Origin of the sequence: Larkinella punicea (assembly GCF_003334855.1) — a bacterium.
GTDB classification, from domain to species: Bacteria; Bacteroidota; Bacteroidia; order Cytophagales; family Spirosomataceae; genus Larkinella; species Larkinella punicea.
In genome coordinates this window covers 57,672-115,342 of the sequence record NZ_QOWE01000004.1, presented here as the reverse complement: position 1 = coordinate 115,342, position 57,671 = coordinate 57,672, and the positions used below count along the sequence as shown (strand labels likewise).

At 52.5% G+C, this 57,671-nt stretch carries 49 protein-coding genes (2 of these 49 cut by a window edge); 22 read left to right on the top strand and 27 right to left on the bottom strand.

Annotation, left to right across the window (positions count from 1 at the left end):
* The 6 genes from DUE52_RS05745 to DUE52_RS05720 form a co-directional block, all read right to left on the bottom strand.
* Positions 1-202, bottom strand: partial view of a proton-conducting transporter transmembrane domain-containing protein gene (locus DUE52_RS05745; protein WP_114405027.1) — the 5' portion only. It extends 1,484 nt beyond the left edge of the window; 202 of the gene's 1,686 nt are visible here — the first part of the coding sequence; the start codon lies at positions 200-202; the stop codon falls past the left edge of the window.
* A 97-nt stretch (positions 203-299) separates the two neighbouring features.
* Positions 300-1,715: a HAMP domain-containing sensor histidine kinase gene (locus DUE52_RS05740; protein WP_114405026.1), complete on the bottom strand. Its 1,416-nt coding sequence runs from the start codon at positions 1,713-1,715 to the stop codon at positions 300-302.
* A gap of 28 nt (positions 1,716-1,743) precedes the next feature.
* Complete coding sequence (locus DUE52_RS05735; protein WP_114405025.1) at positions 1,744-2,421, bottom strand: response regulator; 678 nt, start codon at positions 2,419-2,421, stop codon at positions 1,744-1,746.
* 748 nt (positions 2,422-3,169) lie between these two features.
* Entirely contained in the window at positions 3,170-3,499 is a 330-nt protein-coding gene (locus tag DUE52_RS05730) for a YtxH domain-containing protein (RefSeq protein WP_114405024.1), read from the bottom strand.
* A gap of 49 nt (positions 3,500-3,548) precedes the next feature.
* Positions 3,549-3,836, bottom strand: coding sequence for a YtxH domain-containing protein (locus tag DUE52_RS05725; protein ID WP_114405023.1), 288 nt, complete (start codon positions 3,834-3,836; stop codon positions 3,549-3,551).
* Positions 3,837-4,327: 491 nt separating this feature from the next.
* On the bottom strand, positions 4,328-4,495 hold the full coding sequence (locus DUE52_RS05720) for a lmo0937 family membrane protein (RefSeq protein ID WP_114405022.1): 168 nt from the start codon (positions 4,493-4,495) through the stop codon (positions 4,328-4,330).
* A gap of 441 nt (positions 4,496-4,936) precedes the next feature.
* Between DUE52_RS05720 and DUE52_RS05715 the strand changes: the two genes are divergently transcribed.
* Together DUE52_RS05715 and DUE52_RS05710 are read left to right on the top strand one after the other, a co-directional pair.
* Positions 4,937-5,350 (top strand): response regulator, encoded by a 414-nt coding sequence (locus tag DUE52_RS05715; RefSeq protein ID WP_229312077.1) that lies wholly within the window; start codon positions 4,937-4,939, stop codon positions 5,348-5,350.
* A gap of 48 nt (positions 5,351-5,398) precedes the next feature.
* Entirely contained in the window at positions 5,399-6,847 is a 1,449-nt protein-coding gene (locus DUE52_RS05710) for a sigma-54-dependent transcriptional regulator (RefSeq protein WP_114405020.1), read from the top strand.
* Positions 6,848-6,904: 57 nt separating this feature from the next.
* On the opposite strand, the gene DUE52_RS05705 is transcribed toward DUE52_RS05710, so the two are convergent.
* Entirely contained in the window at positions 6,905-7,531 is a 627-nt protein-coding gene (locus DUE52_RS05705) for a porin family protein (protein WP_114405019.1), read from the bottom strand.
* 333 nt (positions 7,532-7,864) lie between these two features.
* On the opposite strand from DUE52_RS05705, the gene DUE52_RS05700 reads away from it, so the two are divergent.
* The 6 genes from DUE52_RS05700 to DUE52_RS05675 all read left to right on the top strand — a co-directional run bounded on the left by DUE52_RS05700 (position 7,865) and on the right by DUE52_RS05675 (position 12,392).
* Positions 7,865-8,299, top strand: a complete 435-nt coding sequence (locus DUE52_RS05700; RefSeq protein WP_310587780.1) for a response regulator — start codon at positions 7,865-7,867, stop codon at positions 8,297-8,299.
* On the top strand, positions 8,283-9,746 hold the full coding sequence (locus DUE52_RS05695) for a hybrid sensor histidine kinase/response regulator (RefSeq protein ID WP_114405017.1): 1,464 nt from the start codon (positions 8,283-8,285) through the stop codon (positions 9,744-9,746). The genes DUE52_RS05700 and DUE52_RS05695 overlap by 17 nt, the downstream gene beginning before the upstream one ends.
* Positions 9,747-10,056: 310 nt before the next feature.
* A complete protein-coding gene (locus tag DUE52_RS05690) occupies positions 10,057-10,218 on the top strand; it encodes a DUF2188 domain-containing protein (protein ID WP_229312076.1) in 162 nt (53 codons plus the stop codon).
* Between the two features lie 86 nt (positions 10,219-10,304).
* Positions 10,305-10,709, top strand: coding sequence for a four-helix bundle copper-binding protein (locus DUE52_RS05685; RefSeq protein ID WP_114405015.1), 405 nt, complete (start codon positions 10,305-10,307; stop codon positions 10,707-10,709).
* A gap of 370 nt (positions 10,710-11,079) precedes the next feature.
* Positions 11,080-11,583: a pyridoxamine 5'-phosphate oxidase family protein gene (locus DUE52_RS05680; RefSeq protein WP_114405234.1), complete on the top strand. Its 504-nt coding sequence runs from the start codon at positions 11,080-11,082 to the stop codon at positions 11,581-11,583.
* 80 nt (positions 11,584-11,663) lie between these two features.
* Entirely contained in the window at positions 11,664-12,392 is a 729-nt protein-coding gene (locus DUE52_RS05675; RefSeq protein ID WP_114405014.1) for a DUF3891 family protein, read from the top strand.
* A gap of 78 nt (positions 12,393-12,470) precedes the next feature.
* On the opposite strand, the gene glgX is transcribed toward DUE52_RS05675, so the two are convergent.
* The 3 genes from glgX to DUE52_RS05660 form a co-directional block, all read right to left on the bottom strand.
* Complete coding sequence (glgX, locus tag DUE52_RS05670; protein ID WP_114405013.1) at positions 12,471-14,573, bottom strand: glycogen debranching protein GlgX; 2,103 nt, start codon at positions 14,571-14,573, stop codon at positions 12,471-12,473.
* A gap of 197 nt (positions 14,574-14,770) precedes the next feature.
* Positions 14,771-15,226, bottom strand: a complete 456-nt coding sequence (locus tag DUE52_RS05665; RefSeq protein WP_114405012.1) for a ferritin-like domain-containing protein — start codon at positions 15,224-15,226, stop codon at positions 14,771-14,773.
* 61 nt (positions 15,227-15,287) lie between these two features.
* On the bottom strand, positions 15,288-16,019 hold the full coding sequence (locus DUE52_RS05660; protein ID WP_222930258.1) for a YiaD family glycine zipper/OmpA-like lipoprotein: 732 nt from the start codon (positions 16,017-16,019) through the stop codon (positions 15,288-15,290).
* An 860-nt stretch (positions 16,020-16,879) separates the two neighbouring features.
* Here DUE52_RS05660 and DUE52_RS05655 point away from each other — a divergent pair.
* Positions 16,880-17,077, top strand: a complete 198-nt coding sequence (locus DUE52_RS05655) for a hypothetical protein (protein ID WP_114405010.1) — start codon at positions 16,880-16,882, stop codon at positions 17,075-17,077.
* Positions 17,078-17,163: 86 nt separating this feature from the next.
* On the opposite strand, the gene DUE52_RS05650 is transcribed toward DUE52_RS05655, so the two are convergent.
* From DUE52_RS05650 to DUE52_RS05640, 3 genes are all read right to left on the bottom strand, one after another.
* Positions 17,164-18,435, bottom strand: coding sequence for a lactonase family protein (locus DUE52_RS05650; protein ID WP_114405009.1), 1,272 nt, complete (start codon positions 18,433-18,435; stop codon positions 17,164-17,166).
* Between the two features lie 95 nt (positions 18,436-18,530).
* Positions 18,531-19,220 (bottom strand): response regulator transcription factor, encoded by a 690-nt coding sequence (locus DUE52_RS05645; RefSeq protein ID WP_114405008.1) that lies wholly within the window; start codon positions 19,218-19,220, stop codon positions 18,531-18,533.
* A complete protein-coding gene (locus DUE52_RS05640; protein WP_114405007.1) occupies positions 19,217-20,500 on the bottom strand; it encodes a sensor histidine kinase in 1,284 nt (427 codons plus the stop codon). The genes DUE52_RS05645 and DUE52_RS05640 overlap by 4 nt, the downstream gene beginning before the upstream one ends.
* A gap of 184 nt (positions 20,501-20,684) precedes the next feature.
* Here DUE52_RS05640 and DUE52_RS05635 point away from each other — a divergent pair, with 184 nt between their 5' ends.
* On the top strand, positions 20,685-21,065 hold the full coding sequence (locus tag DUE52_RS05635; protein ID WP_114405006.1) for a DUF1573 domain-containing protein: 381 nt from the start codon (positions 20,685-20,687) through the stop codon (positions 21,063-21,065).
* A gap of 91 nt (positions 21,066-21,156) precedes the next feature.
* On the opposite strand, the gene DUE52_RS05630 is transcribed toward DUE52_RS05635, so the two are convergent.
* Positions 21,157-24,153: a S9 family peptidase gene (locus DUE52_RS05630; RefSeq protein WP_114405005.1), complete on the bottom strand. Its 2,997-nt coding sequence runs from the start codon at positions 24,151-24,153 to the stop codon at positions 21,157-21,159.
* Positions 24,154-24,629: 476 nt separating this feature from the next.
* Between DUE52_RS05630 and DUE52_RS05625 the strand changes: the two genes are divergently transcribed.
* Entirely contained in the window at positions 24,630-25,223 is a 594-nt protein-coding gene (locus tag DUE52_RS05625; RefSeq protein WP_114405004.1) for a TetR/AcrR family transcriptional regulator, read from the top strand.
* Positions 25,224-25,260: 37 nt separating this feature from the next.
* Positions 25,261-26,544 (top strand): MFS transporter, encoded by a 1,284-nt coding sequence (locus DUE52_RS05620; protein WP_114405003.1) that lies wholly within the window; start codon positions 25,261-25,263, stop codon positions 26,542-26,544.
* Here DUE52_RS05620 and DUE52_RS05615 read toward each other — a convergent pair.
* Together DUE52_RS05615 and DUE52_RS05610 are read right to left on the bottom strand one after the other, a co-directional pair.
* A complete protein-coding gene (locus DUE52_RS05615; RefSeq protein ID WP_114405002.1) occupies positions 26,541-27,569 on the bottom strand; it encodes a glycoside hydrolase family 130 protein in 1,029 nt (342 codons plus the stop codon). The two genes, DUE52_RS05620 and DUE52_RS05615, sit on opposite strands and share 4 nt — an antisense overlap.
* A 1-nt stretch (position 27,570) precedes the next feature.
* Complete coding sequence (locus tag DUE52_RS05610) at positions 27,571-28,506, bottom strand: alpha/beta fold hydrolase (protein WP_114405001.1); 936 nt, start codon at positions 28,504-28,506, stop codon at positions 27,571-27,573.
* 170 nt (positions 28,507-28,676) lie between these two features.
* Between DUE52_RS05610 and DUE52_RS05605 the strand changes: the two genes are divergently transcribed.
* Positions 28,677-28,883 carry a hypothetical protein gene (locus DUE52_RS05605; RefSeq protein WP_114405000.1) on the top strand — a complete coding sequence of 69 codons (207 nt, stop codon included), beginning with the start codon at positions 28,677-28,679 and terminating at the stop codon, positions 28,881-28,883.
* Here DUE52_RS05605 and DUE52_RS05600 read toward each other — a convergent pair.
* Positions 28,872-34,322 carry a family 78 glycoside hydrolase catalytic domain gene (locus DUE52_RS05600; protein WP_114404999.1) on the bottom strand — a complete coding sequence of 1,817 codons (5,451 nt, stop codon included), beginning with the start codon at positions 34,320-34,322 and terminating at the stop codon, positions 28,872-28,874. The two genes, DUE52_RS05605 and DUE52_RS05600, sit on opposite strands and share 12 nt — an antisense overlap.
* Positions 34,323-34,831: 509 nt before the next feature.
* On the opposite strand from DUE52_RS05600, the gene DUE52_RS05595 reads away from it, so the two are divergent.
* From DUE52_RS05595 to DUE52_RS05580, 4 genes are all read left to right on the top strand, one after another.
* On the top strand, positions 34,832-36,694 hold the full coding sequence (locus DUE52_RS05595) for a CHAT domain-containing protein (RefSeq protein WP_114404998.1): 1,863 nt from the start codon (positions 34,832-34,834) through the stop codon (positions 36,692-36,694).
* Between the two features lie 3 nt (positions 36,695-36,697).
* The gene (locus DUE52_RS05590; RefSeq protein WP_114404997.1) at positions 36,698-40,387 is read left to right on the top strand and encodes an nSTAND1 domain-containing NTPase; all 3,690 of its coding nucleotides are present in this window, start codon (positions 36,698-36,700) and stop codon (positions 40,385-40,387) included.
* Between the two features lie 145 nt (positions 40,388-40,532).
* A complete protein-coding gene (locus DUE52_RS05585; protein ID WP_114404996.1) occupies positions 40,533-41,834 on the top strand; it encodes a caspase family protein in 1,302 nt (433 codons plus the stop codon).
* Positions 41,831-42,259, top strand: coding sequence for a type 2 periplasmic-binding domain-containing protein (locus DUE52_RS05580; RefSeq protein ID WP_114404995.1), 429 nt, complete (start codon positions 41,831-41,833; stop codon positions 42,257-42,259). Before DUE52_RS05585 ends, DUE52_RS05580 begins: the two co-directional genes overlap by 4 nt.
* Here the strand turns inward: DUE52_RS05580 and DUE52_RS05575 are convergent.
* From DUE52_RS05575 to selD, 6 genes are all read right to left on the bottom strand, one after another.
* On the bottom strand, positions 42,243-42,623 hold the full coding sequence (locus DUE52_RS05575) for a hypothetical protein (protein ID WP_114404994.1): 381 nt from the start codon (positions 42,621-42,623) through the stop codon (positions 42,243-42,245). The genes DUE52_RS05580 and DUE52_RS05575 overlap by 17 nt on opposite strands.
* Positions 42,624-42,676: 53 nt before the next feature.
* On the bottom strand, positions 42,677-43,282 hold the full coding sequence (locus tag DUE52_RS05570) for an RNA polymerase sigma factor (protein ID WP_114404993.1): 606 nt from the start codon (positions 43,280-43,282) through the stop codon (positions 42,677-42,679).
* Between the two features lie 184 nt (positions 43,283-43,466).
* Positions 43,467-44,108 carry an MBL fold metallo-hydrolase gene (locus DUE52_RS05565; RefSeq protein WP_114404992.1) on the bottom strand — a complete coding sequence of 214 codons (642 nt, stop codon included), beginning with the start codon at positions 44,106-44,108 and terminating at the stop codon, positions 43,467-43,469.
* 20 nt (positions 44,109-44,128) lie between these two features.
* On the bottom strand, positions 44,129-44,830 hold the full coding sequence (locus DUE52_RS05560; protein ID WP_114405233.1) for an SAM-dependent methyltransferase: 702 nt from the start codon (positions 44,828-44,830) through the stop codon (positions 44,129-44,131).
* A gap of 66 nt (positions 44,831-44,896) precedes the next feature.
* Entirely contained in the window at positions 44,897-45,667 is a 771-nt protein-coding gene (locus tag DUE52_RS05555; protein ID WP_114404991.1) for an alpha/beta fold hydrolase, read from the bottom strand.
* A gap of 103 nt (positions 45,668-45,770) precedes the next feature.
* Positions 45,771-46,817, bottom strand: a complete 1,047-nt coding sequence (gene selD / locus DUE52_RS05550; protein ID WP_114404990.1) for a selenide, water dikinase SelD — start codon at positions 46,815-46,817, stop codon at positions 45,771-45,773.
* A gap of 385 nt (positions 46,818-47,202) precedes the next feature.
* Between selD and DUE52_RS05545 the strand changes: the two genes are divergently transcribed.
* Both DUE52_RS05545 and DUE52_RS05540 read left to right on the top strand, forming a co-directional pair.
* The gene (locus tag DUE52_RS05545; protein ID WP_114404989.1) at positions 47,203-50,589 is read left to right on the top strand and encodes a TonB-dependent receptor; all 3,387 of its coding nucleotides are present in this window, start codon (positions 47,203-47,205) and stop codon (positions 50,587-50,589) included.
* Positions 50,590-50,652: 63 nt separating this feature from the next.
* Complete coding sequence (locus DUE52_RS05540; RefSeq protein WP_114404988.1) at positions 50,653-51,522, top strand: glycerophosphodiester phosphodiesterase family protein; 870 nt, start codon at positions 50,653-50,655, stop codon at positions 51,520-51,522.
* A 2-nt stretch (positions 51,523-51,524) separates the two neighbouring features.
* On the opposite strand, the gene DUE52_RS05535 is transcribed toward DUE52_RS05540, so the two are convergent.
* On the bottom strand, positions 51,525-52,442 hold the full coding sequence (locus tag DUE52_RS05535; RefSeq protein ID WP_114404987.1) for a patatin-like phospholipase family protein: 918 nt from the start codon (positions 52,440-52,442) through the stop codon (positions 51,525-51,527).
* Between the two features lie 252 nt (positions 52,443-52,694).
* Here DUE52_RS05535 and DUE52_RS05530 point away from each other — a divergent pair, with 252 nt between their 5' ends.
* Positions 52,695-53,669: a polyprenyl synthetase family protein gene (locus tag DUE52_RS05530; RefSeq protein WP_114405232.1), complete on the top strand. Its 975-nt coding sequence runs from the start codon at positions 52,695-52,697 to the stop codon at positions 53,667-53,669.
* A 65-nt stretch (positions 53,670-53,734) separates the two neighbouring features.
* Here DUE52_RS05530 and DUE52_RS05525 read toward each other — a convergent pair whose 3' ends face one another.
* On the bottom strand, positions 53,735-54,466 hold the full coding sequence (locus DUE52_RS05525) for a fatty acid desaturase (protein WP_114404986.1): 732 nt from the start codon (positions 54,464-54,466) through the stop codon (positions 53,735-53,737).
* A gap of 99 nt (positions 54,467-54,565) precedes the next feature.
* Here DUE52_RS05525 and pafA point away from each other — a divergent pair, with 99 nt between their 5' ends.
* Positions 54,566-56,218 (top strand): alkaline phosphatase PafA, encoded by a 1,653-nt coding sequence (pafA, locus tag DUE52_RS05520; protein WP_114404985.1) that lies wholly within the window; start codon positions 54,566-54,568, stop codon positions 56,216-56,218.
* A 104-nt stretch (positions 56,219-56,322) separates the two neighbouring features.
* The gene (locus DUE52_RS05515) at positions 56,323-56,967 is read left to right on the top strand and encodes a hypothetical protein (RefSeq protein WP_133299771.1); all 645 of its coding nucleotides are present in this window, start codon (positions 56,323-56,325) and stop codon (positions 56,965-56,967) included.
* A 49-nt stretch (positions 56,968-57,016) separates the two neighbouring features.
* Here the strand turns inward: DUE52_RS05515 and DUE52_RS05510 are convergent, their stop codons facing one another.
* Entirely contained in the window at positions 57,017-57,484 is a 468-nt protein-coding gene (locus tag DUE52_RS05510; RefSeq protein WP_114404983.1) for an NfeD family protein, read from the bottom strand.
* 4 nt (positions 57,485-57,488) lie between these two features.
* On the bottom strand, positions 57,489-57,671 hold the end of the coding sequence (locus tag DUE52_RS05505) for an SPFH domain-containing protein (protein WP_114404982.1). The gene runs 735 nt beyond the window's last position; 183 of the gene's 918 nt are visible here — the last part of the coding sequence; its start codon lies beyond the right edge, outside the window; the stop codon is at positions 57,489-57,491.

The following is a 57,671-nucleotide window of genomic DNA, read 5'->3' as shown; positions in this document are numbered from 1 at the left end:
TGACGGGCAAAATAAAACCGGCCCGTTCCAGCAGATTGAATTGCATCACTCCACCGGCCGACAATGCGCGGAAAGCCCAGGAAGAAGCGGTAACAATGAGAAGAATGTGGAGAAACAGGCTGAAGTAATACTTTGTCTGCCCCCGGAACAGAAAAACGCCCAGGCTACTACCAGCAGTAAAGATGAAAACAGCAGACTCCATGTACAAGTGGCTTGTAGCTCTGAAGTCAAAGTTGACGAAACGCTGTTAAAAGTGAATTAAGGTCAAGTTAAAAACAGGTTAAATTGGCCGACAGGGCTTATTCGTCCAGTTCAAAGGCCACCGGTTTTTCGATTATGACGGTTTTTCGAACCGGTACGGTTACTTCCACGGAAGTGCCTTTTCCGATCTCGGATTCCACCCGGATCTGACCCTTGTGAATGGTGATGATGCGGTGGGTGAGGGCCAGCCCGATGCCGTGGCCGATGATGCCGGAGGTGGTTTCGGATCGGAAAAAGGGCTCAAACAAATGGGGAATGTCTTCCGGCGGAATACCGTAGCCGTGGTCGGTAAAGGTCAGTCGGATGTCGTCTTCGCCCGCGTTGAGCGTCACCACCATGTGCCGGTCTTTCGAATATTTACAGCCGTTTTCGATCAGGTTCTGAAAAGCCATTTGGAGGAGCGATTCTTCGCCCATCACAATCAGTTCTTCTTCGTTGCCGGGGAGTTTTTCGTATTCGATATCGATCCGGTATTCTTCATTCTTTTGCAGCAACCGGCTGCGCCCCTGCCAGAGCACCTCGTCGATTCGCACCGGTTTGAACGACAGCGTGGCCGCGTCGGCGTTCACCCGGGCCAGTTCGAGCAGGCCGTTGACCAGGCTGTTCATCTTTTTGCTTTCTTCCAGAACACTTTCCAGGGCCTGTTTGTATTCGTGTTGCTTGCGGGGCTGCATCAGGGTCACATCGACCTGACCCATCATCACCGTCAGCGGGGTGAGCAGTTCATGGGAGGCATGGGAAACGAAGTTTTTCTGAAGAATAAATGCCTGCTCCAGCCGTTCGAGCATTTCGTTGAACGTAGCCGCCAGTTTGGCCAGCTCGTCTTTGGGACTTCCGATGCGCAGCCGGGCGTAGATGTTGGTGGCCGAAATATCGTTGACCTGATCGATGATGTCGGAAACCGGTTTTAGCGCATCGCCGGCAAAAAACCACCCCGCCAGCAGAACAATCCCCATGCTGACGAGCCAGCTAATGACCAGAATATCCCGCAACCACTCAATTTTAGTAAAACCGTAGCGGTCGATGGCCGTTGCCACCACCACCAGGATGCGGTTATGGCGGTCGGTAAACCGGACGCCGAGGGTTTCCACCATGCCGTTGCGTCTGAAAATTTCCTTGCCATTCCGAACCTGTTCCAGAAACTGGAGAGAAACCACCTCCCGTTTGGAATCAGTCGAATGCAGAATCCGGTTGTTGGGCAAAAAAATGGTTACGTGTCCTTTGTAGAGCGACATGTAATTCAGTTCGATCTGCTGCAGCATTTTGTCCGTAATCCCCCTCACCTCCACATTTTCCAGCAATTGGGCGGTTGCAAACGCATTCTGGCGGAGACGGTCGTAGAACTCCCGTTCGCGGTACTGATCGAATAAATAATAAATCGTGAGGGAAAACAGCAGGATGATGGAACCAACCAGCAGCGCAAAAAGGACAGTGAGCCGGGTTCTGATGTTCATGGCAGTTAGGAGACAGGGGGGCGGGTCGCTATTCCTCTTTTAACATGTATCCCATCCCGATGACGGTATGAATCAGTTTGACCGGGAAGTCTTTATCTACTTTTTTGCGCAGGAAATTGACATACACATCGATGACGTTCGTGCCGGTGTCGAAGTGAATGTCCCACACTTTTTCGGCGATGTCGATTCGGGAAACAACCCGGCTCCGGTTTCGCATGAGGTATTCCAGCAATGCAAATTCTTTGGCGGTGAGTTCGATTCGCTTGCCGCCCCGCCGGGCAATTTTTTCGTTCAGGTCCAGTTCCAGATCGGCCACTTTCAGAAGGTTCGACTGCTGGCTCGTGTCGATCGTTCGTTTGCTCAAGGCGCGCAGCCGGGCCAGCAGTTCGCGGAATTCGAAGGGTTTAACCAGGTAGTCGTCGGCTCCTGCTTCAAAACCGGCCACTTTATTATCGAGCGAACCCATTGCTGTCAGCATCAGAATGGGCGTTTTAATATTTTCGGAGCGTAACGATTTTGCCAGGTCGTAGCCGTTTATTTTCGGAACATTCACATCCAGAACAATCACATCGTAATTGTTGCTCAAGGCCATCGTTCGTCCAATTTGCCCATCAAATGCCACATCAACCTCAAACGACTGTTCTTCCAGGCCCTTTTTCACGAATGAAGCCAGTTTAGGTTCGTCTTCTACTACCAGAATTTTCATACTTGCTGAGACTAGCTTACCCCGAAGTGAATAAATCAAGGTCGAAATACCATATATAACGCAATAAAACAAAAAAGCTACCCGAAATATATGTTCAGGCAGCTTTTTTCATCCTATCCACACCATTCAAAACTAATTCGCATCAGCTTTGAAGTTCAACCTCCCTGTTGTAAGAAACTAGCTGACTTACAGCGGAAATTTGATGGTCAAAAGTAGCGGGGGTAGATTAAACCGAAGTTAAAGGCAGGTTAAAATCAGGTGAAAAGCCGGACGCATACAAAACAAAAAAGCTATCCGAGACTGCCCGAATAGCTTTCCGACTATATCCACACCATTTAAAAACAGCCGCCCGTTCAGGCTTAGGCTGTCTTTAGTTGCGACCCGACTGTCAAGCGGATCTATATCTTTAATATGTTGTTTCTACAATTAGTATGCAAATATAATAGTTGTTTACAGCATAGACATTAAAATTTCTCCAAAAAATCAAAGAAAACTACTTAGTTATTTTCTAGCTTCCCCGGAAACCAGTTTGATTTTGTTGAAAAACCGCGATTCTGCTGGTAGAAATGCCGTTTTTTTGTCGTTTGCCAAAATCTACCGGTGAATTGACAACCACAAGTTGCAGATAAATTGAGTAACAAAAAAGCGAAACGTCAGGATTCCCGACGTTTCGCTCTATTTCATAGTGTTGAGTAAATCAAATGAGTGGGATGGAAGCCCCGGTTTGAACCCGTGGGCGACAGTCCGCTTAGTCGACTTTGAACGACTGCTTGGCAGAATCTACGCCACTGTGTGCCTTGTTGGCCAGGTTGTCGACGCTGTCGTTGAACTTCTCTTTTTTGGTTTCGCTTTCATCCTGCAGTTTTCCAGTCCACTGGTTCACCTGCGATTTAACCTGCTCGACCTGGGTTTTAACCTGCTCGACGCCCTTGTTCCATTGATCCTGAAGATCTTTTGTGCGTTTATCAGCTTCATCCTGAATCCACTGCCGACTTTCCTGGCCGCTCTTGGGGGCCGTCAAAATGCCTGCTACTACGCCTGTGATGAACCCTAACAGAAAATCTCTTGAACTTTTCATGGTGTTTCCTAATTTATGTTTGCGACGTATGAAGGTAGCAAATTAGTAATTAATGTTTAGAATTGCGTTCAACCCGTTCAACCGCGCCTTTTGTCCGGGAAGCGACTGTATCGACAGCATCATTGTATTTCGATGACAGGTTGTCCCGGGCATCATCATACTGGTTGCGAATGCTGTTGAATCCATTCGCAATGGTGTCCTGCAAATCTTTCAGAAACTTGTCCGAGTCATTTGTAATTTTCTTGCGGGTATCTTTCCCACTGCGCGGTGCCAATAAAAGACCCAGGGCTGCACCTGTCAATATCGCAACAACTAGTCCACTGAAGTTCGGTTTCATAACCTTTCAAACGGTTTAAGTGAAAAACTACCGCTCACGGCGGATACTACTCCTCTGTATAGAAAAATTCGTACCATACTCCATTCCTGTCCCTAAAATAAGAAGTTAAACGATTGATTACCAGTCTTATTTAATTTTATTTTTGAGGGTCGCCCAATTGCCTGATTCCCGGAGGGTTGAGGAATATTTTCTACAGATTGTAGAATTGCCTTGCTGATCGACCCCGACTTACTACCTGCTGTCCGGCTATTCTGGCTCGACGCTCGTACCGGAGGCCATCATGAAGGGAAAGCGGACAATCGGGAGCGAAAGCAACAAAAAATCCCTGCACTCAAATCTGATGCAGGGATTCCGTACCCACCGTAACTTGTACTTAACCTAAAATGAAACCACCTAAACCTAAACGTGTCGCTTCCTGAACTTTTTGAAGCGATTGTATCGATGTTTAATTGACCCAAAGGCCAACGGCGTTTTTAAATGATGTGAGAATATCAGACTCCTCTGCCGCGGATAACGCGAAGAAGGATTGCAACGATTGCTATTACCAGTAAGATGTGGATCAGATTATTGCCTGCAATGCCGGTACCGAGTATGCCAAAAAAACCCAAAGCCCAGATAATGATCAATATTACTGCGACTGTGTAAAGTAAGTTTCCCATAGCGTTCGGTTCAAAGTCAAAATGTTAGTTAATCGATGCTTCTGCTTGCCTTATATGAAAATCTTATGCCAAATGCTTCGTTTGAAATATACTATCATTAAAAAGTACAAAAATTGATTGATTTGTAGGAACTTTCCCTGAAAAATGATTGCCTGTTGATTCGTATAGATCAAAGCCGAAAAAGGTCGGTTGTAGAGAAAAATCTACAGGTGTAGAAATTAGTGTAGAAAAAAAACATCTGATTGTAAAACCGGAAAATATTTATTCAGGCCCAGCGGAGGAATGGTTGGCTATTTTTTAAATACTTAAGCATTAATTTTGTGTTAAATTGGACTACTGAGCGGTATTTGATAGAATGCGTGAATTTTAGGCACATTATTATCTATAGATTATCCGACGTAATAGTAGAAATATGGAAAACGGGACAAAACTGTGGAGAGCATGAGGGGCTGGCAAACCGGGAGTCAATATAAGCCGGTATTATCAAATATGACGAATACAAAACGAGTACTTATCGTCGACGACGAAGCGGATATTTGTCTATTGCTTTCCGGTTTATTAAAGCGAATGGGTTATCAGCCGACCTGCGCGAACTTTCTGGAAGAGGGCCGTCAACGATTGGCCCAACAGGCTTACGATGCTGTATTTTTGGATTTGAGTTTGCCCGATGGCGTTGGTTTCGAATTGTTGTCTCACATCCGAACGAGCACAACCAACACGAAAGTAATCATGATCAGCGCTTTTGATGGAATTGCGGAACGCAAACGTGCTTCGCAGGAGGGAGCCGATTATTTTATCGGGAAACCTTTTAATCGCAAGACCATCGAACAAGCTTTACAATATATCCAAGTTTAGTTAACTTTATCCCCTCATTAAGTAACTGGGCGCTGTAACTGTCCCTCTATGGAAAGAATCTTAATCGTTGACGATAATACGGATATATGCCTGCTTTTAGAACGATTTTTGTCAAAACAAGGATATAAGACGGCTTCTGTTCAACGAGGAGATGACGCCTTGACTCTGCTGCGAAAAGACCCGTTCGAACTGGTTATCTGCGATTTCAAGCTCCCCGATGTCGATGGTCTTGAAATGTTACGCCGGATAAAAATCCTCGACCCTACCACGGCGGTTATCATCATTACCGGGTATTCCGACGTTCGAATGGCGGTGCAAACGGTAAAGCACGGTGCATATGACTATGTTACCAAACCGCTTTATCCGGACGAAATCCTGTATACCATTAAAAGTGCCCTCGACCGGCGCAATCAAAAGGCCGATGTCCGGTCGATCGGTGGCACTTCTTCCGACGATGGGGACGACGCACCCGAAACCAGTCCGGTAAAACCGCCCGCCCGGGCCGCCAAAACCGCCACCCTCGTCAGTGGTGGCAAACGGTTTATCTTCGGGAAAAGCCGGTCGGCCGAAATGCTTCAGAAACACATCGACCTCATTGCGCCCACCAACATGTCGGTGATCATCACCGGCGAAACCGGTACGGGCAAGGAGTTTGTCGCGAATGCCATCCATCAGAAAAGCAAACGGGCCGGCAAACCGTTCGTCGCCATTGACTGCGGAGCCCTGTCCAAAGAACTGGCGGGGAGTGAACTGTTTGGCCATACCAAAGGCGCTTTTACGGGTGCCATGTCTGATAAAATGGGCAGTTTCGAGTATGCCAACGGGGGGACGTTGTTTCTGGATGAAATTGGCAACCTCTCGTATGAAAATCAGATCAAACTTCTGCGGGTTTTGCAGGAGCGAAAAATACGCCGGATTGGCAGTAACACCGACATTGTCGTCGATGTCCGCATTCTGGTTGCCACCAACGAAGACCTTCGTGAAGCCGTTCGGCAGGGCCGTTTCCGGGAAGATATTTTTCACCGCCTGGATGAGTTCCGCATCGAACTGGCTCCCCTGCGTGAACGCAAGGCCGACATTCTGCTCTTTGCCGACCACTTCCTGGAAATTGCCAACGACCAGTTGGAGAAAAACGTTCTGGGCTTCGACGATGAGGTGAAAGATAAACTAAAAGAGTATTACTGGCACGGTAATTTGCGTGAAATTCAGAACGTTGTGAAGCGGGCCGTTTTGCTGTCACAGGGTGATTTCATAACGCTGGATTGCCTGCCCTATGAGATTATTTCTCCTACGTATGTGATGGAAGAGAATGGTTCGGCAGTTTCGACCGTTGCTCCGGCCAACAACCTCAAATCCGTGTCGGAAAACGCCGAACGGGCCGCCATTATTAAAGTCCTTGAGAAAACCGGCTACAACAAAACCAAAGCCGCCGAAGTCCTGAATATTGACCGCAAGACCCTTTATAACAAGCTCAAAGCGTACGATATTCACCTGTAATAAGCTCGTTTTCCCCTACATGCTCTGATGAATGTAGGGGAAAACGGGACATTAACATTAAAACGCAAACCCCAGCGAAACCTGGCCAACGGCGTTTTTAGCCTTTCCCATGAGCAAACGGGCCGCCCCGTCTTTCGCCACCGGTTGCAGACCCTGGCCGTAGCGCAATCCCAGCAGAGCTTTTCCAAAGTAAATGTTCAAACCACCGGCGATGCCATAGTCGAAGGTATTGAAATTGTCGCGGTTAATGTTGCGGTAATCAGAACCGAAGTCACCGTCTGTGGTTATTTTTGAACTTACCAGATAGGACGCATACGGTCCGGCTTGCAGATCGACGGAGTTGCCCAGTTTAAACGTGGCCAGAACCGGCAGTTCCACGTAATTCAGGTTAAAATTGTTCTTGCCGGTATTTCCCAGCAGGTTATAATTCGCCGAAACACCTTTGGTGGTGTATTGAAGTTCAGGCTGAATGGCGAAGAATGAGGTCACCGGGATCTGTGTAAAAAGACCGACGTGGAAACCAATGCGTTCATTGCGATCATCGACGTTGTCCAGATAGAGCGTGCTGGCATTCAAGCCGCCTTTAATTCCGGTCCGGGGCGTTGTTTGGGCCGAGATTTTTAAAACCGATAGGCTGCTAACCAGAACAGAGGCAACTAACACTCTAACAATCGAGTTTTTCATGGCATAAAATAGGTTTGTTATACACATCAATAGCTGACAATTCTGTGCCAAAGCGTCGAGTGCAGGAAGATTAGGTGGTAATGTGCTGACAATCAGTTATATTTAGTGGGGTGTTGAATTTGGTTGCAACCAGGTTGTACGTTGGCGGGAAACAGTTTCTGTGGAAGATCCTACTCAAAGTGTAGAAGACAGGAAGTAAGATTTGCCCGTTTCGAAAAACACCAGAAATAGAAACTTGTTTCTTAATACGAGGAAAGTAGGTGTAATTTTGTCTTTACTGAGACAAAGACCCTGTGGTCTCATTCGATATCCACTCAAATGACAAATAAACCATTGAATACCAGCATACTGATTGCTGACGACGATGCCGATGACCGCCTACTGATCGAACAGGCGTTTCGGGAATGTAACCTGACATCGGAATTATACTTTGTGGAAGATGGGGAACAACTGATGGATTTTTTATACCAGCGGGAGCCGTATGCATCGGCCCTGCGCCCCAGCCTGATTTTGCTCGATTTGAATATGCCCCGAAAAAACGGGATTCAGGCACTTCGTGAAATTAAGGCCAACGAGCAATTCCGGCAAATCCCGGTCGTTGTATTAACAACCTCGACGGCCGAAGAAGATATTCTGCGAACCTACGATCTGGGGGTCAGTTCCTACATCTCCAAACCGTTTGATTTTAGTACGTTACTCGACATCACGACCACCATAAAAAAATACTGGATTGACACCGTTTCCCTACCTGATGACTCAACCCGATGAACTCTCGGAAAAACCCATCCGGGTGCTGCTGGTTGAGGATGATGAAGACGATTTTGTGCTGACAAAATCCCTGGTTTCTACCCGCGACAATGCCAACATCCACCTCGATTGGGTCAGCGACTTTAACTCGGCACTCGAGCATATTTACCAGAATGCCTACGATGTTTATCTGGTCGATTACCGCCTGGGCGAACGAACCGGTATCGAACTGATTCACGAAGCGTTTAAGGCCGGATGCCAGACGCCAATGATATTGCTAACGGGGCAGGATGATCTGGAAGTGGATTATTCGGCCCTCAAGCTGGGTGCGGCCGATTACCTCGTGAAAGGCCGGATCGATGCCCAACTGCTCGGCCGGAGTATTCGCTATGCCTTGCGGCAGGCCAATGTGGTGGGCGAACTGGCCGAAAAGGAAAACAAATACCGTTCGCTGTTCGAACGTTCGATCGATGCCATTTTTGTTACCGATCGCAACTTTGAATTTCAGGAAATCAATCCCTCCCTCGAAAATCTGACGGGGTATTCGGACGAGGAACTGAGACAAATGCATGTTCGTGAACTGTTTGATAAAGCGGAGGTATACGAGCAGTTGCGAAGGCAAATTGATGAGTCGGAGCAGGTGAAAGATACCGAAATCGTGCTGGTCAGCAAAGACCGCAAACGGATCGACTGTCTGCTTTCGGTGGTTGCCATACCCGACAAGGGGGGCGTTACCAACTGGTATCAGGCCATCGTGCGGGATGTTACCCAGCAAAAGAAAGCCCAGCGCGATCTGTTGATTGCCGAAAAACTGAGCATGACCGGCCAGATTGCCCGCAGCATTGCCCACGAGGTGCGGAATCCGCTGACCAACCTGCACCTGGCCCTCGAGCAATTAAAAGAAGATTTACCCCCCGATGACCCGGGCTTATCGCTCTACATCAACATCATCCGCCGAAACGCCGAGCGCATTGGCCAGTTGATCACCGAGATGCTCAACTCGTCGAAACCGCGTGATCTGGAGCTGACGTCGCACAACCTGAACGATGCTGTACGGGATACATTGTATCTGGTTCATGACCGGCTGCAACTCAAAGGCATGAAACTGGTGACTGATTTCACCACCGAAGACTGTGCCGTTCCGCTCGATAAAGAACAGTTTAAAACCGCCTTGCTCAACATTCTGATCAACGCTGTGGAAGCGATGAAGGAAATGACCGGGGTGCTGACGGTGAAAACCATTCCCATCAACGAACGGGCCATCATGGTTTGTGTGGAAGACAACGGTTCGGGGATTTCGGAAGCCAATCGCCAACGACTCTTCGATCCGTTTTTTACGGGGAAACAGGGCGGTATGGGACTGGGTTTAACAACCACGCAAAATATCATCAACAGCCACCGGGGTTCGATTGAGGTCGAAAGTCAGGAAGGGCAGGGGACAACATTTAGACTCATTTTCCCCAAGTGATCAAAGTGTAAACCGACAACGTAAAGTACCCGTGGCCTCTGAGAAATTCGGAGGCCATTTTTTATGGATTTAGCTGTGGAGTTTCATACACAGTGAGGAAACCATTTTCTACAAATCGCTGGAAGTGGCACGGCGGAGTTTTGTGTTTTATTGAGAGTTATCTCTTGAATATGATTGATAACCAGTGGAGTATAATTAGGGAAATTGATCGTCTGATGGGAAAGTGAATCTGGCATAATTATCTCAATACACCTGGCATCAACAAGCGATAAAGAACATGGTCTGGAATCAAACCCATTTCCCCGCAGCAATGCGTTCGCTACCGCCCAGCGTTCGCGCCAAGGCGATTGAGATTGCCAACTCGCTTCTGGAACAGGAAGTGCCTGACAAGAAAGAAGCGATTTCGACCAGTATCTACGAAGCCCGCGCCTGGGCACGCCAACGGTTTATGGAATCCCGTCAGGTGGCCTAGGGAAAAAGCGATTCGTACTCCACACCATTATTTTTAATCACAGTTCATTTTGTAGAAGGCGTTTAACCCAGGAAAATTGAAGCGTTATGATCTGGAAGAAAAACATTTACGACACGTTGGTAGGCTGCGCGACGGCTTGCGATGAATACGCCACGGAATTGTCGCGTCAGCAGGACATTGAGGAGCTGTATCGCTGTATTTTCCTGAGCCTGGATTGCTCGGATCTCTGTCGTCAGGTGGCGGTTTTGTACGTCCGGGGTTCCGAAAACACGCGGCTTCTGGCCCGAACCTGCATCGAGGTATGCGAAAAGTGCGCTGAAGAATGCGAGCGGATGAGTGCCGAACGCGCCTGCCAGATTGCCACCACCTGCCGTCAATGCATCCGCGTGTGCATGACCATTCTGGAGATGACCCTCCGGCCCGAGGATGAATCTGAGATGTCCCGCACGTTGTTTGTTGCGCTCGGCCGTCAGGAAATGCTCTATAACTAGTTGGTCAGGGAACTGATACGACTGGTAACAAAAACGGTGCTGGTCATTCAACCAGCCGGGCCATTGGTCATCGGGAAATTCTGTCGGTAAACGGGTCGTTGTGAGCAGTATGGCAGTGGCGAAAGAGACAACATACGTTCAGGTGGTTAACGATAACGGACACGTTACAACGGATTGTGAATCCCCGGTGCCGAAACGGACAGAAACTGGCTATACGAAAGCTGCGCCAGCCTCTCTGAAACGTACATTCCGATGAAGACCCTGGACTGGTCATCAACACCGTCATAGATATTCAATAGTGATGGGCCGGTTGTTTTTAGCGCAAGCTAAACGACAACCGGCTTTTATTCTTCGTAAAATCAACAAAAGTATGGAAACGATAGAAGAACGCAGTGCGGGAATGGAGAAGGTCAGCAAACTGATCAACGACATCCGAATTGGCATGTTGACCACCCAGGACGAAAACGGGAAGCTGGTGAGTCGTCCGATGGCCGTGATGCAGGTGGATGAAAATGGTGATCTGTGGTTTCTAACGAAAGAACATTCTCCGAAAACCGATCAAATCGACCAGAATTACCAGGTCAATGTCGCTTTTGCCAATGTGTCAGATGCCTCATATGTATCCGTGAGCGGAACGGCGCAGGAATTGCAGGATCGGGCAAAAATCGAGGATCTGTGGTCGCCAATGGCTAAACCGTGGTTCCCCGAAGGCAAAGACGACCCATCGCTGTCTATTCTGAAAGTGCATACCGAAACCGCTGAATACTGGGATTCCAGTTCAAGCCGGATGGTGCGGCTTTTTGAAATGGCGCGGGCGGCTTTGACCGGTGACACCTATCAGGAAGGTGAAAACAAACTGGTTGAAAACCGGTAGTGTCGTAGTCTATAAAAAGCGGGATGCCGGTCTGAAAAGATCGGCATTTTTTTGCTTATCCGTCTGAAAATAAAGTGAGTATGATTGTTAAAAACACCGATTTTGGTTGGGAATTAATTCACCAGCAGGCACATGGTTTGCTGGCGGTCAAAATTGCGATGCACTGGAATTCGGCAAAAAGACCGGAACGCTGGGTGGAAACGCTCGTGGCCCTGACCGAACACGACGACGGGCAGGAACCCTGGGAAGGTCGAAACCACCTCACGTCAGCGGGCGCACCGATGGATTTTCGGATTGAAGAATATGCCGTTGGTCAGGCCCGGCGAATGGTCGAAATTGCGCTGGAAAAAAGCCGCTGGAATGCCCTGATGGTGTCGAAACATGCCACCTTCCTCTATGAGTCATTAGCCGACCAAAGTGCAGACCTGAACGAGTTTTTGGAACAGCAGAAACAGAACCAGAAGACGTGGCTCCGGCAGATGAAACTTTCTAAAAAAGAGGTGGATTATGCGTATGCCTTCATTCAGTGGTGCGATGCCCTGTCGCTTATCCTTTGCCAGGGCTTGATTCCGGAGTATGGCCGTCGGCTGGAAATCAGTCCCGGTCCGGACGGAAGAATCTACTACATTTTTCAACGTCCCGACCAAACCGTATGCGTCGATCCCTGGCCCTTCGAGAGCGCCGAATTTTCACTACAAATTGAAGCGCACCCATTGCAGCAGCTTCGTTTCAAAGACGACGCGGAGCTGTACGATTGCATTCAGAAAGCACCGATTGAAGAGAAGGAATGGCGTTTTAAAAACGAATGATGGGTTATTGAGTTATGAATGATGAATTGGCTTCGCCGGCTACCATTCATCGTTCATAACTCATCATTCAATAACCCATCATTCCTTCAGCTTCAGAAACACCACCGACCGGCCCTGGATTTCGAAGGGTTCACGGGCCGAAACTTCCTGTGGAACAGGCGCATCTGTAGCGGTATTGACCAACACCTGCCATTTGGATTTCCGGCCGGGTTTGGGTAATTGAAAAGACAGCGGTTCCCAAAACGCGTTGAACAGAATCAACAACCGGCCTTCGCCAATCGCATCGCCGTTTTCGTCCTGCTCATCCACCTTGGTGCCATCCATCAGCAAGCCGAGACAGCGGGTAATACCGTCGTTCCAGTTTTGGTCGGTCATCGGTTTTCCGTCGTTGCGGAGCCAGGTTATCTCCTCCGTGCGGTAGAACTTCCGGCGACGCAGCAACGGCAGTTCCCGGCGTAAGGCCGTGAGCTGGCGGGTAAAATCGAACAATGCCTGTTGATCGGCCGTCCATTCCCAGTTGAACCAGCTAATTTCATTGTCCTGACAATAGGCGTTGTTGTTGCCCTGCTGCGTCCGGCCACATTCGTCACCCATCAGCAGCATCGGTGTTCCCTGGCTCAGGAGGAGGGTGGCTAAAAACGCTCGTTTTTGCTGTTCACGCGCCCGCACAATGGCTTCGTCGTCGGTCGGGCCTTCTGCGCCCATGTTCCAGCTCAGGTTATCGTTGGCACCGTCCTTGTTATCCTCGCCATTGGCCTCGTTGTGCTTGTCGTTATAGCTCACCAGGTCATTGAGCGTATAACCGTCGTGAGCCGTTATCAGGTTGATGCTGTTGGCGGGCTGGCGACCGTCGTTGTAGAGGTCGGGGCTTCCCAAAACCCGCGCGGCCAGTTCACCGGCCAGTCCGGTGTCACCCTTCCAGAATCCGCGAACGCAATCCCGGTATTTGCCATTCCACTCCGACCAGTTGACCGGAAAATTGCCGACGTGATACGACTGCACATCCCAGGGTTCGGCAATCAGTTTGACGCGCGACAAAACCGGGTCCTGCTGAATGGTTTCCAGGAATGACGACAACTGACCGGCCGCTGTCAGGCTGTGGGCCAGGGCCGTGGCCAGGTCGAACCGGAAACCGTCGACGTGCATTTCGTTTACCCAGTAGCGAAGGCTGTCCATCACGAGTTGCAGCGTACGCGGGTGGTTCATATTCAGCGTATTACCCGTGCCGGTATAATCCATGTAGTAGGTTTCATTGCCTTCCACGAGCCAGTAGTAAGCCGGATTGTCGATGCCCCGGAACGACAGGGTCGGCCCGTGCTGGTTGCCCTCGGCGGTGTGGTTATAGACCACGTCCAGAACGACTTCGATACCGGCCTTGTGCAAGGCCTTCACCATTTCCTTGAACTCGTTGACGGCATGGCCGATTTTATCTTTCGAGGCATATTCGCTGTGGGGGGCAAAATAACCGATCGAGTTATAGCCCCAGTAGCTTTCGCCCGTAAACTGGTGAACCGGCATCAGTTCCACCGTCGTGATTCCCAGCGATTTCAGATACTCCGTAACCTCGGGACGACCCAGACCGGCGTAGGTTCCCCGGATTTTCTCCGGCAGTTCGGGGTGTAGTTTCGTAAACCCTTTCACGTGTAATTCGTAGATCACGGAGCGGTTGAGCGGAATGTCCGGATGTTGGTCATCTTCCCAGTCGAACGTGGAGTCGATTACCACCGACTTCGGTACGAAAGGGGCGCTGTCGTCTTCCTGCGGTTTCGAAAACCGGTCTTCGTCCTGGTTGTTCGGATCGAAGCCCAATTGAGCCAGGTTGCTTTCAATGGGCCCGCTGATGGCTTTGGCATACGGATCCAGCAGCAGTTTGTTCGGATTGAAGACGAAGCCCTGGGTGGGTTCAAACGGCCCTTCCACGCGGTAACCGTACAGTTGTCCGGGTTGGATGGCATCCAGGTAAATGTGCCAGATTTGCTCGGTGCGTTCCGTCAGCGGAATCCGCTGGGTTTCTTTGGCAGGGTCTTCCGCGTCGAACAGACACAGCATAACGCCGGTAGCGTGTTCACTAAACAGGGCGAAATTAACGCCTTCGCCGTCCCATGTTGCGCCCAGAGGGTAGGGCTTTCCCGGTCTGGAATGGATCTCATCCGGGTTTTCTACAGTATTGGTGGTTTCCATAGTAATAATTCAGTTTCCGGGGCCGTTGAATCAGGTTCCGCTGCGGTTTTTGAAGTGCTTGTGCGGTTTTTAAGTCAATCCTGGCAAGGGCTGGCCGGCCTATTGATCAACAATTCGTGGATTTAGATTGTTTTTGGATACAAAAAAAAGTCCCGAATCCACCGGATCCGGGACTTTTTACCCTTCATCTGAAAGGGTTATACAACATTTGCCAGACGGGCCATCGACGCATGGGCCGATTCGATCCGTTCCTTCTGACGCAGCAACAGTTCGCGGGTGCTGGCGGCCAGGCTGGTGCTTTGCAGAATTTCCTGATAATCTTCCAGCGCCTGACCATCTCCGCGTTTGCATTCTTCCACCACGGCTTTGTCGTCGTTGCCGGTAAAGGTGGTTTTAATATTGATCCAGGCGCGGTGCAGATCGGCGGTGAGGCTCGTGCTGTTTTCGGGATCTCCGCCCAGGGTGCGGATTTCGCGGTCGATCTCCGTGGCATATTCATTCCGTTGCCGCGACTGTGTCAGAAACAAACTTTTCAGTTCAGCATCTTTTACATTCTCAGCGGCTTCCTGATAGCCTCGTTCTCCGTCACGTGTACGCGTCAGTAGCGTGTTCAACCGGTCTAGAATTTCGCTGTGTGTGTTTCCTACTTCCATAACGTTTAAAAAGAAAAGTGAATAGAGTATCCCCGACCGGTGAAGGGCCGGGGATATAGGTTTAACTGTTTATATTTCCAATTGTTCCGCGTTCAGCGGCTTTTCTTAGCTTATCATTCGCAAAGATGGCCACCTCGACCCGGCGGTTTTGCTGACGGCCCGAAACGCTGCCGTTGTCGGCCAGCGGTTGGCTTTCGCCATAGCCTTTCTCCGTCAGACGGTTGGCTTTGATGCCTTCCGACTGCAGCAGTTTGGCCACGGTTTTGGCCCGGCGTTCCGACAGTTTCAGGTTGTGCTGATCGGAACCGGTGTTGTCGGCATGGCCTTCAATCAGTACTTCCGTATCGTTGTATTTCTTCAGCGTTTCGGCCAGTTTGGTCATGTTTTCCCGATTCGCAGACTTCAGTTTATATTGATCCACGTCGAACAGGAAATCGGAATCGAAGGTGATTTTGATGCCCTCGCCCACGCGTTCGATGCGGGCGTTTTCGAGTCGACGGCGAAGTTCTTCCGCCTGCTTATCCATCTGACGACCGATCAATGCACCCCCGGCCCCCCCCACGGTAGCGCCCAGAATGGCACCCACGGCGGTATTGCCTGATTTCCGGCCAATCAGTCCACCCGCTACTGCCCCCGCCCCGGCTCCGATGATGGCACCGCGCTGGGTATTATTCGTGTTTTTTCGAATTGATTTACATCCTGTCATTGTACCAGCCGCAAGCATGCTCCCGGCTACTACCAGTGCCACCGCTCTCATTGTACGCAATTGTAAAGAATGGCTGTGTTTGATCATGGTAAATTGAAACATTGGTTCGTCGCACCAAAGCCAAAAGCCGTACCACTTGTAAAAATAGGGTCGGTGTGGGATTTTTATCTTCTGCAATGTATTGATAAATAGGTATTTATGTGTAAGTTTGGTTCGCTGGTCAACCGCATAGCGGGTCGGCCGTTTGTGGGGAATCAGGGCTACACAAGCCGGTTGCTGGGGAAGTCTTTCTACAATAAGCTATATACAAATATTAGTATAATCATATTTTTATAGAAAGAATAATTACTCAGTACATCATAAAAAAATGTTAGTTTTTGGTAGATTGCCGACTCGATTATTTCATTAATATTGTCTTATTTTACTAAACGGTTACAAAAGGGGAATAATTGGCCTGATTTGTGCAAGTAGACAACCCATAGTGTACTGTTTACTCTACGTGTATGTATTCTCGAGATTCAACAATTACGTTACGGTTACGGCGGAGCGTGGCTTTTCCGCGCCTTGCTGAGATGTTGAAAGAAGCACGGCAATCAGAATTTAAAACATTGATGCAGGCAATTGATTGCGCGAATAATCGCTATGTAAAGGGAAGTGACCACTGGATTTTGCGCGGAGATAACGGGGTGTATTGGGTTGTTCGGCCACGGGTGGCCGAATATCTGGTAAACGCCGGGTATGAGTTGGCTTTCGGAAGATAAGACCTTACAATAGGCAGAAGGGGTGAAGGTGGAAAAAGAGCGAAACTTTTTCTACTTTCACCCCTTCTGCTTTAGACCAATACCGAGATGAAACTACCTCAGGAATTGTGGGTGAGCTTAGTGAGTAGTTGGCTCCTGACGGGATGTATGGCCTCCCATTGCCCAATCAAAAGTTGCCATGTCAGAATGGAACACCAGCACGGTGCACGGGTGTATCGGGGGACGGTTTTGGGTACCATGCACAGCCCGACCTGGTGGTTCTCCAACCGCAAAGGAGCCGGAGCCTCTTCCTCTATGGCCAGCGACCGCAAAGGACTGAAAAAGGATAAAGGAAACGGAAAACAGAAGAAAGTTAAAAAGCAATTCCGCTGGGAGAGGGTATAATGAGTTAAAAATTAAGAGTTAAAAATTAAAAATAGCATCAAATTCTTGTGCCACTTTATTTTTAACTCTTAACTTTTAATTTTTAACTAATAAACCCGTACCGTGTGGCTACCGCGGGCGACGCTGATTTTGCCCGGCATTTTCTCCAGTGACGGTTTGTCGCCTTTGGTCACTTTCCAGAATTCAATACCGCCGGAACGGTCGCCGTAGTCGAGGTATTCGGAAACCGCCACGGCAATGGCATTGCCACTCTTGTCGAATTCGATGCTCTGGGGCATGATGCCTTCAAAAGGATACTCATTCGCCAGGGTTAGCTTTCCTTCCTTGTCGAGTGCATACACCGACAGGGAGCTTTTGCCGGCCCCTGCATGGCCAAACGGCTGGTAGGACTGCCCGGAGTTGGCCACAATCACCATGGAGCCATCGGGGCTGATGGTCAGGGCTTCGGCACTCTCGCCCGATGCGGTTTGCGAAATTACCTTGTGCTCGCCCGGCGTGTCTTCAGTGCTGAACTGAACCACAAACAACTCACCTTTACCGGCACCCTGCGCGCTGGCTCCCTTCTTGATGTCGGAAACAAGGAAGAATTTACCGTCCGGTGAGAATTTGCCGGTGGCTGGCAAACCGCCTACCTTGATGGGTTTACCGTGTGGAATGATATTCGGTTTTTTGGCGGCATCGAGTGAATACTTCATCAAACCGACTTCCTGCGTATCTTCAATCACGTAGGCAATGAAGTCACCGGCCGGGCTCCAGACCAGATCCGTAATGCGTGCCCCCGGAACCGGAGAGGGGGCCGTGATCACCCGCTTGGGCGTGCCGGTATTGTCGATTTCAATCAACCGCATTTCTTTGCCGGCATCACCCGAAGCCACGGCGAGGGTGTTGCCCTGCGGGTTGATGGTGATGGCCGTCGGCAGGTTGCCGACGCTAACCACTTTCGCGGTTGGTTTGGCCGGTGCCAGGTCAACGATAAACATCCGGGCTGCGGCCGGCAGCTCTTTCACACCGCTTTTCAGCGTGGATACGCTGTCGCCCAGTTGGCCGCGTCCTTCCAGCACATACGCGAAGCGTCCGTTGGGCGTTACGACAGCGGCCTTGTCATACAGCGCCGAAGAGTTGGAAATGGGGGCGGTAGTAATGTTCTGCCCACTCCGGTCGAGGGGAAATTTAACGATCGTCAGTGCGTCACGGCTGGTTTTGCTTTTGTACAAATTGCCGTCGGCCAGGGCGGAAGCCGCCATATCGGCATCGGACAGAACAACAATTCCTTTGGCGGTAAACTGAATGGGTTCCTGCTGGGCGAAGACCCCCGTTGTCAATAAAGAGGCAAGGGCAACCAAACTCTGTTTTTTCATGCTGCAAATAGAAGGGTTATAGCTTTGGATATTACACAAATATAGCCGAAAGCCTTTATTTTAATAATAGCATTGGCGTCAAGCTACACTTTATTTCAGCCCGGCAGCAACAGCCGAAAACCGATGCCGTGGAGATTTTCGATGCGAATGGAAGAATCGGCACCCAACCGTTTCCGCAGTCGGGAGATGAACACGTCGAGACTGCGGCCCATAAAATAATCATTGTCTCCCCAGATGGCTTTCAAAATCTCGTCGCGCCGGATCAGCGTATTCGGTCGCGCCATCAGGTAGTGCAACACTTCGGCTTCGCGGTGGGTCAGCGTTTGGTAGTGGCCGTCTATTTCCAGCGTCAGATTCTGAAAATTAAACTGATACGATCCGATTGCCTGAATTAAACCGGTGTGCATGGAAACCGGCGGCTTACTCCGTCGCAGGAACACGTTGATTTTCAGAATCAGTTCCTCAATGCTGAACGGTTTGGTGATGTAGTCGTCGGCCCCCAGCCGAAGCCCTTGCAGACGGTCGTCCTTGTCGGCCAGCGCACTCAGAAACAGCAGCGGAATCTGGTCGTCGATCTGCCGGATTTGCCGGGCCAGGGTAAAACCGTCGGTCTGGGGCAGCATCACGTCCAGAATGCAGAGATCGAACGGGTGCTGTTCGAAACACCGCCAGGCTTCGGGGCCGGTGGTGCAGTGAACCACCTGAAACTGCGCCAGTTCCAGGTTATCTTTGGTGACAAAACCCAGGTTTACGTCATCTTCGACGTACAGCAAAAGCGGTTTCATCGCACAGTCGACAGTTTAGAAACAAAGGCGGTTGGCTTGGTGGTTCGGACTTTTACCGTAAAGATACTCCCGGAACCGGGTATACTTTGCAGGGAAATTTGCCAGCGGTGGGCTTTGACGACCTTGCAGACGTAGTACAACCCCAATCCGAATCCTTTCACGTTGTGAACATTCCCGGTCGGGACGCGGTAAAACTGGTTGAAAATGTACGGCTGGTGTTCCGGGGCAATGCCAATGCCGTTGTCCTGCACCGACCACACCAGCCGATCGCCGTCATTACGGGTCTCCAACACAATGTGTGGTGTAGCGGTATTGTATTTCAAGGCATTGTCGATCAGGTTGTTGATAACGTTCTCAAGGTGATACCGGTCGCCCAAAATCATCGCGTTTTCGGCCCAGAGTTCCAGGCTAACGTGCGGACGAAACACCTCGGCGGCCTCCGCCAGGAGTTGATGCAGGTTGATCTCTGTAGGATTGATGGTAAACTGCATCTGTTCCGAGCGGGCGAGTTGCAGAACACTGCTCACCTGTTTCTGGAGCCGCAGACTCTCTTCCTGCACCACCCTGACGTACTGGCGATGGCGTTCGGGCTGGTCGAGGATGGCGTCGGATTGCAGCACGTCGGCGGCAATGCGGAGGGTGGCCACCGGCGTTTGCAGTTCGTGGGTGATGTTGTTGATAAAATCCCGCTGCACCTCCGTCAGTTTTCGCTGCCGCAAAACCACCACCAGCGTATACCCAAAAAACAAAACCACCAGCAGAACCGCAGCCGACGAGGCAATCCAGCCGTCCAGATGACCGGCGATGAAACTGGACTGGCTCGGAAAGTGAATGCCGAAATAGTAGGGACTCCGCGAGAACTTGGGCAAATTCCGGCTGGCCTGAACCGTTTGGGGATTGGCGTTCAGGCTGACAAACGCGCCGTAAATCATCCGATCACTTTCGCAGTTGTAAATACCGTATTCAAAATCCGTGATCAGGTTGTGGTTGCGCAGCGAGTTCTGGATATAATGTTCGAGGATGCCCGGATCGACCGGCGAATCGGTGTTGACGATGAAATAATCGGGCGAGAGCTGCGTGACCGCCGTGCAGCTTTGCGTAATTCCGTTGAGCAGGCCCACCTGGTCGGCCACGTCCTGCAAGGCAATGAAAGCCGTTTGCCGAAACTGGCGTTCCCGCAGCGCGTAGGCTTTGCGCACCCATACAATCTGCACGGTAATGATGCCGATGATCGAAATGACCGACAGAATAATCAGGATGCGGAAAACGCGTCTGGACATGATCGCTCGTGGTTTCCTGGGAAAGGGTGAATTGAATGCCAAAAGTCGGCTTCCGGCGGCTAAAAATCAACTCATTAACATCTCGTTAACAACTGTTCGCTACCCGTTAACAGCCTGCTGTCTTCCAGGAAGATACTTTTGTGCCGTTGGGTTCTCCAACGCTTCACCATTAAACACAAACCTCATGAAACGCATCCTGATGATCGCGTCGTGCCTGTGGCTGGTTGCCGCTAGTGTTCTGATTGCCCATTCGCTGTCAGCGGTTTTTAAGTGGGACGAAACGACCCATGATTTTGGTAAAATACAGCGGAGCAAACCGGTGGTTGCCGAATTTGCCTTTACCAACAATGGCGGTGTTCCGCTGGTGATCAGCAACGCCCGCGGTTCCTGCGGATGTACGGGTGTCGAGTACCCGAAAGAAGCCATTTTGCCCGGAAAAGCCGGCAAGATCAAAGCGACGTTCAATGCCGCTGCGGTCGGAACGTTCAACAAAACCGTCACCGTGGAATCCAACGCCGAGGGCGGCACAAAAGTGTTGACGATTCGGGGCGAGGTTATTCAGTAATGGGAACGCGGATTGGGCGGATTGAACGGATTTTTTATCCAATTTATCCGTGAAAATCTGTTCAATCCGTCCAATCTGTGTTCCTTTCCAGTTAATATTTCATCACCCCCAATTCCTTCTCCACCGCCGAGCGGCCGTCTTTCATCCAGGCGGGTTCGGGGGCGTCTTTCAGGTAGTGATCGAAAAACTGGTACATCCGGATGCTGAGGTCTTTGGCGTTGTGGCGCTGGGTGAGGTTGTGGTCTTCGCCGTTGTAGACCAGCAGCCAGGCCGGTTTGCTCAGTCGACGGAGGGCCGAATAGAACTCGATGCTCTGGTACCAGGGCACCGCGCCGTCCTGATCATTCGCCATCAACAGCAGGGGCGTCTGGATGCGGTTGGCGTAGAAAAGCGGGGAGCTTTCGAGGTAGTTCATCGGTTTGTCCCAGAGCGTTCCGCCGATGCGGCTTTGTGTTTTTTCATATTGAAACATCCGGCTCATGCCTGTTCCCCAGCGGATTCCGCCGTAGGCACTGGTCATGTTGACGACCGGCGCACCGGCCATCGCAGCTTTGAACAGATTTGTCCGCGTCACCAGAAAAGCCGTCTGATAACCGCCCCAGCTCTGGCCCTGTAAACCGATGCGGTCGCGGTCTACGAAACCTTTTTCGATCAAGTTCAACACGCCCGGTACAATGCAGTCGTAGGCATTCTGGCCCGGCATGCCGGTGGTGTAGAGGATGTCAGGAACAAAAACCAGGTACCCGTTTGAAACACAATAGGCCATGTTAATGGTCGAACGACTGGGCGCGGGGGCTTTGTAATCGTTCAGGGTTTCGGCGTTGCGTTCGTAATAATATACCAGCATCGGGTATTTTTTCTTCGGGTCGAAATCGTCGGGTTTGTAGAGCAGCCCTTCCAGCCGGACGCCGTTGTTACCCACCCAGTTCACCAACTCGACCTTTCCCCAGCGGACGCTATCCTGTTGCGGATTGATCCGGGTCAGTGGCTGCGGTTCGGCAAAGGTGGTGTCGGTCAGATACAGGTTGTTCGACTCCCGGAAATTGCCTTTCAAAAACGTCAGTGCGGGGCCGTTTTTGGCTTTTGATAAACCGGAAAACCGGTAATCACCTCGGGCCAGCACCACCGGTTCAGCCGCCGGATTTTCCATCGGTTTTCGCAAAATTCCGGTGGCTTTGTTGCTTTCCCAGAACCCTGTCAGCCATAGGTCGCCCGTCAGCGGAACGACTTTTTCGTCAGGGTTGAGGTTGGCGCGACGCAGCCGGATGCGGTTTTTGCGTCCGAAGCCCGCCGTCAGGTTCACCGGTTTTTCCTGCCCCGTCGGATCGATGCGCCAGAGGTCGAACCGGTCATAAATCAGCACATAGCGGTCGTCGCGGCTCCAGCCGGCGGCTCCATAACTGCCGGGCAAATCGGGTGTGTCGTGTTCTTCGTCGAAAAACCGGGCCGGAATCCCGCGCGTCAGGTCGATCCGTTTTCCCTCCGCAATCGACCACGCCCGCCAGAGCGAATCGCGCTCGTCATACCACCAGGCGTATTTGCCACCCGGCGACAACTGGGCGTACGAAACCCGGGCTTCGCTGGCGATTTGTTTTTTCTGCCCGGTTTTGGCATCGATCAAGTACAGGTCCGTCTGGCCGGGGTCCCACATGCTGCTGATCTGGTAGGGTAAATTGCTCATTCCCAGCCAATATGGCTGATCGGCTTTGGGGTCGATCTGGACGTTCGGCATATCCCGGTTTCCCAGTTGCGTAATGCTGCCGGTGGTCAAATCGCAAACGGCCAGAAAACCGCGTTCTTTTTCCTGCTTCAACTGCTTGAGTTGCATGGGCTGAATGGTCGGGTCGTTCCAGCTCCAGATGTCCACTTTCACGCGTTCCTCGTCCAGCACCGTCGAATCCTTGATGGGTTTGGGGGGAAGAATGGAGGTGGCGAAGTAGAGCCGTTTTCCATCTTCCGAGAACGAGGGCGTCCGGAATTCATTCACATTCCAGCCTTTGGGATACGCTTTGGTGAGCGTATCGGCCAGCACTACGGTGTTCATCGCCGTTCGATCCAAGAATGAAGGAACGGCGGTTTTCTTTTTCCGGGATGAAGGGGCCGGGGGAGAGGCCAGGCGTTTGTAATACAGCGCATAGGCCCGGACATCGGCTTCTGCGCTGTCGGCGGTGGCCATCCAGGCCAGTTGCGAGCCGGTTTTATCGACCGCCAACCCTTTGTAAAGCCGGTGCTTCGAGCTGGTGTCGATCAGCATCTCGTTCTGTTTTTTGGTATCGAACGCAAACACCCCGGCTTTTTTCAGCGTATCATTGACGGCGTCTTTGGTATAAAAAATGGTGTTTCCATTGTCCGAAACCGTTACATAGGTCACGTAGCGAAACGACTGCGTAGCGCCGGTTTCCAGATTCAGCAGAATCAAATCGTCGCCTTTGGGCTTTTTCGCCGAAGCGGATGCCCGGCTCCGGCTGGCCGGTTTGCTGGTGGTCGAATCCTTTTTGACCCCTTTCACTTCCTGGTGTTCCTGCAAAACCGCCACCCACGAACCGCTTTCTTTCGGTAAGGTGAATGACTTGACATTGGCAAAGCCGATGCGGTTGCCGGTTTCGAGGTTGAACACCAGCAAACTGTCTTTTGGAAGCTGGTCGGCCTTCATTTTTTTCTTCTTGGCTTCCCGCGTGAGTTTGAAAGGTGCTTTTAACCGCATCACCAGAAACCGGCTGTCGGGCGTAAACTGCGCCAGATAGCCCCGGGCGAAGGTGTATTTTTTGGGTGTCAGCGGGTTGAATGCCGTCGTCGGGCGGTCTGTGGGGGCGTTTGGCCCGGATTTAGCCTCCACCGGCTCGGCACTTTTTTCGGAAGCCTGCGCGGGGGCTTTACCGCCAATTTTGATCAATTCCAGCACACCGTCGCCCTCCTGGGGATCAATCTGATAACTCAGCCATTGGCCATTGCTGGCGTGCTTTTCGGAGCGAACGGTTTGCCAGCGGTCGTAGTCGGCGTGGGTAAGCGGTCGTTTGGGCGATTGCGCGAGCAGGAACGTTTGAAAATGAAGTATAAAAAAAACGAAAAGAAAAGTGCAGCGACGCATGGTTCGAGTGGGTTAACAACGTACTAAATTAAGCAAAAACCGGTCAAAACAAGCGGGAAACTCACCCCATCCCTTAATTCCACGCAGGACGCCAGTCCTCCAGAAAAGCCCAAAGGGCGACACATGGATAACCCCGGATGCAATCTTGGGCGAGCAGTACCCAAGTCTTCCAGAAAAGCCCACCGGGCTTCCATCATTAGCCCCGGATGTAATCCGGGGTAGGGAGAACATATACACGACGCCCGAACCCTGAAAGGGTTCAATACGAATACCCGACCTGGATTCAACCCTTTCAGGGTTGGTACGATTCGGTTCGTTCTGGTTCCCCCGGATTGCATCCGGGGCTAATGATTGCAGCCCGTTGGGCTTTTTTTTGGATGGGGTTATAAGTCGGGCATTCGGATTCCACTCAAGGGAAGATAAAAAAAGCCAATCTATTTTAAATAAAAGAACGTTCGTTTATTTTTGGGTCCATTATGCGATTACGAGACGAAACGAAAGAGCGGACCATCCGTGAGAAAGCCATCGAGATGATTGTGCGGGAGGGATTCGACGGCCTGAGCATGCAGAAACTGGCAAAAGCTGCGGGGGTTTCGCCGGCTACGATCTACATCTACTTCCAGGACCGGGAAGATTTGATCCGGCAGATTTACTTCGAAGAATCAACGCGGATGAGCGACATCACGCTGAACGGTTTTGATCCCGACATGCCTTTTGAAGAAGGGTTACGGGTGCAGTGGAAAAACCGCATTACCTATTGTTTGCAACATCCGATGCGGATGCATTTTATGGAGCAGATGCGGCATTCGCCGTTTCACGAGAAGTTTATTCGGGATGCCAACAACCCCTTCATTGCGGCCATGGGTACGTTTGTAAAGAATGCGATTCGGCGGAATGAATTGGTCAAGTTACCGGTTGAGGTGTATTGGTCTATTGCATTTGCGCCTTTGTATCAATTACTCAAATTTCATATGTCGAGTCAGGGTATGCCGGAAACAACGCACTTTGTGCTCGACGAAGCCCTGATTGATCAAACCCTTGAGCTGGTGTTGAAAGCCCTGAAACCCTGAGTCAAAACCACCCATTGATAACGAATACCAACTTTTTATGCAAAACACGGAAGCAAAAACCGCCTTTACAACCTACGAAAAAGCCATCATTGCGATGCTGGCTTTCATTCAGTTTACGGTGATTCTGGACTTTATGGTGCTCTCGCCCCTGGGAGCCCAACTAATGATGGAATTGAACATTACGACTGCCCAGTTCGGTTGGGTGGTGTCGGCCTATGCCTTCAGTGCCGGGATTGCCGGTTTGCTGACCGCCGGGTTTGCCGACCGCTACGACCGAAAAAAACTGCTGCTCTTCTTTTACACCGGGTTTGTTTTGGGTACGCTCCTGTGCGGGATTGCCCCGGACTACCATTTTCTGCTCATGGCCCGCATCGTCACCGGAATTTTCGGGGGTGTCATCGGCTCCATTGGGTTTGCGATCATCACCGATCTGTTTTCCTTTCAGATGCGGGGCCGGGTGATGGGCGTCGTGCAATCGGCGTTTGCGGCCAGTCAGGTGCTGGGCATTCCGGTGGGCTTGTATCTGGCCAATACGCTGGGCTGGCATTCGCCTTTCCTGCTGATCGTGGGCGTTAGTGTGGTGGCCGGGCTGGCAATTGTCGTTTATATGAAACCGATCACCGCCCACCTGAAACTCAAATCGGAGCGGAATCCGTTCCAGCATTTGCAGCATACGGTTTCCCGTTCGAGTTACCTGCGCGGTTTTGCCAGCACGGCGCTTCTGGCCACGGGTGGTTTTATGCTCATGCCGTTCGGGAGTGCCTTCGCCATTCATAACCTGGGCATTCCGCAAACCGACCTACCGCTGATCTACATGGTCACCGGGATTTCAGCCATGATCATCGGCCCGTTTGCGGGACGGCTGAGTGACAAAATCGGCAAGTTTCCCCTGTTTACGTACGCGTCGCTCTGGGGAATGGTGGTCGTCATCGTCTATTGCAACCTGGGCATAACACCCCTCTGGCAGATCATGGTCATCAACGTGCTGCTGTTTGCCGGGATTTCGGCCCGGATGGTTTCGTCGTCGGCCTTGGTTTCGGGCATTCCCGACCCGCAGGATCGCGGGGCCTACATGGGCATCAACTCATCGGTGCAGCAAATTTCGGGCGGTATTGCCTCGCTGATTGCCGGGCTGATCGTGGTGCAGGGCAAGGATGGTTCGTTGGGACGGTACGATTTGCTGGGCTACATCGTGGCTGTAACGATGGTGGTGACGATTGTGATGATGTATGTCATCAACCAGTATGTTGTGAAAAAACAGGCGGCTGAAGCGGCAAAAGGCTCGTCCGTAGTGGGCGGGCAACCGGTGCCAACCCGCTAATCAGCGACCAGTTCCGCCACGCCCACGCAATAATCGGCTGCACCGTAATACACCAGAATCCGGCCGTCGGGCATCCGGACCCAGCCGTTGGTGAACACGACATTCGGGAAAAAACCGGTTTTCTCCCATTCCAATTCCGGCACCATCAAGGGGCTGGTCGAACGGTCGAGAACGCGGGTGGGGTCGTCGCGGTCGAGGAGGGCCAGGGAGAGGGAATAAGCGTGGTCGACGCTGGCACCGTGGTAGCAAACCAGCCAGCCTTCGTCGGTGAGCAGGGGTTCGGGACCGGCCCCGATCTTAAGGTGTTCCCAGGGCGTTCCGGCGGCTCCGAACAAAAACCGGTGGTCGCCCCAATGGACACCGTCCGGCGACCGCGCCAGCCAGACCGACGGTTTTCCGATGTCCGAAACCATCGGGCGGTGTAGCAGGTAATAAAAACCGTCGATCTTCTGCGGAAACAGGCACGCGTCCTTGTTCGGGGGCGGAATGATCATGCCTTTCCGTTCGAAGGTTACGAAATCGTTGGTCAGAATCAGGCCCACACCGGGGCCGTTTTCCGAAACCGCCGTGTAGGTAATCCAGTACTGGCCGTCCAGAAACGTGATCCGGGCGTCTTCGACTCCGAACGATTCGTCGGCCCGTTCCGGAAAAATAAACGGTTTCTCATCCACCGTAAACTGAATGCCGTCGCGGCTCCGGGCCAGTCGTAAATGACTCAGTGAGGTCAGGTAGGCCTGATCGCCGATTTGAACGACGCGCGGATCGTAATCGCCTTCCGGTTCGGGAAAGGTTTTGACAACCAGTTGAAAAAGCCCCGCCTGTTGCTGAACCACCGGCACCTGAATGAAACCCGGTTTGGGGTCGACGGCTTCGGCCACGCGCAGCAGCAACAGGATTTCATCGCCAAACCGACAGGCCGCCGGATTAAAGGCACCCATCACCCGAAACTGCGGATGTGACGGTTTGACATCAGCGGCCGTCAGAATGGGTTGGTCCGACAACCGGCGGAGTTGATAGCTTTTCATCTCAGGGGTTGGCCGTCATGTACTCTTTCGCTTGTTCTTTTTCCGGTTTGATCGAATGGGCGTAGGTCGTCAGAATATTGACAATAATTTCGGTCATATACTCCCGTTTGTTGAACACGATGTCGTGGCGGTTTTCGGGCAACAGAAATTCCTTGGAGGGTGCATTGACGAGGTGGGAACGCCCAAATGAGACGTTGGTCGGATACACCAGTTCGTCGCGCTGACCGTGCAGAAACGTCACCCCGGCTTTGATTTTCGACCAGTCGGGCAGAATTTCGGTCAATGCTTTGCGGTGGGCCAGTTTCTCGTCGTTGGCCAGCCGCAGGAGCGGGGGAATGAGCCAGCGCAAAGGCGGTTTGTCGATGAAATGACTGATAGGATAAGTGCGCTCCAGCCCCGGCCCCAGGGCGGAAGATACAAACACCACCTGATCGACTAAATCGGGATTGTTCATCGCCAGCCGTGCGGCCACCGAACCGCCGTAGGACGACCCCACCAGCATCAGAAACGACGCTCTCCGGTACCGGTCAATCAGTGGCTGAAGCAGTTGTGCCTGTTTGACGATTGACGTTTCGACCCGGCCAAAATCGGAATACCCGTAGCCCGGCCGGTCGACTGCTACCAGGTGGGCGCGGTTGAGCAGGGTCGTATCTTTGAAAAATTTCTTGAAAAAAGACAGCGAACTGGGTGCCCCATGAACGAAAAGAACAACGGGCAGGGTGTCCTGACCGGCCTCTTCGGTTTCCAGATAGCGAATGGTTCGGTCTCTGATTTTGTACCGATGCACCTCGGTCTGAACGGGGTTATTGCGGAAAGTTTCGGCCAGTTCTTCGTCACTGTCCCGCGATTCGACCCAATGGGCTGCGGTTAATAAGCCGGCACATACGATAACGATGATGAGTAAAGTCCAACGGAGGACGCGCAAAAATAACTTCATGCATATATAACGAACGCCGACGCACTGTGGTTTTATGAAGCACGGTTTTTCCGCAACGATTCGTTTCAAAACGGGATTGACCGGACAGGAAATGCGCTGCCGGAGAAAGACGCGCAAACATTCCGGGCGGGGCAGGGTTACTTCCTGAACAATCACGACAATCTGACCCCATGAACAATCAGGATTCCGCACTGCCGAAAACCGACGAAGAAATCCACCGGGACGCCATTGGCCTGGAAATGAAACCCGAGCTGATGAATCCCGCCGACGCGCCCCAGGAAGACGAAACCGATACGCTCGAACCCGACGATGACGATACGGAACCCGGAACCGGCGTGTCGATTGGACAAGCCGGTTCCAAGGCCTTACCGGTGTAAAAGCACCCGGCCGCTCAGCGTTTTCTGATCGGTTTTGAGGTGAATAAAATGCATGCCGACTGCGTTTTGACTGAGGTCGACGGTTTCTTCCTGGGGCTGCCCGGTTCCCAACACGTCCTGCTGGTGCAGCGTTCGGCCGTATAAATCCGTCACACTCAGCCGGGCTTTTTCATTTTCGGCCAACTGGAAGCGGGCCGTTACCCGTCCGGTGGTGGGGTTGGGCGTCAGGGACAATCCCGAAAGCGATTCGCTGTCGGCTCCCGCTCCAATCCGTTGGCCGGGAGCACAGTTGATGGTTTTGGGCGACCAGATCAGAATGTAACTACCGCCCTGCACCCGGCCCCAGATGGTGCGGGTCTGGTTGTTTTTCAGGTTCTGCGGTACGGTAAACGCGTAGCCGTGAATGCCGTTTCCTTTCCCGGCATTCTTTAAATCCTGCCGGAAGATATCGGCCGAAACCGTTCCGGAAACCTGCGCCGTTGCGAGCGAGCTGCCTTCCAGAAAATCAATCGTGACGACGGCATTGGGCCGGTCCCGGTTCCAGATCCAGCCGGAGAACGTCGAGCAGTTGACCACATCCAGATACCCTTCGAAGTTGCCGGTAACCGGAGCCGGATTGACCGTTAACGTCACGGTAAGATTGGTTTTGGCATTTTTATTATCTGTCGCCGAGTAAGTCAGCGTGTGGGTTCCGGTGGCGTTGGGAGTACCACTCAGGACGCGGGTGCCGGGATTGAAACCGAGCCAGGCCGGCAAACCCGTCACGGCGTAGGACAACGACCCATTTTCGGGATCGGAGAAGGCCGCCAGCGTCGTCGTGAAAGCCTGTCCAATCGTGGCCGTCAGGGGGGTAATCGAAGGCGCAACCGGAGCACGGTTTGCCGGCGCTGCATTGCTAACCGTTATGCGAACCGTCATCGGAACCGTAACCGTTCCGTCATTGGCCGAATATGTCAGACTGAAAGAACCGGCCTGGGTTGGCGTTCCGTTCAGGATGCGGGTTGAGGCATTGAACGTAAGGCCGGGAATCGTTCCCGCAGCACTATAGGTCAGCGGGTTGTTGTCGGCGTCGGTAAAGGGAGCCAGCGTGGTGGTGAACCCTTGTCCCACGGTGGCCGCCAGCGTCGCGATGGAAGGTGCGACGGGGGGCTGGTTGGTTGGGGGTGGGGGTGTGGTGGTGCTCTCACAGGTCAAGGATTTGGGAGACAGCCGTAACACATAGGCCGAACCTTCCACCCGCGCCCAGATTTTGTGGGCCTGATTGTCTTTCAGACTTTGGGGAACCATGAAGACATACCCGTGATTCCCGTTTCCTTTTCCGGCATTTTTTAAATCCTGCCGAAAGGTTTCCGCCACCATTTTGTCAACGAACCGGGCGGTTTCGAGCGTTGGGCCGTCCAGAAACTCGACCGTAAGCGGCAGATTGGGTTTGTCCCGGTGCCATACCCAGCCCGAAAAAATATCGCAGTTGACCGTCGATAGATAGCCGTCGTAGCCCGCCAGACTCAACGCAGGAGCGGTCGCCGTGTTCGAAACCGTGACCGTGACATCGACTTGTTCATCCAGATTTTGGGCGTCCGTTGCGGTATAGGTCAGGTTAAACGTCCCGGCAGTGGTGGGCGTACCGCTCAACACCCGGGTAGAAGCATTGAATCCCAAACCCGGTACAGTTCCCGACAGGGTATACGTCAATGCGCCGTTTTCGGGGTCTGTAAACGGGGCCAGCGTGGTGGTATAGAGTTGTCCAATCGTAGCCGAAACCGAAATGGGCGATGGGGCCACCGGCGGCTGATTTACGGCTGGCGGACTAGCGACAACCACGTTGACCGTTGTCGCGACCGATGCGGTTCCGTCGTTGGCCGAATACGTCAAACTGAACGTTCCGCTGGTCGTGGGCGTACCACTCAAAATCCGGGTAGTCGTATTGAATCCCAGCCCCGGCACCGAACCTGTCAGGCTGTAGGTCAGCGGGTCGCTGTCAGCGTCGGTAAAAGGAGCCAGCGTGGTTGAAAACGACTGCCCGTTGGTCAGTTCCAGCGAAGCGATCGTCGGTGCAACCGGCGGCATGTTAGCGGGCGGGGGTGTTTCTGTGCCTTCACACGTCAGGGTTTTGGGCGACCATTTCAGGGTGTAGATGCCCTCGGCCCGGCCCCAGATCGTGTGTGTTTGGTTATCTTTCAAACTCTCCGGAACCTTGAACCGGTACCCGTGTGCGCCATTTCCTTTTCCGGCGGTTTTCAGATCCTGCCGGAAAACATCGGCTACGACCGTTCCTACAAGACTGGCGGTTTCCACCGTCGGCCCTTCCAGAAACTCGATCGTTACCGCATAATTGGGCCGATCCCGGTTCCAGGCCCAACCCGTAATGCTGTCGCAGCGGACTTTATCCAGATAACCATCGTAGATATTCAGGTTGTTATGAATTACGATCGACATCGTGGCCGTGGTAGAAGCTCCTTCGGTGTCGGTCGCTTCGATCACGAGGGGATACGTACCCGCCGTGGTGGGCGTTCCGCTCAAGAGCCGCGTCGTGGGGTTGAAGTTCAGGCCGGCAATGGTGCCGCTGATGGCGTGGGTCACGGTTCCGCCTTCAGGATCGGTGAACGCCGGAACCGTGTAGGTATACGATTTGCTGACGATGCCGGAAGGCGGGCTAAAACCGGGCGCTACGGGTGGCCGGTTTTCAGAACTGCCGGGGGCAGACAGGAAATCATACGAGCCGGAGCCCACCTGAAACAGGGCGCGACCATCTTCCATTCGCAGGAACGTAACCCCCGTAGCGTTTTCGGCCGGTTGGTTGCCCTCCCGAACCGACGCCAGATTGTCGGCGGGAATCGAAACCAGGGCCGTTGTGTTGCCGGGTACGGTTATTTTCCAGCGGAATTGCTGGTTCGTAACGGTCCATTCACTGGCAATGGTGCCGTAAGCTGACGCAAACGTTGAATTGACCCGGTTTAGATCGCCCGATGGAACGGGGCGCATCACGATGGATTTGAAACCGGCTTCCCCGGATTTGATGCCCGCCAGGTTCTCGTACATCCAGATGGGTAAATCGCCCAGCAGCATAACGTGGTTGCCCGAATTCATGAAGGCCGGAGCCTTGTTGCCGTTCCACAATTCCCAGGTCGTTGTGGCGCCGTTCTGCACCATGTACCCCCAGCTTGGATAGGCGGTATTGGTCGCCAGCCGCATCGCCAGGTCCGGGCGTCCGTTGGCCGTCAGGGTTCGCATCAGCCATTGGGTTCCAACGACGCCGGTGCTGATGTGACCGTTGAATCGCCCTTCGATGACCGCCGTAATCTGGTTGAAAACCGCCGACCGCCGTTCGTCGGGAACCAGCCCGCAGGCCAGCGCCACAAGGTTGGCCGTCACGGTATTGTTGTCGTATTGATTCGTAAGGGGATTCAGAAATTTCTGGTTGAAAGCCGTCCGAACCAAGGCCGCACGGCTGCTGAAAGCTGCCCGGTCGGCTTCGTTGCCGGTCATCACCGCAAACCGCTCCATCAGTTTCAGTACGTAAAAATAATAGGCGGTATTCATCAGCGTACCGTCCGTTCGGCGGGTGGGATCTTCCGTTTTGGTCAGATACATCGACTCCGGCGGCAAGGCCCAGTCGCCGTATTCATCCGCCTGCTGAATATAATCGGTGCTGTATTTTTCGAGGTAGGTTACCCAGCGTTTCATGGAGGCATAGTGCTTCCGAATTGGTTCGTCGTCGCCGAATTGCTCATATAACATGTTGGCTACCATTACATAGGCTGAAGGCCAGGTCACGCTGGGCGTTGCGTATTTCCAGTAGCTGGGCACAATGTCCGGAACACCGCCGTCCGGTTTCTGCGCACTCTCGATGTCGTCCAGCCACTTGGCATACAGACTCTGGTTGCCATACATGAAACTTTCGCCGGTCGAAACCGTTGTCCGGTCGCCCAGCCAGCCCTGCCGTTCGTCGCGCTGCGGGCAGTCGGTCGGAATGCCCCGGTAATTGCCGCGAACCGACCAGAGTGCATTGCTGTAAATCCGGTTCAGCAGGTCGTTCGAGGTGGTCAGCGTTCCCGTCTGGGGCAGGTCGTCGTGCACCACCCGGCCCTCCAGCGATTGCGCGGTTGGCGTGCCGGGGTAGCCGCTCACTTCGACGTAGCGAAAACCGTGGTACGTAAACCGGGGCTCCCAGATTTCTTCGCCCCCGCCTTTCAGCGTGTAGAGGTCCTTCGCTTCGGCCGACCGCAGGTTGTCGACCATCAGCGTGCCATCGCTTTTGATGTTTTCGGCAAACCGCAGCGTTACCTGCGTTCCGCGGGTGCCCTGCACCTTCAGCCGGGCCCAGCCCACCATGTTCTGCCCCAGGTCGAAAACGTATTTTCCCGGTTCGGGTTGCTGAACCGAAACCGGCGTCAGGGTTTCAATCACGCGGATGGGCGGGTTGGTCTGTGATTCGAGCCGACTGGCCGGGGCACTGACGGTTGCCGCCGTGAGCCAGTTGTCAGTATTGTAACCCGTTTGATCCCAGCCGGTTAGTTCACGGGTGGCGTCGTATTCTTCACCGTCAAATTCGTTGTTGGCCCGGATGGGGCCATCGGCGGTCACTTTCCAGGTATTATCGCTCACGATTGTTTCGGTCGTTCCGTCGGTATATGTCACCTCGATCTGCAGCCGCAGTTTCGGATAACCGTAGTGGGTGGTAGCCGGCACCTTGGGTAGCCCGACCCGCATGGCAAAAAAGCGGCCGTTGCCGAGCGTCACCCCGAACGCGTTGTCGCCCGATTGCAGGTAGGTCGTGACGTCCAGGGTGTTATACAAAACCCGTTTGTCGTATTCCGTCGGCCCCGGTGCCAGCACGGCATCGCCCACTTTTCGGCCGTTCAGCGAAAGTTCATACAGCCCCAGGCCACTGATGTAGGCCGTGGCCTGTTTGATGGGTTTGGAAAGCGTAGCCTGTTTTCGGAAATAGCGGGCCGACAGTCGGGTGTTGATGGCTTTGGGCGCATCCCACTCAAAGGCTTGCTCCAGACCAATCCACTGCGCCGTCCAGTCGGCGGTTTGCAGCAGGCCCATCGACCACCGCGCCGGAGAACTCCAGTTAGATTCGACGCCGTCTTTGCTCCGGACTTTAACCTTCCAGAAGCAGTTCTGGCGACTGGTCAGCGTCTGGCCTGCGTAGGCAACCCACTGCGAACGGTCGCTGGTCACCAGCCCGGAATTCCACAAATCCCCCTCGTTCCGGTTGAGTTTTTCCAGCGTCGACGCGACCAGAATCTGGTATTTATCCTGCTTCAGATTCCGTTGATTGCTGGTCAGAATCCAGCTCAGGCGGGGAGACGACCCGGTGATGCCTTCGGGATTGGTCAGGTTTTCGGTGTGGAGATCGGAGATTGTAATGCTCCGCTGCGCCAGGGCGGGAAACGACAGGCAGAGTACTAGTCCGTAAAGAATCCAATTCATAGACTTCCGTTTAAATTCGTAAGATGGTGATGCATTCGGTTCGTACAGCTTTTCCCAGGGTGGAACCCGGTACGCAAAAAGGGGCGGATACTGAAATAATAACCAGACAAATACTTGTTGTTTATTCTTTATTTATATGAGTTACATCAATAGTTATTCCAAATTTTATCAGACAAATGGATTCGCTTGAATTTCACGGTTCTATCTATCAAATTTGAGTTTAAAAGTGTAAAAAATAGTATTTTGTATGGAAAATAAACGAATTATCTGAGGCAATGATACGTCAAATGAATGGATAAACGTTTCGTCGGGCGACTAAATTATCAGACGGTAAAAATCCGGACTTTTCGGGCGTTTCCGGGCTTATTTTGAATACAGACAGTTATTACTTACCTTCCAATCGATAGAAGCGGTTACACTGCCCGTGACAATTCGTTCAGACCGTGGTAGTGGCCGGGCCGCTGCGGGTGGCTCCAATTGCTTCTCGCTACGCATTTGTAACCACCGAGATGGATACCCTGCTTTTTTGTTTTGCCAACGACCGGGATCATCCGTTGCCGTCTCTGCGGGATGAAGACGACGGCATCGACCGGCTGCTGGATTTACGGAGTAGCAAAGGCCACTTTCAAAAAGTGCGGGAATCGTTTGCAACCACCAGTTCGGTGGCCGATAAACTGGCGACCTACCAGAACACCCTGAGTCTGTTTCATTTCAGCGGTCATGCGGGCAGCACGGTTTTGCAACTCGAAGACACCGTGGCGCGGGGCGTGGGCATTGCCCAATTGCTCGGCCGCTGCCCCAATCTCAAGCTGGTTTTCCTGAATGGCTGCTCCACGCTCCAGCACATCCGGCTGCTGGCGGCCCAGAACGTGAAAGCGGCCATCATTGCCACCAGCACCCCGATTGAAGACAAAGCCGCATCGGCTTTTGCCCTCACCTTCTACCGCGCGCTGGTCAACCAGCATTCGGTGGAAGAATCGCTGGACATGGCCCAACTGAAATTGCAGGTCACCGAAGCCACGACCATTCAGGTGGTTAACCGCGCGATGATTGACCTGTCGGAAGAGGAGGTTACCCGAAATCTCTGGTATTTTCACCGCCCGTCCGACGAAGCCGCCCGCTGGGAACTGCCCACGGCCGCCGAACAAACCGCCGTCGAATACAAGCCGAATACCGTTCTGCGCAACGCCTTGTTCAACGCCCTCAATAAGTACGAACCGGGCTTGCGGGACAAGTTCATGCAGGTTAGCAAGCAGTCGCCGGAGTCGCAGATTCTCTGGATCAACGATGCCATACTGAGTCGCCTGCCGTATCCGATTGCCGAACCGCTCCGCCGGTTATTCACGCCCCCGTTTAGCCCGGAAGGCAAGAAGTTGCCGATTCCGAGTACGCGCGAACGGCTGCTGAACTACACGGCTTTGTTCGAATCGGCTCTTGATTTACTGATGATTACCCTGCTGGCTCAGGTGCTCGACCGGCTGATCCGGTATCGGAAAGAAGGAGCGGAGCCACCGATGACGGCGGACACCACCGCCCTGTTGCAGCGGCTGGTGACGGAAGGCTGGTCGAATCTGGAACCGCACCAACTGGAGCGATCCCTTCGACAACTGAGCCAGTTTCTGGCCGATAGTCAGATCAAACTTTTTGTTCCGGAAATGCAGGAACTCGCCCGTCAGTTCGATGAACGGGAGACGTTTTACGAATGCTTTCTGTTTTTCGATGACTTACGCCGTCGGCTGGCGGGCAAGGCCGGGGTCGCCAACATTCCATCGCTTTGTCAGGTGGGGGAGGATCAGCTCGTGGAGTTGTGCAAACGGCTGGGTTTCTGGGCGAACTACCAGCTTGAATCGTACAAAAACATCCGGGTGGTGCGTTTTTTTTACCGGCAGGAAGAATACAAACACGAAAAGGCGGTTTTGCGAACCACCCAGAACCCGTACGAAGACAAATCGTTTCAGGAGATCAACCTGACCAATCCGTGGGCGTCGCAATCCGTGCTGCTGGTGAAAGTCCGGCGCGAAACCGCCACGGGCGAACCCGAAGTGGCTGATTTTCTGAACCTTTCGCCCCTGCTGATCGACCAGAATGTCTACATCAAAAGCAACGTTTTCGATCCGTATAGTTTTCATTCGTCCCAACCCGGAACGCTGCGGTTCAAGCACATCGCCCGGCCCGAAGATCCGCTGCTAAGTGTGTCGTTTAAGCCCAGCGAAACGGAACTGCTTCAAAAGCAGGATTTTACGACCCTGCGCGAACAGTTCAGTACCGTGCTGGCACTGCTTTCATTACCCGATCCGCTGGCAACCGCCGAAAACGAACCGATCCTTTCAAATACCGATACCAACATCGACCTGCTTTCTCTGTCTGACTAAACCATGCCCGCCCACCCGTCCGTAAGCAGTCCATTTAAATTTCTTGACGCCTACACAGCCGCCGACCAATCCCGGTTTTTTGGTCGGCATGCGGAGCAGAAACGGCTGGTCGAACTCCTCTTTCGATCCCGGCTGGTGCTGGTCTACGGGCCGTCGGGCACCGGAAAAACCAGCCTGGTGCAGTGTGGACTGGCGAAGGCGATTCCGGCATCCGATTATTTTCTGGTCTCCATCCGGCGTCGGGGCGATTTGCGGCAGACACTGGTGACAATCCTGAGTGGTATTCTGGAAGAAACCGCCCTGACCGATCCGGTGGCCCTCGTGGCAGAGTGTATTCGCTACGCCCTGCGCCCGATCTACCTGGTTTTCGACCAGCTCGAAGAACTCTTTATCAGCGGCACGGCGGAAGAACAGCAGTGGTTTGCCGGTTTTTTGAAAGCGATCGAGCAATCATCCATTGCCTGCAAGGTAATTCTGGTCACGCGCGAAGATTTTCTGGCGTTTCTGTATACATACGAAGACCAACTGCCCGGTTTGTTCGATTTTCGGATGCGGGTGGAGCCGATGAGCGAACGGAATCTGGAAGAAGTGATTGTCGGCACGTTCAGCCAGATCGACGCGGTTCGGCTGGTGGAAGAACCCCGGACGGTCAAACTGATTCTGGAAAACAACCGCAGTTCGGCCAATTCGTTTCAACTGCCTTATCTTCAGGTATATCTGGATCGGCTCTGGCGGATGGAAAACGCAAAGGAACCCGAACCGCCGGTCTGGATTACCCCGGCACTGGTGGAGGAAGTGGGCCGGATTGACGATGTGCTGGAGCTTTTTCTGGCCGAACAAAAGAAATCCGTCACCGATTTGCTGGCTCCGGACGAACAACCCGCCGTGAGTCTGGTGCTGGAAACCTTTGTAACCTACGAAGGCACCCGCCGGGAACACCGTCTGGCATCGCTCGAAGAAGCCACGCGCCTGCCCGTTCCGCTGCTCCTGCGAATTTTATCCGAACTGGAACGCACGCGGCTGGTTCGCCCGGACGAAGGGACCTACGAACTGGCCCACGACAGTCTGGCGAAGGTGATCGACAAGGGGCGTTCGGCCGAACAGCGGCAGATCAACGACATCATCCGGCGGCTGAAAGACGCCTACCGGGAATACATGGAGAAAAACCAGGCGGAGGATTTGCTGCTTTCTTCGCGCCGGTTGTCCGAAATCCGGCTCTACGAAAAAGCCGTACACGACGAGCTGGATCGCAGCCTCGAAAAGCCTGAAAGTGACGCCAAATGGGCTTATATCGAAGCCAGCCGGGCCTTTCAGAAGCGGGAACAGCGCCGGGAACTGGAGGAGCAGCAGCGGAAAAATGCCCGGCTGAAACGCACCGTGGCCTTTGTGTCGGTGTTGCTGGCGGTGGCGGTGGCGTCGGTCTGGTTTGCGGTCAATCAATGGGACAAAACCAACCGCACCCGCATCGTGTTGCAGGCCGAAGGAATGGACCCCGTGCAGGCTTTGGTAACAGTGGCTGGCGCGTATGAGCAGGACCCGAACGAATTGAACCGGAAAGCCCTCTACAACCACTTCTACAACCACCGGCTGTATGCGTCGAAACTGGAACTGGAAAGTATGCCGATCCGGGATGCTGATTTTTCGGAGGATGGCCGGTATGTGCTGACCACCACCGAGAGCAACCTCGTTCACCGCTGGGACCGGAGCCAGAAGGATCTGAAAGTCGATGCATTAGACATCCCCGGTGTTTACCTGTCGGTAGAACTGGCTCCCGATAACCGGCGTGTGCTGGCCCTGACCGAGCCGGGGAACGTCTTTCTGGCTGATTTCGGGGATAAAACGCTCAAAGCGGTCGGTGCGGACTCCACGGTATTTTTTGCTGAATTTTCGAAGGATGGCCAGACGATTTTGACCGTTAACGGCGAAGGGACGGTGACGCTCTGGACGCAGAATGGCAGCAAGGCCGAGGTGCTGACGGCCCTTCCGCCGATGGCCCTGGCCGCTTATTCGCCGGATGGTTCGATGATCCTGGGTTTTCCGAAACCGAAAGTTGCGCAGGAAAATAGTCAACTGAGCGACCAGATTCTGTTGTGGGACCCGCTGGGAAAACGACTGCTGGATTCGATTCGGTTACCGAATGGGGTTTTTTGGGCCGAAACGATTGGAGACGGACGCTTGTTGCTCGTCGGAACCGAGGATGGCCGGGTGTTTCGCTGGGACCGGAAAACCCGGCAGATTCGCCCCCTGCAGCAACCCGGCGGGGATTTTCAATTTCCCAATCTCAAGCTTTCGCGCGACGGTCATACCCTGGCCGCGGGTGTCGGGCAGGCCATTTACTGGTGGAATTCGGAAGGAAAACTGGTGGATAAGTTGAAAGTAGACCAACTCTTGCAGTCGATCGAAATCTCCCCGGATGGCCGGATGATGCTGACCGTTGCCGGGACCGAGGTCGAACTGTGGGATCAGGAGAAGCAATCCAAAGGCATTTTATCGCATTCAGCGGCCGTTTCGACGGTGGCCTTTGCGCCCGATGGAAAATCGATTCTGACCCGAACAGAAGACGGTAAAGCGTTTCTCTGGAATTGGCAGGATGATCGGTTGCTGGAATTGCCCCACGAGGAGATCGTTCTGGATGTTTCGGTTTCGGCCGATGATCAGACGCTGGTAACCCTCACCTTTGCGGATCAGGTGGTTTTCTGGAACCGGGCCGGTCAGCCGATCGATTCGGTGCTGGCTCCGTCCGGAGCTGTGGGTGTTTTGGCGTCCGTCGACGCCCGGCACCTGTTGCTCGACATCCCGGACACAAATGCCGTGGTCTGGAACCGCACCCAACGGCGGATGAAGCCACTGGCTGGTGAGTTCGTCACGGCCTCGGCTGACAGGAGTACGTTTCTGACGCGCACGAAAACCGGGAAGGGCTATCTGTGGAATTTCGAGGGCGAGCGAATCGACAGCCTGCCGATGAATCTGAACGGGCAGCTCATTTATTTGTCGGAAAATGGGCAGGAAGCGGTGATCCGGTCGCTGCGGTCGACGGGCGGCAAGATGCACGTCTGGAGTCGCAAAGACCGGCGGCTGATGGCGTTGCCGGGTAACCACCTGCAGGCCACGATTTCGCCGGATGGAACGTCGGTTTATGCCCTGACCAAAGGCAACAATGACACCCTGTCGGGCTGGAATCAGCAGGGGCAGTCCTTTCTGTCACAATCGCTGCAATCCGGGCGGTTTACCGCCGGGTATGAAATCCGGTCTTTTGCTCTGTCGCGCTCCGGTCAACTGGCGCTGATTACACAGACAGGTGAAAATCAGGCTTTTTTGTGGAATGTAAAAGCGAAGTCGTTCAGTTTGCTGACGCACAGCAAGGAAGTGGAAAACGCCGGATTTTCACCGGACGGGGCCCTCATCGCCACGTTTCAGGGCGATGGCAAATCGTTCTGGTGGGGTACAGACGGGCAGCGGCTACTCGACTGGCGAGGCACCGTGGACCAGTTCAGTTTTTCAAAAAGTGGAACCCTTTATTCCGCCATTCAGGGGCATCGGGTTTTGGTTTGGCCCGGCCCGAATTTTATCACCGCATGGCTTGACCAGCATATTCCGAAAGCGGAACGGCAGACGATTTTGGCCGGTGCGAAAAAACAATACCGGCTGCAAACCTCGTTTTGGGAGGCCATCTGGCAATCATTCCGGGAGTAAAAACCGGTGAGCTTGCTATCTCTCGGGAACAAACCGGGTAAACGTCTTTCGCTTTGATCGGGTCTAAATTGCCCAATTACACAAAAGTCATTGTATCCGAATGCCCGATTCCGTACCTTAATTCGCAGAAAATCTGTCTATTCCTATGAAACCCTTCGTTGGCCTGGTTTTGATTTGCCTTTGGGTGGCATGTTTACCAACGCGCGGGCAGTCGGTGGTGGAGCCGCTCGTTCAGTTCAGGAACGATTCGATTCCGGCGATGGCGTTTAGTGTAACGGGCTCCGGGCGGCATTTCAACCGGTTTTATCCCATCGATGTCGATAACGTCAAACTACGGATCGGCGACACGCTGCAGGTGAAAGTGACACCCATTAAATCCAACCGCAACCTGATTATTTCCATCCGAAACTGTTACGGAAACTGCACCATCGACGAGCGGGCCACCAGCGGATCGAAGACGACGGCCTACTCCGTTTTGTCGGCCAACGTCGACACCCTCAGGGAGTTAACGTTGAAAGTGCCGATCACCCCAACCGTTGCGTTTACCGACAATACCGGCAACAAACTGTCGCTGGATAACGCGGGTCTGAAATTCATTTTCGTTTACATTTCAAACCCGAACATGGCGCTGGCGGAATATGACCTGGAGCTTTCGATTATTCGAAAATCCGAACGGAATAACGAATATCCACTGCCCGCCAAAGTGAAACGCCCGACGATGGCGACCGCCCGCTACCACGCGGTTTTGATTGGCGTCAACGATTACAGCGACGCCCGGATTAAACTGAATCGCCCCCGCAGCGACATTGCCCGGCTGGACAGTGTGTTGCGGCAGAAATACGAGTTTACATCGATCACCAACCTGCCCAATGCCACCAAAAAAATGGTGAAAGACACGCTAACGGCGCTTTCCTACCGGCTGCTGAGCGATGATAACCTGCTGATTTTCTTTGCAGGACACAGCGTCAGTACCGACGAAAATACCGGTTTCTGGGCGTTGCAGGATACGCAGCAGGAGGATCTGGATAGCTATTTGTCGAATGCCGCGCTGGTGTCGATTTTGAACGAAATGCGCACCCAGCATCTGTTGCTGGTGGTCGATGCGTGTTTCGGGGCCACGGTGGTTTCGTATCAGGTGATGACCAACCAGAAACTGCAAACCTGGGATGAAAAGTATACCCAGAAAAGCCGCAAAGCCATGAGTTGCAGTTCGTTGGAAGAAGTGCCCGACAACAGTGTCTTTCTGGATTACTTCATCAAACGGCTGGCCACGAACGGGGAGGAGTATCTGCCCTCGGAGGAACTGTTCGACAGTCTGAAAAATGAGGTTCATAACCGAACGCAGATCCGGCAAAAACCGACCTACGGGCACATCAAAGGTTCGACGCCGGGAGCGGGGGATTTTTTGTTCAAACGCAAAATGCGGTTAGCCGTCAAATCGGAATGAAGCAGCTTTTGCTCATCGGCTTTTTGGGGTGCAGCCTTCCGGTGGTGGGAAGCCGGTTTTGGGCGGATTCCAGCCGGGCCAGGGGCGATACGCTGGAAGTGAGCTACATCAAGGTGTTTTTCATCGACGCCCCCGTACCCGATTCGACCCGCAAAGTGACAATCAGTTACAGCCAGAAAAGTATTATTCTGGTGAATGATTACGGCAAACCGGCGATGCTCGAAATCAGCCGGGACATGAAGCAGTGGACGGCTTTTACGATCAAGGCCAACAACGTGAGCATTTACCCCACCAACAGCACCCAGCTTTTTGTCCGGCTGAAAACCGATCCGGTTCGGAGCAATAAATACACCGTTCGGCGGGGATCGCGCTACCGGATTTACCTCGGCTCGGATGGAAAACTGGCGCTCAACCCGGAGGACTAAACCTGCCGTTTTTTCTCCAATTCAGTTTACGGACGAAAAACCGTGCGAGAGCGGACCAGCCCGGCGGCTGCCACCGAAACCAGCGGAAAACCGGGTTTGGCAGGGAGGTTGACGATGTCTTTTTGGCGAGCGTCATGGTCTCCGAAATCAGTTGTTGAAGTTCAGTTTCGGCCAAATAAGCATCGTTGACCTGCAAAGCCGCAACCACCGTATGGGCCAGCTTCAGATCCGAAACCCGGTCGGGGTTGGAGATCTGCCAAATGTACCAGAACGCATCGCTCTCCGGCGTGGGTTGCAACACCCACTTCCGAAAGGTCTCATTCCAGATTAGTTTTTCGATGTTTGGGGCGTATTGCTGTGGCATTCGTGGCGTATTTGCTGTGTGAAGGTATCAGAGACGGGTTGACTGCATTTCCGTCAACCCAGCAGGTGAACCAGCGAAACGACAAAGAATTCGGCTTTCCACCGGGCTTTCAATTGTTTGATGGCGGCCTGGAGCAGGTTGAAAACCGACTGCGGGGCCATGTTCATGACCGTAGCAATGTGGTCGCGGTCCAGTCCCTGAAAAAACTTGAGATACACCACTTCCTGCTGTCGTTTGGGCAATTGCCCGATGAGGGATTTCACCCGGTAGACCACATTGCGGGATGTTTCGCCTTCAACCAGACTTTCCTGCACTGAAAACTCGACCGAAAAAGGATCGATACAATCCAGTGGAGTCCCGGATTGCCAGCGTTGGTTTTCCAGCGCCCGGTGCATGTGTCGGCGAAGAGACGCCAGCAGGTATACTTTCTCCCCAACGGTGTCGTTCAGCGTGTCCCGTTTCTGCCATAATTCCAGAAAAAGAGCCTGAATGCACGCTTTCACGAATGCGGAGTCGTGGGAATATTTATGACCGTATGCGAAAAGCAGCCGGCTATATTTTTCCATTAACTTCTCAAAAGCTTCGCAGTTTCCATTTTTAAATTGCTGCCAGAGGTCAGGCTCATCCAGGACAACCGGGTTTTTATTCAGTATATTCATGACATACCCTTGCTGCGGATGGTGGAAGATGCCTTGCCGATCAAATATAGGGTATTATCTGAATTCCTGAAAATAAGTCCCACTATATGTCAAAATAGTACCAAGCTTGGTTATTGGATGGTTGTAAAACAGGATTTGCAATCCCGATAAGAACAAGAAAAGACGGTTTGACCGACAACGACCGTTATATCCTGACAAACGGATTGGTTCGTTTTTCCTGGCCGATCGTCGTGGTTCCCATATGACCGGGGTAAACCGTGTAGTCGTCGGGCAGGGTGTAGAGTTGTGTATGGATGCTGTGAACCAGCGTATCGAAGTCGGAAAGCGGAAAGTCGGTTCGTCCGACGCTGCCCCGGAACAGCACATCGCCCCCGATGACGAAGCGGTCGGCGTGTCCGACAAAAGCCACATGCCCCGGCGCGTGTCCCGGTACAAAACGCACTTCCAACGCCGAATTTCCGAATGAAACGGTTTGCCCGTCTTCCAGCCAATGATCGGCTTCGGTCGGCTCATAGGCCCCGAAACCGTAGTGCTGCGCCAGGATTTGCGCCGACTTCAAAACCGGCAGGTCGCTTTCGTGCAGATACAGTTCAACACCATATTTCCGCTTGACGAACGCATTGCCCAGCACATGGTCGATGTGGGCGTGGGTATTGAGCAGTTTAACCGGTTTCAGATCGTTTTGCGCAATAAAAGCCGTTAGTACTTCTTTCTCGGACTGGTCGTAACAACCGGGATCGATGATAACTGCTTCGCGGGTTTCGTCATACAAAACGTAGGTGTTTTCAGCCAGTGCATTAAAAGTAAAAGCTTGTATCCGGATCATAATCAAGGAAATAGGCGATCTTATAAAAGTAGAAACAGGCTGGGTTTTTTATGCAGGTCCGGTGTTTGGGCCTTCCATTCGCGGATACTCAGCGTTCGGACCAACTCGTCTTTGGCAGTCAGATTGCAGGCAATGCACAGCCGGGTTTCGGGGTTGCAGGCCGTCAGGATGTCGGCCAGCAGGTGGTTGTTGCGGTAGGGCGTTTCCATGAAAATCTGCGTCTGCTGGCGTTTGCGGGCGTCCATTTCCAACTGCTTGATTTCCTGAAGCCGGGCCGGTTTTTCGATGGATAAATACCCGTGAAACGCGAACGACTGACCGCTCATGCCCGACGCCATCAGGGCCAGCAGAATGGACGACGGCCCCACCAGTGGCCGAACCTGCCAGCCCGTTTGGTGGGCCAGCCGCACCGCCACCGCGCCGGGGTCGGCCACGCCGGGGCAGCCCGCTTCGGACAAAACGCCCGCATCCCGGTTTTGCTGTCTCAGAATGGCTAACTGCTGTTTGGTTTCGGCTTCGGGCGTGTCTTTGTCGAGGTCGTAGAACAGCAGATCGTCGATGACCACCCCGGTTTTCAGACTGCTGATAAACCGCCGGGCCGTGCGGACGTTTTCGACAAAAAACACCGTCGTTTGGCTGATCACCTCGCGGATTTGGGGTGACAGCACCTGGTCGGCGGTATTTTCGGCCAGTATGGTGGGAATAAGATACAGAATGGGCATGATAAAAAAGGAAGCAAACCGCATCCACATCGAGCGGACCGGTTTGCAAAGAACCGAATAAGGTGATTACTTTTCCAGGAACCGCATCAGTATTTCCACAAACTCCACCGGTTTTTCGGCCTGCACCCAATGCCCGGCATCCTCGATGGTTTCGAGCGTGCTGTTCGGAAAAATGCGTTTGATTTCGGCCTCGTCTTCGTCTTTGATGTAGCGGGATTTGGCGCCCCGGATGAACAACGTCGGCTCGGTTACCGTCCGGACGTGGGCCAACTCGCCACCAATCGCGTGCAATTCCTGCTCGATAACGGGCAGGTTGAGCCGCCAGTCGAACTGGCCGTCGTCGGTGCGAAACAGGTTTTTGAGCAGGAATTGCCGAACGGGCAGAATGGGTTCATACTGGCTCAGAATGTCGTCGGCGTCGTTGCGGCTTTTGATGGTTTTGAGGTCGATGGCTTTCAATCCCCGGATCAACTCGGCGTGGTGAACGGGGTAAAATTTGGGGGCAATGTCCACGATCACCAGCCGGCTGAACTGCCCGGGATAATCCATCGCAAACTGCATGACGGCTTTTCCACCCATCGAATGACCGATGACGACGGGCTGTTCCAACTGGTGCTCGGTGATGAATTCCTGCAAATCGGAGGCCATGGCGTCGTAATTAAACACCTCGCTGCGGGGCGACCGCCCGTGGTTGCGCTGGTCGACCAGAAACACGCGGTGGTTGTGTTTGGCAATGGATTTCGAAATGGTCAGCCAGTTGTCGGACGAGCCGAAAACACCGTGCAGAATGATGATGGGAGTGCCGGTTTCGCCGGTCTGTCGATAGTAGAGTTTCATAGAAATCGTACCCACGGCGGTTCGTCCGTGAATGGTTCAGGGGCTAAATTACAGAATATTGCCTGATATTTCACGGACGAATCGCCATGAGTACGATGGGTGATTACCGAACGTAAACGACTTTTTCGCTTTTTTCGATCAATTGTCCGAAGGCTTTCAAATGGAGTTTGTATTCAAAAGCCACCTGCTCGAACAGCGTTGCGCTGCGCGGATCGACGGCAATCAGCAAACCGCCACTGATTTGCGGATCGGCCAGCAAAAACCGTTGTTCCTCCGTCAGTTCGCTGGTTTTTTCGCCGAAAAGGTCCCAGTTCCGGTGGGTGCCATCCGGAATGTTTTCCGACGTTCGGTACTCGTCCAGCATCGGCAAAACCGGGACTTTGTGAAAATCGATCTCGGCACTCAGTCCGCTGTTTTCGGCCATCGTGATCAGGTGACCCAGCAAACCGTAGCCCGAAACGTGCGTCAGTGCCTTGACGTACGGCAGTTTTCCCAGAAAGGTTCCGAACGTATTCAGTTTCGTCATCTGGCCCAGCGCCAGTTCGGTGTGTTCGGCACTCAGGGTTTCTTTTAGCAGTGCCGTGGCCAGCATACCGGTGCCGAGCGGTTTGGTCAGGTAGAGGCAGCAGCCTTCCGTGGCCGTGCTGTTTTGTTTCAAATGGTTCAGGCGCACCTTGCCGGTCACGGCCAAACCGAAAAATGGCTCCGCGCTTTCGATGCTGTGAATGCCCGCCAGCGGAATACCGGCTTCGGCGCAGAGGGCGCGGCTGCCATCCAGGATTTGACCGGCAATTTCGGCCGGAATGTTATCGAATGGCCAGCCCAGAATGGCCACCGCCAGCAGCGGTTCTCCACCCATGGCGTAGATGTTGTTGAGGGCGTTGGCGGAGGCAATTCGACCGAAATCGTAGGCGTCGTCCACGAAGGGCGTGAAGAAATCGGTGGTGCTGACGACGGCTTCACCGTGGCCCGTTTCCAGGACGGCGGCATCGTCGCGGTGATCGGCACCCACGAGTAGGTTGGGGAAGTCGGGGAGGGAAGACGTTGGGGCGTTCAGCAGCGTGTGAAGAACGTTTGGGTCAATTTTGCCGCCAAAACCAGCGTCACGGCTGAATTGAGCCAGTTTGTATATTTCCGTTTGTTGAATCATGTCCGTACGTGTTGTAACCGCCATGCGGTTTTCCTTTTAGTACTACAGAAAGATAAAAAGAAAGGTTTAAAAAGTCGCTATTGCAGGACGGCGGATGATGTTCAGAATATTTGGTAAATATCTGGATAGTAGAAGATTATCTAAAATGGGTGCAAAAACAGACGATGGCTTAACGCAATGGTAACATAAAAATAATGTGGCGAAATTGAACGATAAAAACAGATTTATGGAGTTTTTGTAGAAAGCTTGTTTGTATAAATGTTATTTTGGTACTTTACTAAGAACTGCTACTTGAGTCACAAAAAAAAATGTCGTTTCTTTGTGGAGAACTGTAGCAGGTTGTCGGATACACTTCAAACCAAATTTAACCAAATCAACCATTTTTATGAACAGAAAATTACTGTCTATCTACCTGGTAGCGTTCCTGTGCGGGCTGGCCTTTGTGCTGTCTGGCGGAGATGTGCAGGCACAGGTGACTTCTTCTTCCATTGCCGGTTTTGTGAAAGATCAGAAGGGAGACGGGCTTCCGGGTGCGACGATCGTGGCGATTCACACGCCTTCCGGTACGCGCTACGGAACCATTACCAACGGAGAAGGGCGTTACACTTTCCCCAACGTTCGGGTGGGTGGGCCGTATACGGTGACCTCGACCTTCGTTGGCTTTAAAGAACAGGCCAAGGCCGACATTTTTGCGAGTCTGGGAACGGCCGCAAACGTTGATTTTGCCATGGCCGACGAAAGCACCCAGCTTTCTGAAATCGTCGTGTCGGGTAGCCGGAGTGATATCTTCAGCTCGGACCGGACCGGAGCGGCTGCTTCATTCGGACGGGAAGCCATCAACACGATTCCAACCATTAACCGGACGCTGACCGACGTTACCAAATACAACGCCTACGGAAACGGGCAGTCGTTTGCCGGACAGGATCCCCGTTTCAACAACTTCACCATCGACGGGTCGGTTTTCAACAACGGATTCGGTTTGGGTAGCTCGGCACTGGCCGGTGGCCGGACCGGAACAACGGCGGTTTCGCTGGACGCCATCGACCAGATTCAGGTGAACGTGGCCCCTTTCGACATTCGTCAATCGGGTTTTACGGGCGCGGGGATCAACGCTGTCACCCGTTCCGGTACGAACGAATTCTCGGGTTCGGTTTATCACCTGTTTCGGAACAACAGCCTGGTGGGCAAAAAAGCCGATGGGGATGAAATTACACCCAAACCCAACATCAACGAGAAAACGTACGGTTTTCGGTTGGGCGGTCCGCTGATCAAGAACAAACTGTTTTTCTTCGTTAACGGCGAGATGTTTGACAGCAGCACGCCAGCTTTGCTGTGGAGTCTTGACCGTGGCCAGGGCGGTGGTAACGTTTCGCGGGTAACCGAAACCGATATGCGTGATCTGGATCAGTTTATGCAAACGAATTTTGGCCGGAGTCTGGGAGCCTATGATGGCTTCAACAACGATGTGAAAAGCCGGAAAGGCTTGATCCGTCTGGATTACAACATCAACGACCAGCACAAACTGTCGGTACGGTATTCACACCACAATTCGGAATCAGGCTCCATCATCAGCAACAGTAACAGTAGCAACACGGCGGGGAATGGAAACCGGACGAACAGCGATTTGGCGATTTCACCGGAAAACTCCGGCTACATCATTGCCGATAACACCCGCTCGATTGCGGCTGAGCTGACCTCAAACTTCGGGGGTAAATTTGCCAACAACCTCATTGCAACGTACAACAAACAGAACGAAGACCGGACGTATAAAACCGATATTTTTCCAACCGTCGATATTCTGAAGGACGGAAGTACGTACACTTCCATTGGGTTTGATCCGTTTACCCCGAACAACAAGCTGAATTATTCGACGATGAACATCACCGACAATTTCAGCTTTTTTGCCGGAAGACATACCCTGACGGCTGGTGTTGTCTACGAACATTACACGTCGAACAACGTGTTCTTCCCGTCGTCGAAAGGGGTATACGTGTATAACTCCATCGACGACTTCAAGACAGCGGCTTTAGCCTCGATCAATAACCCGACTGCAACGACTTCACCGGTAACGGTTGCCCGTTATAATTTGCGGTATTCGCTGATTCCGGGTGGTGGTGAGCCTTTGCAGACGCTGAAACGGAATCTGTACAGTGCCTACATTCAGGACGAGTTTCAGGCAACGCCGAACTTCAAGCTGACAGTAGGTTTGCGGGGCGATGTGTTTCAATATGACAACAGCACGGCTGAAAACTTTAACAATCCGATTGTGGCCGGTTTGACGTTTAGGGATGAAGAAGGGAAAAATTACCAAATCACGACCGGAACATTTCCGAAAGCGCGTTTGCTGTTGTCACCCCGGGTTGGGTTTAACTGGGATGTGAAAGGAGACAAAACGACGCAGATTCGTGGAGGAAGTGGTGTCTTCGTTTCCCGGATTCCGGAAGTGTTGATTTCCAATCAATTGGGGAATAACGGGGTCAATACCGCCGTTATTAACGTACAGAATACGACGGCGTACCCGTTTGTTACCGATCCGAGCCAGTTGCCGGCAGCCGTTCGTCCGCCCGATCCTTCGACGGTTGATTTAACGAAACTGCTTCCGTACGTTATCAACGCATCGGATCAAAACCTGAAATACCCGCAAATCTGGAAAACGAACCTGGCCGTCGATCAGCGTTTGCCATGGGGGTTGATCGGTACGGTTGAGTTTGTTTACAACAAAAACATTCAGGCCCTGCGTTACATCGATGCCAACCTGAAAGCACCAACCCGGACGCTGAACGGCCCGGATACGCGTCCGGTTTTCCCGGCTTTCGGGGTAGCAAGCTCAGGGAGCGGAGCCGCCAACACGGTAAACATTGCCCGGTATTACAATACGGCCATTGCCAACGCCTTTGTGTTGAGAAACACCAACAAGGGAAGCTCGTACATCGTGACGGCGAAATTGGAAAAACCGGCTACCCGTGGGTTTGGTGGAATGCTGGCGTACACCTACGGCGAAGCCCGGGATTTGGCCTTTGTGGGTAGCACGGTTCAGGCCAACGTGCCGACAACGATGGGACAGAATTACCTGACCACCTCGTATTCGGATCAGGATTTGCGTCACCGGATTGTGGGGTATCTTAATTACCGGCTGAACTACGGCGGTAAATTTGGCGGTTCGACTGCCTTCACACTGGGCGTTCTTTCGACGAGTGGCAGCAAAATCTCGTATACCTACAACCAGGATGTGAACTTTGATGGTCAAACGACCAATGATTTGTTGTATGTGCCGAGAAATGCTTCTGAGCTGACGTTTGCTCCGCTTACCGTTGGATCAGGTGCAAGTGCCGTGACCTACTCACCGGAGCAGCAACAAACGGCTTTTAATGCCTACATCGAAGGAAATGACTACCTGAAAACCCGTCGCGGTCAGTACGCCGAGCGGAATGGCGGTAACTATCCCTGGCTGACCCGTTTCGACTTTACGGTTATTCAGGAATTTTATGTAGCGGTGGGTGCCAAAGGCAAACGCAACACGATTCAATTCCGGGCTGATATTCTGAACGTTACCAACCTGCTCAACAATAGCTGGGGTCTGGGAAAAACCGTTACGACCTTCAACCCACTGGCGCTGGCCAGTGTGAATACAACGACCGGTATTCCTACCTATCGGCTGGCTACGCAGGTCGTTGACGATAAGCGAATTCTGCTGAGAGATTCGTTTGTTCCCAGCCAGAACCTGAACGCGGTGTATCAGGCTCAGTTGGGTATCCGGTATATCTTTAATTAAGCACTCCTTAGTTAGACAACACCCCCGCCGGAGCGATTCGACGGGGGTGTTTTTTTTGAAGCGATGAAAAAGTTAATTTTAGCCGGGGCATTTTTGCTGATTGGAGTAAGCCTGGTGGCACAGCCCGCATCGAAATATACCACGGCAAAAGCATTGGAACAGGTTCTGGCGTATCGTTCTGATCGGAAATTTCCGCTGATTCTGGCTCATCGGGGTGGCCCGGAAATGACAGAAACGGAGAATAGTCTGGAGACCTTTCGGCATACGGTTCAGCAAATTCCGGATGCCATCATTGAAATGGATGTTCGGATGACCGCCGACAGTGTGCTGGTGCTGTTGCATGACGACGAAATCGAACGAACCACCACCGGGAAAGGGTTATTGAAAGGGCAGACTTGGGCCGAACTGAAAGCGGTTTTCCTGCGCGATCTACAGGGTCATCCCACCCGACAGCGCATTCCGCTTTTCGACGATGTTCTGCGCTGGGGAGCCGGAAAGGTGTTGATGGCTATCGACGCCAAACCGGAGGTTGATTTGCGAAAAGTGATGAAAGCCATTGTGGATCGGGGAGCGTTGCACAGTGTTTTTGTCATTTGCTATTCGACAGCGGATGCTGTAAAACTGCGTACAGAGTACCCGGATGTCTGGATTGCGCTGGGATTCAATACTGCCGATCACGGTGAAACGCTCCAAAAAGCGGGTTTGTCGTTGCATCATCTGATTGCGTTGGCGGCTCGCCAGGGAAGTGATTTTTATCGGCGGGTTCATCAGGACGGTATTGCCTGTACGGCAGGCACCTACGGTCCTGACAATCTGGATGAAAAACCGATCAGTGAAGTGGACGACGACTATAGAAAAATCTTCCAAACGGGCGCGGATATATTAACAACCGACCGACCGGTGGCGGTCTGGCGGTTATTCAAGGATCTATAAACTTACACCTTCCGCTCAATTCCCTGCGCCCGCAGCGCAATGGTGGCATCGCGGTAGCCCTGAACGATCAGCCGTCCGATGTCATCCGAAGAAAACCGCATCAGATTCAGATACAGCGGTTCGTTCGGGCGGACGAGCGTCAGGTGCATGGCGTTGCCCCGGAGTTTTTCGCGCTCGATCCAGCGTTCTGCCCAGGCAATGTCGTTGTTGACAATCTGGTTGACCGTGATGTCCTTCACCCGCTCGACTAAATTCAGCAGACTGCGGTAATTGAATTTCTCCGTAAAAATCCGTTTGGCGTGGCAGGCAACGCAGACCAGTTCGTCGGCCCCGTCGTCGATGGCTTCGCGCAGCGGGGCGACTTCCCGCAGACCGCCGTCCAGAAACATCTTCTGGCGGTCATTCCCGACGCAGACAGCGGGCATCAGAAACGGCAGGGAACTGCTGGCGATGACATAATCCAGGATCGATTCGTCGTCGTTGCTGGTATAAACGATGTCGCCCTTGATGATGTCGACCGCGCCCACTTTCAGTTTAACCGGACTGTTGACCAGAACCGGGAGCTTGATGTGGGTTCGAATCAGGCTTTGAAGGGGCGTGGTGTCCAGCAAGCCATCGAAGCGGCTCAGCAGGGTGTTGTAGCCCATCACCAGCGTTGACTGAACCACGGCCACGTCCTTCGGCTGGGTGATGTTCCGAATCCAGAATTCGATCAGTTGCCGACCGGCTTTGGGCCAATCGACGGCACCGTGCTCGGCAAACTGCTTCCCGGCTTCGTGAACCAGAAAAACCGCATTGAGACTCCCCACCGAAATGCCATAAATCGCTTCGGGCTCAAAACCGGATTCCAGGATGGCCTGAATCGCCCCCGCCTGAAAAGCCCCCTTGAGCGAACCGCCCCCTAGTACCAGTGCACGCATAAAAGAAGAATGTAAAATGTAAAATAATGAACGCTAAATGTAAAATGACTGGAATTCGGCACTTTTACATTTAATATTTATCATTTTACATTTGAAATTAGAAGTATTTTTTACTAACCGTAACATTACATTTTTAGAGCCAATCTTGCAACGGGTGCGAAGTTTTTACGAAGTTTTGTCCTGATCTCGCGTTTGAGTGGTATACTTGCGCCCTGAATGCGGTTCGTCTAACCCGATGAACTGATGTGAATGATGCCACTATCGATCCGGGACATACAAGCGCCGATTGCTGCCGAAATGGAAACATTTGAGCACAAATTCCGGCAGTTTATGAAAAGCGAAGTCATGCTTCTGGACCAGATCATGAACTACATCGTGCGCCGGAAGGGCAAACAACTCCGGCCCATGTTTGTTTTTCTGACGGCCGGGGTTTGCGGAACCGTTACCGAATCGACCCACCGGGGTGCGGCTCTCATCGAACTGCTGCACACGGCGACGCTCGTTCACGACGATGTGGTCGATGACTCCAACTACCGTCGTGGTTTCTTCTCCATCAATGCCCTTTGGAAAAATAAAATTGCCGTGCTGGTGGGCGATTATCTGCTCTCCCGCGGGCTGCTGCTGTCGGTCGACAACGGCGATTATGATTTGCTGAAAATTGTCTCGAAGGCCGTTCGCGAAATCAGTGAGGGGGAGTTGCTCCAGATCGAAAAAGCCCGGCGGCTGGACATTACGGAAGCGGTTTATTACGAAATCATCCGCCAGAAAACCGCATCGCTGATTTCGGCCTGTTGTGCCGTGGGTGCCCGCTCGGTGGATGCCAGCGCCGAAATGATCGAAACCGCCCGGATGTTCGGCGAAAAAGTGGGAATTGCTTTCCAGATCAAAGACGATCTGTTCGACTACGGGGAAGAGGAGGTGGGCAAACCGCTCGGCATCGACATCAAGGAAAAGAAAATGACGTTGCCGTTGATTTACGCGCTGAACAACGCGAAATGGGTCGAAAAACGGCGGATGATCAACATCGTCAAGAATGAAAGTGAAAACCCGAAACGTGTCGCCGAAGTCATTGATTTTGTGAAGAAGTCGGGCGGTATTCAATACGCCACCACCGTCATGACCCGCTACGTCGACGAAGCCAAAGCCCTTCTGTTCACCCTGCCCGACTCCCGTTATCGTACTTCTCTGGAACAACTGGTGCAGTATACGATTGAGCGGAGTAAATAATTAAAAATGAAAAGTTAAAAATTAAAAGTAGGCTGACGCATTTAAACTGTGGGGAGCCAATATTTTTAACTTTTAACTTTTAATTCCAATTCCCGCGCTTCCGGCAATTTCCACCAGGGCAAATACGGCCAGGCGTGGTGCTCGGCGTGGTAGCCGAAAAAATAGCAACTCAGGAAGGCCAGCACGTGGTTACGTTTCTGGCTGCGGGCGTTGTGGGGCGGGTTGTGGTGTTCGCCCCGGTGGGGGCGATAGGTGCCGAAATAAAAGAGCTGGAACGTGCTCAACACCGCCGGAACCATCCAGAAAGCGATCAGATTTTCCATCGGAAACCAGAGCTTCAGCACGTTATAAGTAACCGCCATCAGGACAATCTGAAACACCGAAATATATTCTTTCAGAAAACTGTAATACCAGGCCAGAAAACCGGGATTGCCGTCGTGGTAGTCGGGGTCGTCGAGGGTGGCCGAGTGTTTGTGGTGCAGGTGGTGTTTGCGGCTGAGTTGGTTGTAGTTATTGAAGGCAAACAACGTGGCACACAGAAAGCCGATGGCGTTGTTCAATCGCTTGTTGTGGGGAGCCACCACGCCGTGAATGGCATCGTGGGCGGTAATGAAAACGCCGGTGTAGAGGTGGGTTTGAACCAGCACGAAAACATAAACCAGCGGATTCTGCCAGTTGATCGGGTAGTTCAGCAGAAAAACCAGCATGACCAGCCAGCTCAGCAGAATGGCCGCAGCAAAATAAAGGCCCCGGTTGCCGATTTGGGTCGGTTTAAACGAAATTGCGGAAGTGACCATTTAACAATTCATTTATCGGCTAACGACCCGCGTACCAGAAATGTTCATTACTTTTGGGGTTATAACCCGACTCATTCTCCATAGTCCCTTCCCATTGGCATGAAACTAGTCCGTTTAGCCTTATTTTTGCTTGCACCCGTTTGGGTGTTTGCGCAACCTGCTCCCAAAAAAGCAGCCAACCCTTCAACCACCCTGAGCCGCCCGAAGCTGGTGGTTGGCATTATCGTCGACCAGATGCGGTATGATTATTTGTACCGGTTTTACAATAAATATTCGGAAGGCGGTTTCAAACGGATGATGCGGGACGGTTTTAATGCCCGCAATAATCACTACCATTATGCGGCCACGATTACGGCCCCCGGCCACACGCACGTATACACGGGTTCGGCCCCGGCCATTTCCGGAATTGTGGGCAACGACTGGTACGACCGGGCCGCTGAACGAACGGTGTATTGTGTGGAAGATTCGACGGTACGATCGGTCGGAAATACGTCGTCGGCCGGGCGGATGTCTCCGCGCAACCTGCTGGTAACGACCGTGACGGATCAGTTGAAAGTGGCCACGCAGGGTCGTTCGAAAGTCATTGGCGTTGCGATGAAAGACCGGGGTTCGATCCTGCCCGCCGGACATGCCGCGAATGCAGCCTACTGGTTCGACTCGAAGGACGGAAGCTGGATTTCGAGCACGTTCTACATGAAAGAACTACCGCAGTGGGCGAAGGACTTCAACGCCCTCAAACTGTCGGACAAATACCTGACGCAAACCTGGGAAACCACCCTGCCGATCGATCAATATACGGAAAGCACCGCCGATGACACGCCGTTTGAGAACCCGCTGACCGGCGAACCCAAAGCCGTGTTTCCGCACCAGGCCATTGCGTCGCTCGGCAGTAAATACGAAGCCCTGCGCACCAGCCCGTTTGGCGATGTGTTGACGAAAGAAATGGCTATAGCCGCTTTGAAAGGCGAGAATATGGGAAAAGGCAGCGAGACCGATTTTCTCTGCGTCAGTTTTTCGTCACCCGATGCCATTGGTCACCGGTTCAGTCCGACCTCCATTGAAATCGAAGATGAATACCTGCGCCTGGACAAAGTGATGGCAGACCTGCTGAATGCGCTGGATGCCCAGGTCGGAAAAGGGAACTATTTCACGTTTTTATCCGCCGACCACGGTGCCGCCGACAACCCGGCCTACTCGCAGAGCCTGAATATACCGGGCGGTTTTCTGGAAGGAAAAGACGTGAGTGCGGCCACCGACAAGGCGCTGACGGACGCGTTTGGCCCCGGGAAATGGGTCATCGGCAATTCCAATGCGCAGGTATACCTGAACCACGACCTGCTGCGGGAAAAGAAAGTGAAAGTGGCCGAGGCTACCGAAGTGGTGCGGATGGCCTTATTGAAAAATCCGGGTATTCAGAATGTGCTCAACCTGCACGACATCAACTCGAACTCCGTGCCGGAATACTGGTTGCCTTTGCTTCGGAATGTTTACAACCCCCGACGAAGCGGAGATCTGTACCTGGTGACGCAACCTGGCTGGCTGGAAGGCTACCGGAAGGGCGGCACCTCGCACGGAACGCTCTATAACTACGATACGCACGTCCCGCTGGTTTTTTACGGCTGGGGCATCAAACCCGGCGAAACCACCCGCCGGACGCACATTGCCGACATTGCCTCCACGGTTTCGGCACTCCTGCACATTCTGGAGCCCAGCGGAAACATTGGTGATCCGGTGGCGGAAGCGATGAAGTAAGATTGGATATGAAATAAGTAGAATAATAAAATAAGTTGTTTTAGATTGGTGACTATTGTATTTCTCTTTCGTCAGAAATGCAGTGGTCACCAATTTTTTATAGTATGAATGGAAAACCTATGAGCGGTTGCTTAGTTATGTTTAGTTTATTTGTTCTGGGGATAATGCTTTTACCTCGTATAATTGACTTAGTATGGTATAGTGAAGAATTACCTACAATTGAACAAGAAAAAGAGGAAATAGAAAAAGAACCATTTAATAAAGAAATAATAAGTAATACAGCTCTTTATGAAAAGCTTATGAGTTTTTTGGCCGAAAAAAGTGATACAATTATAAACTCAATAAATGGTACTAATTTACAGTATAGAGTGCTGATAGAAAATAAATCAGACACAATATATAGGACGATTACCCATTTTGAAGATTGTTATTCCTTTCCGTACAATCATCTACCGAGCGATAGTATTCCTAAAATTCCTACATTTCTTTTACAAGAAAACGATAACATATGGAGTGAATTAGCTGTTAAAAGAATTTCTTTTAAAGTGTGTAAAGAGAATAAAGTTACATTTATGTTAGGAAGGAGAACTAATCATGAAAAGTACATCTACATTCAGCATAGTTTATATTGGAAAGATAAATCTTTTAATAGAGAGGAACACAGCGTTTATAAAGATACTTTATTGAATAAAAAAATTATTTATGTTATTGAAGCAACTAGCGCATACAATAACATAGTGCTGAATTGAATTGGTATCCTCTTATTTTCTTGCCGACATAATATCTCCAACCGATAGGTTAATCCGTTCCATGGATGAAAATAGCATCTGAATGTCCTACTATAACCCGGCTGCCTTCCATTTTTTTGATCACTACCGGCCGACCCGCCATGATCGATTCGTCGTTTTCCGAAACCGCCGTCCATTCCGTGCCGCGGTAGAAAATCCGGCCTTCGCCGGAGGCCGGGATGGTTTCGACAACCGTGGCTTTGTCGCCCACCGATTCGACGTATTCCTGTTTTCGGGTGCGGGATTCAAACCAGCGCCGGAGCGGTTTTCGGCCCGTGACCAGTGTCAACAGTGTGATGGCCGCAAACGCGAACAACTGGGCGCTTACTTCCGGCGTTACGCCCAGCCAGGTGACCAGGGCCGTAACGAACGCGCCAACGCTGAGGAAGGCGAAAACAAACGAAACACTGAGTAGCTCGGCAATCAGGAACAGAATGCCCAAAACAACCCACAATTGAGGCCAGGTGATGAAGTCCATCGCTTTATGATTTTTTGTCCTGGTGTTTAACGACCGTCATAGCGGTTGAAATAATCGACGCCAGATCCCCGAAGTTGGCGGGCAGAATCAGCGTGTTGTTGGTGCGGGCCAGGTTGCCAAACTGATCGACCAGTTGTTCGGCCACCCGGAGTTGGACGGCATCCATACCGCCCTCGTCGTTGATCGC

Bases quoted from the DNA above. Each gene is read 5' to 3' on its own strand.
- selD (WP_114404990.1), bottom strand. From the start codon at position 46,817: ATGATTCAACAAACGGAAATATACAAACTGGCTCAATTCAGCCGTGAC.
- DUE52_RS05595 (WP_114404998.1), top strand. From the start codon at position 34,832: ATGGATACCCTGCTTTTTTGTTTTGCCAACGACCGGGATCATCCGTTG.
- DUE52_RS05655 (WP_114405010.1), top strand. From the start codon at position 16,880: ATGGAACACCAGCACGGTGCACGGGTGTATCGGGGGACGGTTTTGGGT.
- DUE52_RS05635 (WP_114405006.1), top strand. From the start codon at position 20,685: ATGAAACGCATCCTGATGATCGCGTCGTGCCTGTGGCTGGTTGCCGCT.
- DUE52_RS05565 (WP_114404992.1), bottom strand. From the start codon at position 44,108: ATGATCCGGATACAAGCTTTTACTTTTAATGCACTGGCTGAAAACACC.
- pafA (WP_114404985.1), top strand. From the start codon at position 54,566: ATGAAACTAGTCCGTTTAGCCTTATTTTTGCTTGCACCCGTTTGGGTG.
- DUE52_RS05645 (WP_114405008.1), bottom strand. From the start codon at position 19,220: ATGAAACCGCTTTTGCTGTACGTCGAAGATGACGTAAACCTGGGTTTT.
- DUE52_RS05615 (WP_114405002.1), bottom strand. From the start codon at position 27,569: ATGAAAAGCTATCAACTCCGCCGGTTGTCGGACCAACCCATTCTGACG.
- DUE52_RS05715 (WP_229312077.1), top strand. From the start codon at position 4,937: ATGAGGGGCTGGCAAACCGGGAGTCAATATAAGCCGGTATTATCAAAT.
- DUE52_RS05560 (WP_114405233.1), bottom strand. From the start codon at position 44,830: ATGCCCATTCTGTATCTTATTCCCACCATACTGGCCGAAAATACCGCC.
- DUE52_RS05525 (WP_114404986.1), bottom strand. From the start codon at position 54,466: ATGGTCACTTCCGCAATTTCGTTTAAACCGACCCAAATCGGCAACCGG.
- DUE52_RS05730 (WP_114405024.1), bottom strand. From the start codon at position 3,499: ATGAAAAGTTCAAGAGATTTTCTGTTAGGGTTCATCACAGGCGTAGTA.
- DUE52_RS05530 (WP_114405232.1), top strand. From the start codon at position 52,695: ATGCCACTATCGATCCGGGACATACAAGCGCCGATTGCTGCCGAAATG.
- DUE52_RS05510 (WP_114404983.1), bottom strand. From the start codon at position 57,484: ATGGACTTCATCACCTGGCCTCAATTGTGGGTTGTTTTGGGCATTCTG.
- DUE52_RS05710 (WP_114405020.1), top strand. From the start codon at position 5,399: ATGGAAAGAATCTTAATCGTTGACGATAATACGGATATATGCCTGCTT.
- DUE52_RS05555 (WP_114404991.1), bottom strand. From the start codon at position 45,667: ATGAAACTCTACTATCGACAGACCGGCGAAACCGGCACTCCCATCATC.
- DUE52_RS05660 (WP_222930258.1), bottom strand. From the start codon at position 16,019: ATGATCAAACACAGCCATTCTTTACAATTGCGTACAATGAGAGCGGTG.
- DUE52_RS05630 (WP_114405005.1), bottom strand. From the start codon at position 24,153: ATGCGTCGCTGCACTTTTCTTTTCGTTTTTTTTATACTTCATTTTCAA.
- DUE52_RS05570 (WP_114404993.1), bottom strand. From the start codon at position 43,282: ATGAATATACTGAATAAAAACCCGGTTGTCCTGGATGAGCCTGACCTC.
- DUE52_RS05740 (WP_114405026.1), bottom strand. From the start codon at position 1,715: ATGAACATCAGAACCCGGCTCACTGTCCTTTTTGCGCTGCTGGTTGGT.
- DUE52_RS05680 (WP_114405234.1), top strand. From the start codon at position 11,080: ATGGAAACGATAGAAGAACGCAGTGCGGGAATGGAGAAGGTCAGCAAA.
- DUE52_RS05575 (WP_114404994.1), bottom strand. From the start codon at position 42,623: ATGCCACAGCAATACGCCCCAAACATCGAAAAACTAATCTGGAATGAG.
- DUE52_RS05605 (WP_114405000.1), top strand. From the start codon at position 28,677: ATGAACAATCAGGATTCCGCACTGCCGAAAACCGACGAAGAAATCCAC.
- DUE52_RS05590 (WP_114404997.1), top strand. From the start codon at position 36,698: ATGCCCGCCCACCCGTCCGTAAGCAGTCCATTTAAATTTCTTGACGCC.
- DUE52_RS05610 (WP_114405001.1), bottom strand. From the start codon at position 28,506: ATGAAGTTATTTTTGCGCGTCCTCCGTTGGACTTTACTCATCATCGTT.
- DUE52_RS05720 (WP_114405022.1), bottom strand. From the start codon at position 4,495: ATGGGAAACTTACTTTACACAGTCGCAGTAATATTGATCATTATCTGG.
- DUE52_RS05545 (WP_114404989.1), top strand. From the start codon at position 47,203: ATGAACAGAAAATTACTGTCTATCTACCTGGTAGCGTTCCTGTGCGGG.
- DUE52_RS05735 (WP_114405025.1), bottom strand. From the start codon at position 2,421: ATGAAAATTCTGGTAGTAGAAGACGAACCTAAACTGGCTTCATTCGTG.
- DUE52_RS05515 (WP_133299771.1), top strand. From the start codon at position 56,323: ATGAATGGAAAACCTATGAGCGGTTGCTTAGTTATGTTTAGTTTATTT.
- DUE52_RS05650 (WP_114405009.1), bottom strand. From the start codon at position 18,435: ATGAAAAAACAGAGTTTGGTTGCCCTTGCCTCTTTATTGACAACGGGG.
- DUE52_RS05685 (WP_114405015.1), top strand. From the start codon at position 10,305: ATGATCTGGAAGAAAAACATTTACGACACGTTGGTAGGCTGCGCGACG.
- DUE52_RS05580 (WP_114404995.1), top strand. From the start codon at position 41,831: ATGAAGCAGCTTTTGCTCATCGGCTTTTTGGGGTGCAGCCTTCCGGTG.
- DUE52_RS05705 (WP_114405019.1), bottom strand. From the start codon at position 7,531: ATGAAAAACTCGATTGTTAGAGTGTTAGTTGCCTCTGTTCTGGTTAGC.
- glgX (WP_114405013.1), bottom strand. From the start codon at position 14,573: ATGGAAACCACCAATACTGTAGAAAACCCGGATGAGATCCATTCCAGA.
- DUE52_RS05695 (WP_114405017.1), top strand. From the start codon at position 8,283: ATGACTCAACCCGATGAACTCTCGGAAAAACCCATCCGGGTGCTGCTG.
- DUE52_RS05585 (WP_114404996.1), top strand. From the start codon at position 40,533: ATGAAACCCTTCGTTGGCCTGGTTTTGATTTGCCTTTGGGTGGCATGT.
- DUE52_RS05620 (WP_114405003.1), top strand. From the start codon at position 25,261: ATGCAAAACACGGAAGCAAAAACCGCCTTTACAACCTACGAAAAAGCC.
- DUE52_RS05690 (WP_229312076.1), top strand. From the start codon at position 10,057: ATGCGTTCGCTACCGCCCAGCGTTCGCGCCAAGGCGATTGAGATTGCC.
- DUE52_RS05540 (WP_114404988.1), top strand. From the start codon at position 50,653: ATGAAAAAGTTAATTTTAGCCGGGGCATTTTTGCTGATTGGAGTAAGC.
- DUE52_RS05600 (WP_114404999.1), bottom strand. From the start codon at position 34,322: ATGAATTGGATTCTTTACGGACTAGTACTCTGCCTGTCGTTTCCCGCC.
- DUE52_RS05535 (WP_114404987.1), bottom strand. From the start codon at position 52,442: ATGCGTGCACTGGTACTAGGGGGCGGTTCGCTCAAGGGGGCTTTTCAG.
- DUE52_RS05725 (WP_114405023.1), bottom strand. From the start codon at position 3,836: ATGAAACCGAACTTCAGTGGACTAGTTGTTGCGATATTGACAGGTGCA.
- DUE52_RS05640 (WP_114405007.1), bottom strand. From the start codon at position 20,500: ATGTCCAGACGCGTTTTCCGCATCCTGATTATTCTGTCGGTCATTTCG.
- DUE52_RS05675 (WP_114405014.1), top strand. From the start codon at position 11,664: ATGATTGTTAAAAACACCGATTTTGGTTGGGAATTAATTCACCAGCAG.
- DUE52_RS05665 (WP_114405012.1), bottom strand. From the start codon at position 15,226: ATGGAAGTAGGAAACACACACAGCGAAATTCTAGACCGGTTGAACACG.
- DUE52_RS05625 (WP_114405004.1), top strand. From the start codon at position 24,630: ATGCGATTACGAGACGAAACGAAAGAGCGGACCATCCGTGAGAAAGCC.